Source organism: Nonomuraea sp. NPDC050153 (genome assembly GCF_044460125.1).
Classification (GTDB): Bacteria; Actinomycetota; Actinomycetes; order Streptosporangiales; family Streptosporangiaceae; genus Nonomuraea.
Map to the genome: position 1 here is coordinate 1 of NZ_JBITJQ010000016.1, position 56,277 is coordinate 56,277.

52 protein-coding genes and 1 pseudogene (1 of these 53 only partly in view) are annotated in these 56,277 nt (G+C 72.5%); 29 read left to right on the forward strand and 24 right to left on the reverse strand.

The window, feature by feature from the left end; genetic code table 11:
- A partial coding sequence (locus ACIBQ1_RS33190) for an SDR family NAD(P)-dependent oxidoreductase (RefSeq protein WP_397283241.1) occupies positions 1 to 468 on the forward strand: 468 nt, incomplete at its 5' end.
- A gap of 208 nt (positions 469 to 676) precedes the next feature.
- Positions 677 to 1,519, forward strand: a complete 843-nt coding sequence (locus ACIBQ1_RS33195) for an NAD(P)H-binding protein (RefSeq protein WP_397283242.1) — start codon at positions 677 to 679, stop codon at positions 1,517 to 1,519.
- A gap of 290 nt (positions 1,520 to 1,809) precedes the next feature.
- Here ACIBQ1_RS33195 and ACIBQ1_RS33200 read toward each other — a convergent pair whose 3' ends face one another.
- From ACIBQ1_RS33200 to ACIBQ1_RS33215, 4 genes are all read right to left on the reverse strand, one after another.
- Positions 1,810 to 2,286: an OsmC family protein gene (locus ACIBQ1_RS33200; RefSeq protein WP_397283243.1), complete on the reverse strand. Its 477-nt coding sequence runs from the start codon at positions 2,284 to 2,286 to the stop codon at positions 1,810 to 1,812.
- The gene (locus ACIBQ1_RS33205; RefSeq protein WP_397283244.1) at positions 2,283 to 2,927 is read right to left on the reverse strand and encodes a GntR family transcriptional regulator; all 645 of its coding nucleotides are present in this window, start codon (positions 2,925 to 2,927) and stop codon (positions 2,283 to 2,285) included. Before ACIBQ1_RS33205 ends, ACIBQ1_RS33200 begins: the two co-directional genes overlap by 4 nt.
- Positions 2,928 to 3,446: 519 nt before the next feature.
- Positions 3,447 to 5,705, reverse strand: a complete 2,259-nt coding sequence (locus ACIBQ1_RS33210) for an alpha/beta fold hydrolase (RefSeq protein WP_397283245.1) — start codon at positions 5,703 to 5,705, stop codon at positions 3,447 to 3,449.
- The gene (locus tag ACIBQ1_RS33215) at positions 5,702 to 6,676 is read right to left on the reverse strand and encodes an ABC transporter ATP-binding protein (RefSeq protein WP_397283246.1); all 975 of its coding nucleotides are present in this window, start codon (positions 6,674 to 6,676) and stop codon (positions 5,702 to 5,704) included. Before ACIBQ1_RS33215 ends, ACIBQ1_RS33210 begins: the two co-directional genes overlap by 4 nt.
- A 183-nt stretch (positions 6,677 to 6,859) precedes the next feature.
- On the opposite strand from ACIBQ1_RS33215, the gene ACIBQ1_RS33220 reads away from it, so the two are divergent.
- Positions 6,860 to 8,083: a sensor histidine kinase gene (locus tag ACIBQ1_RS33220; protein WP_397283467.1), complete on the forward strand. Its 1,224-nt coding sequence runs from the start codon at positions 6,860 to 6,862 to the stop codon at positions 8,081 to 8,083.
- The gene (locus ACIBQ1_RS33225) at positions 8,068 to 8,739 is read left to right on the forward strand and encodes a response regulator (protein ID WP_397283247.1); all 672 of its coding nucleotides are present in this window, start codon (positions 8,068 to 8,070) and stop codon (positions 8,737 to 8,739) included. Before ACIBQ1_RS33220 ends, ACIBQ1_RS33225 begins: the two co-directional genes overlap by 16 nt.
- Before the next feature lie 244 nt (positions 8,740 to 8,983).
- Here ACIBQ1_RS33225 and ACIBQ1_RS33230 read toward each other — a convergent pair whose 3' ends face one another.
- A complete protein-coding gene (locus ACIBQ1_RS33230) occupies positions 8,984 to 9,571 on the reverse strand; it encodes a TetR/AcrR family transcriptional regulator (RefSeq protein WP_397283248.1) in 588 nt (195 codons plus the stop codon).
- An 85-nt stretch (positions 9,572 to 9,656) separates the two neighbouring features.
- On the opposite strand from ACIBQ1_RS33230, the gene ACIBQ1_RS33235 reads away from it, so the two are divergent.
- A complete protein-coding gene (locus tag ACIBQ1_RS33235; protein ID WP_397283249.1) occupies positions 9,657 to 10,877 on the forward strand; it encodes a glycosyltransferase in 1,221 nt (406 codons plus the stop codon).
- A 296-nt stretch (positions 10,878 to 11,173) separates the two neighbouring features.
- On the opposite strand, the gene ACIBQ1_RS33240 is transcribed toward ACIBQ1_RS33235, so the two are convergent.
- The 5 genes from ACIBQ1_RS33240 to ACIBQ1_RS33260 all read right to left on the reverse strand — a co-directional run bounded on the left by ACIBQ1_RS33240 (position 11,174) and on the right by ACIBQ1_RS33260 (position 15,807).
- Positions 11,174 to 11,419 (reverse strand): hypothetical protein, encoded by a 246-nt coding sequence (locus ACIBQ1_RS33240; protein ID WP_397283250.1) that lies wholly within the window; start codon positions 11,417 to 11,419, stop codon positions 11,174 to 11,176.
- Positions 11,416 to 12,612, reverse strand: coding sequence for a M24 family metallopeptidase (locus ACIBQ1_RS33245; RefSeq protein WP_397283251.1), 1,197 nt, complete (start codon positions 12,610 to 12,612; stop codon positions 11,416 to 11,418). The genes ACIBQ1_RS33240 and ACIBQ1_RS33245 overlap by 4 nt, the downstream gene beginning before the upstream one ends.
- Positions 12,613 to 12,663: 51 nt before the next feature.
- Complete coding sequence (locus ACIBQ1_RS33250) at positions 12,664 to 14,238, reverse strand: penicillin-binding transpeptidase domain-containing protein (protein WP_397283252.1); 1,575 nt, start codon at positions 14,236 to 14,238, stop codon at positions 12,664 to 12,666.
- Positions 14,239 to 14,295: 57 nt separating this feature from the next.
- A complete protein-coding gene (locus ACIBQ1_RS33255) occupies positions 14,296 to 14,955 on the reverse strand; it encodes a lysophospholipid acyltransferase family protein (RefSeq protein ID WP_397283253.1) in 660 nt (219 codons plus the stop codon).
- Between the two features lie 300 nt (positions 14,956 to 15,255).
- A complete protein-coding gene (locus ACIBQ1_RS33260) occupies positions 15,256 to 15,807 on the reverse strand; it encodes an NUDIX hydrolase (protein ID WP_397283254.1) in 552 nt (183 codons plus the stop codon).
- 99 nt (positions 15,808 to 15,906) lie between these two features.
- On the opposite strand from ACIBQ1_RS33260, the gene ACIBQ1_RS33265 reads away from it, so the two are divergent.
- Positions 15,907 to 16,149 (forward strand): hypothetical protein, encoded by a 243-nt coding sequence (locus tag ACIBQ1_RS33265; RefSeq protein ID WP_397283255.1) that lies wholly within the window; start codon positions 15,907 to 15,909, stop codon positions 16,147 to 16,149.
- A 99-nt stretch (positions 16,150 to 16,248) separates the two neighbouring features.
- Here ACIBQ1_RS33265 and ACIBQ1_RS33270 read toward each other — a convergent pair whose 3' ends face one another.
- Positions 16,249 to 16,554 carry a hypothetical protein gene (locus ACIBQ1_RS33270; RefSeq protein WP_397283256.1) on the reverse strand — a complete coding sequence of 102 codons (306 nt, stop codon included), beginning with the start codon at positions 16,552 to 16,554 and terminating at the stop codon, positions 16,249 to 16,251.
- Positions 16,555 to 16,641: 87 nt separating this feature from the next.
- Entirely contained in the window at positions 16,642 to 18,636 is a 1,995-nt protein-coding gene (locus ACIBQ1_RS33275) for a HelD family protein (protein ID WP_397283257.1), read from the reverse strand.
- Positions 18,637 to 18,705: 69 nt separating this feature from the next.
- On the opposite strand from ACIBQ1_RS33275, the gene ACIBQ1_RS33280 reads away from it, so the two are divergent.
- The 3 genes from ACIBQ1_RS33280 to ACIBQ1_RS33290 all read left to right on the forward strand — a co-directional run bounded on the left by ACIBQ1_RS33280 (position 18,706) and on the right by ACIBQ1_RS33290 (position 21,887).
- Positions 18,706 to 19,329 carry a TetR family transcriptional regulator gene (locus ACIBQ1_RS33280; protein WP_397283258.1) on the forward strand — a complete coding sequence of 208 codons (624 nt, stop codon included), beginning with the start codon at positions 18,706 to 18,708 and terminating at the stop codon, positions 19,327 to 19,329.
- A 235-nt stretch (positions 19,330 to 19,564) separates the two neighbouring features.
- Positions 19,565 to 21,187: a SulP family inorganic anion transporter gene (locus tag ACIBQ1_RS33285; RefSeq protein ID WP_397283468.1), complete on the forward strand. Its 1,623-nt coding sequence runs from the start codon at positions 19,565 to 19,567 to the stop codon at positions 21,185 to 21,187.
- A gap of 154 nt (positions 21,188 to 21,341) precedes the next feature.
- The gene (locus ACIBQ1_RS33290; RefSeq protein WP_397283259.1) at positions 21,342 to 21,887 is read left to right on the forward strand and encodes a hypothetical protein; all 546 of its coding nucleotides are present in this window, start codon (positions 21,342 to 21,344) and stop codon (positions 21,885 to 21,887) included.
- A 6-nt stretch (positions 21,888 to 21,893) separates the two neighbouring features.
- Here the strand turns inward: ACIBQ1_RS33290 and ACIBQ1_RS33295 are convergent, their stop codons facing one another.
- Positions 21,894 to 23,549: an acetolactate synthase large subunit gene (locus tag ACIBQ1_RS33295; RefSeq protein WP_397283260.1), complete on the reverse strand. Its 1,656-nt coding sequence runs from the start codon at positions 23,547 to 23,549 to the stop codon at positions 21,894 to 21,896.
- A gap of 138 nt (positions 23,550 to 23,687) precedes the next feature.
- Here ACIBQ1_RS33295 and ACIBQ1_RS33300 point away from each other — a divergent pair, with 138 nt between their 5' ends.
- Positions 23,688 to 24,404, forward strand: coding sequence for a BTAD domain-containing putative transcriptional regulator (locus ACIBQ1_RS33300; RefSeq protein WP_397283261.1), 717 nt, complete (start codon positions 23,688 to 23,690; stop codon positions 24,402 to 24,404).
- Positions 24,405 to 24,493: 89 nt separating this feature from the next.
- Complete coding sequence (locus ACIBQ1_RS33305) at positions 24,494 to 24,814, forward strand: hypothetical protein (protein WP_397283262.1); 321 nt, start codon at positions 24,494 to 24,496, stop codon at positions 24,812 to 24,814.
- 58 nt (positions 24,815 to 24,872) lie between these two features.
- On the opposite strand, the gene ACIBQ1_RS33310 is transcribed toward ACIBQ1_RS33305, so the two are convergent.
- On the reverse strand, positions 24,873 to 26,051 hold the full coding sequence (locus tag ACIBQ1_RS33310; protein ID WP_397283263.1) for a cysteine desulfurase-like protein: 1,179 nt from the start codon (positions 26,049 to 26,051) through the stop codon (positions 24,873 to 24,875).
- Between the two features lie 9 nt (positions 26,052 to 26,060).
- Here ACIBQ1_RS33310 and ACIBQ1_RS33315 point away from each other — a divergent pair, with 9 nt between their 5' ends.
- The 8 genes and pseudogenes from ACIBQ1_RS33315 (at position 26,061) to ACIBQ1_RS33350 (ending at position 33,465) form a co-directional block, all read left to right on the forward strand.
- On the forward strand, positions 26,061 to 27,104 hold the full coding sequence (locus ACIBQ1_RS33315; protein WP_397283264.1) for a winged helix DNA-binding domain-containing protein: 1,044 nt from the start codon (positions 26,061 to 26,063) through the stop codon (positions 27,102 to 27,104).
- A 44-nt stretch (positions 27,105 to 27,148) separates the two neighbouring features.
- Positions 27,149 to 28,579 (forward strand): wax ester/triacylglycerol synthase family O-acyltransferase, encoded by a 1,431-nt coding sequence (locus tag ACIBQ1_RS33320; protein ID WP_397283265.1) that lies wholly within the window; start codon positions 27,149 to 27,151, stop codon positions 28,577 to 28,579.
- Between the two features lie 165 nt (positions 28,580 to 28,744).
- A complete protein-coding gene (locus ACIBQ1_RS33325; protein WP_397283266.1) occupies positions 28,745 to 29,065 on the forward strand; it encodes a hypothetical protein in 321 nt (106 codons plus the stop codon).
- Positions 29,066 to 29,240: 175 nt separating this feature from the next.
- Positions 29,241 to 30,221 (forward strand): annotated as a pseudogene (locus ACIBQ1_RS33330) (RNA polymerase sigma factor); the annotation flags it as partial.
- Positions 30,222 to 30,309: 88 nt separating this feature from the next.
- Positions 30,310 to 31,068 (forward strand): class I SAM-dependent methyltransferase, encoded by a 759-nt coding sequence (locus ACIBQ1_RS33335; RefSeq protein ID WP_397283267.1) that lies wholly within the window; start codon positions 30,310 to 30,312, stop codon positions 31,066 to 31,068.
- Positions 31,069 to 31,124: 56 nt separating this feature from the next.
- Entirely contained in the window at positions 31,125 to 32,072 is a 948-nt protein-coding gene (gene add / locus ACIBQ1_RS33340; protein ID WP_397283268.1) for an adenosine deaminase, read from the forward strand.
- Positions 32,069 to 32,983 (forward strand): phosphotransferase, encoded by a 915-nt coding sequence (locus ACIBQ1_RS33345; protein WP_397283269.1) that lies wholly within the window; start codon positions 32,069 to 32,071, stop codon positions 32,981 to 32,983. The genes add and ACIBQ1_RS33345 overlap by 4 nt, the downstream gene beginning before the upstream one ends.
- A gap of 17 nt (positions 32,984 to 33,000) precedes the next feature.
- Positions 33,001 to 33,465: a hypothetical protein gene (locus ACIBQ1_RS33350; RefSeq protein WP_397283270.1), complete on the forward strand. Its 465-nt coding sequence runs from the start codon at positions 33,001 to 33,003 to the stop codon at positions 33,463 to 33,465.
- Here ACIBQ1_RS33350 and ACIBQ1_RS33355 read toward each other — a convergent pair.
- Together ACIBQ1_RS33355 and ACIBQ1_RS33360 are read right to left on the reverse strand one after the other, a co-directional pair.
- Entirely contained in the window at positions 33,462 to 33,596 is a 135-nt protein-coding gene (locus ACIBQ1_RS33355) for a hypothetical protein (protein ID WP_397283271.1), read from the reverse strand. The two genes, ACIBQ1_RS33350 and ACIBQ1_RS33355, sit on opposite strands and share 4 nt — an antisense overlap.
- Positions 33,593 to 34,603: a LacI family DNA-binding transcriptional regulator gene (locus tag ACIBQ1_RS33360; protein ID WP_397283272.1), complete on the reverse strand. Its 1,011-nt coding sequence runs from the start codon at positions 34,601 to 34,603 to the stop codon at positions 33,593 to 33,595. The genes ACIBQ1_RS33355 and ACIBQ1_RS33360 overlap by 4 nt, the downstream gene beginning before the upstream one ends.
- A gap of 231 nt (positions 34,604 to 34,834) precedes the next feature.
- Here ACIBQ1_RS33360 and ACIBQ1_RS33365 point away from each other — a divergent pair, with 231 nt between their 5' ends.
- The 5 genes from ACIBQ1_RS33365 (at position 34,835) to ACIBQ1_RS33385 (ending at position 40,027) form a co-directional block, all read left to right on the forward strand.
- Positions 34,835 to 35,188: a fibronectin type III-like domain-contianing protein gene (locus ACIBQ1_RS33365; protein WP_397283273.1), complete on the forward strand. Its 354-nt coding sequence runs from the start codon at positions 34,835 to 34,837 to the stop codon at positions 35,186 to 35,188.
- Positions 35,185 to 36,123, forward strand: coding sequence for a PmoA family protein (locus ACIBQ1_RS33370; protein ID WP_397283274.1), 939 nt, complete (start codon positions 35,185 to 35,187; stop codon positions 36,121 to 36,123). Before ACIBQ1_RS33365 ends, ACIBQ1_RS33370 begins: the two co-directional genes overlap by 4 nt.
- A 1-nt stretch (position 36,124) precedes the next feature.
- Positions 36,125 to 38,140 carry a beta-galactosidase gene (locus tag ACIBQ1_RS33375; RefSeq protein WP_397283275.1) on the forward strand — a complete coding sequence of 672 codons (2,016 nt, stop codon included), beginning with the start codon at positions 36,125 to 36,127 and terminating at the stop codon, positions 38,138 to 38,140.
- A 332-nt stretch (positions 38,141 to 38,472) separates the two neighbouring features.
- The gene (locus tag ACIBQ1_RS33380; protein ID WP_397283276.1) at positions 38,473 to 39,024 is read left to right on the forward strand and encodes a hypothetical protein; all 552 of its coding nucleotides are present in this window, start codon (positions 38,473 to 38,475) and stop codon (positions 39,022 to 39,024) included.
- A 97-nt stretch (positions 39,025 to 39,121) separates the two neighbouring features.
- A complete protein-coding gene (locus ACIBQ1_RS33385) occupies positions 39,122 to 40,027 on the forward strand; it encodes a hypothetical protein (RefSeq protein ID WP_397283277.1) in 906 nt (301 codons plus the stop codon).
- An 8-nt stretch (positions 40,028 to 40,035) separates the two neighbouring features.
- Here ACIBQ1_RS33385 and ACIBQ1_RS33390 read toward each other — a convergent pair whose 3' ends face one another.
- The 5 genes from ACIBQ1_RS33390 to ACIBQ1_RS33410 all read right to left on the reverse strand — a co-directional run bounded on the left by ACIBQ1_RS33390 (position 40,036) and on the right by ACIBQ1_RS33410 (position 43,634).
- Positions 40,036 to 40,329: a hypothetical protein gene (locus ACIBQ1_RS33390; RefSeq protein WP_397283278.1), complete on the reverse strand. Its 294-nt coding sequence runs from the start codon at positions 40,327 to 40,329 to the stop codon at positions 40,036 to 40,038.
- Between the two features lie 167 nt (positions 40,330 to 40,496).
- On the reverse strand, positions 40,497 to 40,967 hold the full coding sequence (gene rraA / locus ACIBQ1_RS33395) for a ribonuclease E activity regulator RraA (protein ID WP_397283279.1): 471 nt from the start codon (positions 40,965 to 40,967) through the stop codon (positions 40,497 to 40,499).
- 12 nt (positions 40,968 to 40,979) lie between these two features.
- Positions 40,980 to 42,137: an MFS transporter gene (locus ACIBQ1_RS33400; protein WP_397283280.1), complete on the reverse strand. Its 1,158-nt coding sequence runs from the start codon at positions 42,135 to 42,137 to the stop codon at positions 40,980 to 40,982.
- Positions 42,130 to 42,834: a GntR family transcriptional regulator gene (locus ACIBQ1_RS33405; protein ID WP_397283281.1), complete on the reverse strand. Its 705-nt coding sequence runs from the start codon at positions 42,832 to 42,834 to the stop codon at positions 42,130 to 42,132. The genes ACIBQ1_RS33400 and ACIBQ1_RS33405 overlap by 8 nt, the downstream gene beginning before the upstream one ends.
- A gap of 419 nt (positions 42,835 to 43,253) precedes the next feature.
- Positions 43,254 to 43,634, reverse strand: a complete 381-nt coding sequence (locus ACIBQ1_RS33410; protein WP_397283282.1) for a peptidase inhibitor family I36 protein — start codon at positions 43,632 to 43,634, stop codon at positions 43,254 to 43,256.
- A 399-nt stretch (positions 43,635 to 44,033) separates the two neighbouring features.
- Between ACIBQ1_RS33410 and ACIBQ1_RS33415 the strand changes: the two genes are divergently transcribed.
- Entirely contained in the window at positions 44,034 to 45,503 is a 1,470-nt protein-coding gene (locus ACIBQ1_RS33415; RefSeq protein ID WP_397283283.1) for a hypothetical protein, read from the forward strand.
- A gap of 22 nt (positions 45,504 to 45,525) precedes the next feature.
- Positions 45,526 to 45,810, forward strand: coding sequence for a protealysin inhibitor emfourin (locus ACIBQ1_RS33420; RefSeq protein ID WP_397283284.1), 285 nt, complete (start codon positions 45,526 to 45,528; stop codon positions 45,808 to 45,810).
- Here the strand turns inward: ACIBQ1_RS33420 and ACIBQ1_RS33425 are convergent.
- Entirely contained in the window at positions 45,738 to 48,101 is a 2,364-nt protein-coding gene (locus ACIBQ1_RS33425) for a LuxR C-terminal-related transcriptional regulator (protein ID WP_397283285.1), read from the reverse strand. The genes ACIBQ1_RS33420 and ACIBQ1_RS33425 overlap by 73 nt on opposite strands.
- Positions 48,102 to 48,235: 134 nt before the next feature.
- Between ACIBQ1_RS33425 and ACIBQ1_RS33430 the strand changes: the two genes are divergently transcribed.
- Genes ACIBQ1_RS33430 through ACIBQ1_RS33440 form a run of 3 tightly spaced genes read left to right on the forward strand, consistent with a single transcriptional unit; the run spans position 48,236 to position 51,650 of the window.
- Positions 48,236 to 49,225, forward strand: a complete 990-nt coding sequence (locus ACIBQ1_RS33430; protein WP_397283286.1) for an NAD(P)-dependent alcohol dehydrogenase — start codon at positions 48,236 to 48,238, stop codon at positions 49,223 to 49,225.
- A 35-nt stretch (positions 49,226 to 49,260) separates the two neighbouring features.
- Positions 49,261 to 49,848 carry a TetR/AcrR family transcriptional regulator gene (locus ACIBQ1_RS33435; protein ID WP_397283287.1) on the forward strand — a complete coding sequence of 196 codons (588 nt, stop codon included), beginning with the start codon at positions 49,261 to 49,263 and terminating at the stop codon, positions 49,846 to 49,848.
- A complete protein-coding gene (locus tag ACIBQ1_RS33440) occupies positions 49,845 to 51,650 on the forward strand; it encodes an alpha/beta fold hydrolase (RefSeq protein ID WP_397283288.1) in 1,806 nt (601 codons plus the stop codon). Before ACIBQ1_RS33435 ends, ACIBQ1_RS33440 begins: the two co-directional genes overlap by 4 nt.
- Positions 51,651 to 51,738: 88 nt before the next feature.
- On the opposite strand, the gene ACIBQ1_RS33445 is transcribed toward ACIBQ1_RS33440, so the two are convergent.
- Entirely contained in the window at positions 51,739 to 53,760 is a 2,022-nt protein-coding gene (locus tag ACIBQ1_RS33445; protein WP_397283289.1) for a hypothetical protein, read from the reverse strand.
- Positions 53,757 to 56,277: the 3' portion of a DUF5682 family protein gene (locus ACIBQ1_RS33450; RefSeq protein ID WP_397283290.1), read on the reverse strand. 1,196 nt of this gene lie beyond the right edge of the window; 2,521 of the gene's 3,717 nt are visible here — the last part of the coding sequence; its start codon lies off the right edge, out of view; the stop codon is at positions 53,757 to 53,759. The genes ACIBQ1_RS33445 and ACIBQ1_RS33450 overlap by 4 nt, the downstream gene beginning before the upstream one ends.

The window sequence follows — 56,277 nt, forward strand, 5'->3', positions numbered from 1 at the left end:
CACATCATCCAGCTGTCCTCGGCGGCCGGGGTCATCGCCATGCCGCTCGGCGGCGCCTACCACGCCTCCAAGTGGGCCCTGGAGGGCCTGAACGAGGCGCTCGCCGGCGAGGTCGCCGACTTCGGCGTCAAGGTGACCATCATCGAGCCCGGCGGCTTCGCCACCCGGAACGGCAACAACCCCGACCCGCTCGCCAACGGCCACATGGCCCAGGCCGACCCGGCCTACGACGGTCTTCGCCGGCGCCTCGGCGCGATGGCGGGGAAGATGCCCGCAGGAGACCCGTCCGCCGCGGCGCAGGCACTTCTCAAGCTCGTCGACTCCGCCAACCCGCCGGTGCGGGTGCTGTTCGGCAAGGGCTTCTACCCGCTGATCCAGCAGGCCTACGCCGACCGGCTCAAGACCTGGGCCGACTGGCAGGACCTTTCGGCACAGGCCCACGGCAACCGCGACCAGGAAGATCGGTGACCCCCGGTCCGAGCTTTTCGAGACCGGAGCGGCGTTGTGCTTCCAGGCCGGACGCACGCCCCTGACCGGAGTCCGGCGCTCGACAAGGATGCCGAACGGGTGCCCTGGGTTCGGGGTCATGGGTGCGCCGGCCGAACGCCTGGCGTACCCATCGCATCCGCTTCGTCCACTTATTCACCAGATCCGAACATCAAGCAAAGGAACCATCGTGATCCTGATCACCGGAGCCAGCGGTGTTGTCGGACGCCACGTGATGAACCTGCTGCTGGAGGAGGACACGGCCGTCACCGCGGTCACTCGCGGCCTTGGCCAGGCCCGGCTACCCGACGGCGTGAGAGTCGTCAGTGGCGACCTGTTCAGTCCCCAGTGGCTTGAGGAGGCGCTGGAAGGCGTCGAAGCCATACAGATCAGCCCGCGTGCCACCGGCCCCGGCCTTGGTGAGCTGCTGAAGCTGGCCGTCAAGCAAGGCGTACGGCGCGCGGTGCTGCTGTCGGCCACCACCGTGGAGCATCCAGCGGGGGAAGCCCGCTTCGCCGCCCAGTTCAGGTCCGCCGAGGACCTCGTCGCCGGCTCCGGCCTGGAGTGGACGGTCCTGCGCCTGGCCGATTTCGCCGCCAACGCGCTGGCCTGGGCGCCGCAGATCAAGGCCGGTGATGTGGTGCGCGGCGCGCACGGCCGGGCCGCCACCTCTCCGATCCACGAAACCGACATCGCGGCGGTCGCCGTACAAGCCCTCCGCGGCAGCGTTCATGCCGGGCCGGTCTTGACGCTGACCGGGCCTCAGTCGCTGGACCAGTTCGAGAAGGTGCGGCTCATCGGCGCCGCCATCGGCCGGGCGCTGTCCTTCCAGGAGCTCCCGCCCGAGCAGGTACGGCAGGGCATGCTCGCGCAAGGGTTGCCCGAGGAGGTTCCCGCCCGTCTGCTCGGCTCCCTGTCCGACTACGCCAACCGCCCAGGACCCACCACCAGCACCGTGGAAGAGCTGCTGGGCCGGCCCGCGCTCACCTTCGCCGACTGGGCACGCGACAACGCCTCCGCTTTCGGCGGCTGATCACCACCGGGGTCAGGCGCTCTGATCGCCTTGACGCGCGAACACCTCCCGATCCTCCGGCAGGCATCGGCGGCGTTGGATCCACCACGCCGCCGATGCCGCAGAAGTGGTTGTGCGGCCTCAGGGCATCGGTGATGGATGAACAATCGTCCGGCCATTACGGCCGCGCGTACAGTTCTTTAGTCTGCGTGCACTGCCGGCGGAACCGGCGTGCTGAAAGGCCATACGCGCTGCGGAACGCCTGGCTGAAGTGCGCGGGGCTGGTGAAGCCCCACCGGGCCGTGATCGGGCTATGGCGCGGTGGCGACGCGGATGGTCGGCTCGTGGCGTACCGGGAAATTCACGGAACTGGCGATGAAGCACGCCTTGTGGGCGTCTTCGTGCAGCTCGGCGGCAGCATCGACCATCTCGGGTGACGTCACGGTGACAGTGGGGCGCAGCACCGCCTCGGTGAAGTGGCCGCCGTCCGCGGTCTCGGCCATGGTCCCGACCGCGTTGTCGACGTACTCGGTGACGATGACGCCCGCCACGGCGCACTTGTGCAGGTACGATAGCATGTGGCACTGCGACAGCGCGCCGACCAGGAGCTGCTCCGGGTTCCAGCGGGACGGGTCGCCGCGGAAGGCCGGGTCGGAGCTGCCCGCGATGGCCGGCGGGCCCTCCGCGGCCAGCTCGTGCTCGCGGCCGTAGGCGCGGTAGCCGCTGGTGCCGGTGCCCTTGTCGCCGGTCCAGGTCACCACGACCGGGTACGTGTGCTCGCGGGTCATATCTCGTTCTCCTCGTTGTGGGTGATGGCACGGGTGTCGAGTACGTGTGCGCGGGCGACCCTGGCGGCCTCCTCCGCGCGGCCGAGGACGATCGCGGCGACGAGCTCTTCGTGCTGGCCCGACACGTGCGCGGGCCGCGACGCCGGCGCCAGCGAGCGCAACGTGGACACCTGGATCTGGTCCCAGATGCGCTCCAGCGCGTTCAGAGCCATCGAGTTGCCCGCCAGCTCCGCGATCAGCCGGTGGAAGCGGCGGTTGAGCCGTACGGCCTCCGCCAACCGGCCTTCGGCGGTGGCTGTGGCGGTTTCGGCCGTGATGTGACGGAGTGCGGCGAGGTCGGCCGGGGCGATGCGGCCCTCGCGCTGGCGCGTGGCGGCCAGCTCGGCGGTGAGCGCCTCCAGCGCCGCCCGCACCTGGTAGGCCTCGTCCAGGTCGCCCTGCTCCAACGCCACGACCACCACGCCGCGCCCTGAGGGACGCACGAGCCCGTCGGCGGCCAGCGCGCGGAGCGCCTCGCGTACGGGAGTGCGGCTCATGTCGAGGGCGGCCGCGACCTCGGTCTCGGTCAGCCGCGCGCCGGGCGGGTAAGCACCGTCGAGGATCAACTCCCTCAGCCGCTTCCGCGCCACATCGGTCTGCATGCGGCCCAGGCTAACAGTCTGCATGCATTGCATACAATGGATGCAATGCATGCAAACAATGACTGGTTGTCGGCCCGTGAGAGGGATGAGGGGGCAAGGTTTGCAGAGCACGGCTCGGGTTGGAGTCGTTCAGGTCTTGCGGTCGGGGAACCGGCGATCATCGCCCGGAACAGCGCTTCCACCTGCAGCAAGGCGGTTGCCTGACCCATGGGACAAGCCCCGGCGTCCCGCGACGGCCGGGCTCTGTCTCTCGTTCGGGGGTGGCCGTTCGCGTCGGGCCGACATGGCGGGTCACGGTGACTTCTGCCGAGGCAAGTCGGGCCGCACGTCGTTGTGGGGGTGGTGACGGCCGGGATGCGGGGAGGCGGGGAGGGCGGGCAGTTCGGGCGGCCGCACCCCCCGAGGTGCGGCAGTGGCGAAACCAGGCCGCGCGGGTGGCACGGGAAACCAGGCCGCGCGGGTGGCACGGGAAACCAGGCCGCGCGGGTGGCACGGGAAACCAGGCCGCGCGGGCGGTCGTCATCCGGTGGCCTGGCAGGTGGTGCCCGGGGGCGGGAGCCTCAAGCTGGTGAAGTAGCGGTTGACGTAAGCGGTGACGCACCCGCCCTTGCCATAGACGTACAGCGCGTGGCCGTGTCCGTCGTAGCGGACGCTCGAGGAGCCCGGCACGTGGCGGATGATGCCGGCGACCTCGTCGTGGTCGGTCCAGCTGCCGACTCCGAGGAAGGGCACCAGGCCGCTGGTGGGCAGCGGCGCCGGCGGGTTGGTGACGGAAGCGGGCCAGCCGGCGCAGCCCAGCGGCCACCACGCCCGCTGCCCCGCGAAGTTCGGCGACAGCTCTTGCGCCCTGCGCAGCGCCCTGCGGTAGGCCGCGTAGCTCTCGTACCCTTGGCCGTCCAGGCAGGTGGTCATGTTCTGCCCGGCCAGCGAGGGTACCTTGGGGCCGCCCGTGGCTCGCCGGACGTACTCGGCGAACCCGGAGGCGTCGCCCTCGGCGGCCTTCTTGATCGCCTCGGCCAGCTCGACCCAGCGCGGGACGTCCGGTTCCGGGCCGGGCGAGGTGAAGCTGGGGGCAGCGGCCACCTTCAGGTCGAACCCCGTGTAGGCGACCCCGGTCGGGTCGTTGTGCACCGGCACGGGTGAGCGGTCGGCGGCGACCACCAGCCGGCGCCACACCTCGCCGGCGTCCTGGCCGTGCAGGGCGCAGGCCGTGGCCGAACGGCACCAGGCGGCGAACCGCTCCAGTTGCTTCTCCGCCTTCTGATACATGAAGGGCTCCCTGGCCGCCACCGCCTCGACATGGTTGACGGTGCCGTCCATGACCATGGCGCGGATGCGGGAGGGGAACAGACGGGCGTAGGCCAGCGCGGGATGCCCGCCGTAGGAGGTGGCGAGGAAGCTCAGCCGCTGCTCGCCCATCGCGGTGCGGACGGCCTCGATGTCGCGGGCGACGGAGGCCGAGTCCATGTGGTCGAAGAACTCCGGGTCTGCCGACCGGCACCGCTGCACGTGTTCGCGGTTGGTCCGGGCGAGTGCGGCGTACTCGGCACGGGTGTCCGCCAGGGTGATGTAAGGGCCGGTGGCCAGGCACTCGTACGGCAGCACGCCGCCGGGCTTGACAGTGTTGCGCGGGTCGAAGCTGACCACGTCGAAGCGGTCACGCAGCTTGGCGAACCTCCCGTGAAACTGCTTCAGCTCATCGATGCCCGACGCGCCGGGGCCGCCGGGGATGGAGAACACCGTGCCGATCCGGCGTGCCACGCCGGAGGCGGGAAGCATCGCGGCGGGCACGGTGATCTTCCGTCCCGCGGGCTCCGTCCAGACGAGGGGCACCTGGACGGAGGCGCAGCGCATGTCCTTGGGGGCGTCCTGGTCGGCACACGGCCCCCAGACCGGCGAGGACGGGCCGGAGCCGACCGAGTCCGAGGCGGCGGGCACCGCCACCAGAGCGGTCAGGAGCGTGGCGACCGCTCCAACGGCCGCCACCTTGAGGCGTCCCTTCAGCGCGGTCACCGTCGCGCCCGCCGTCAGCGCGGCGGCGACGTGGACGACGAGCAGCACGGCCGCCGCCCCCCGAGGCAACAGGCCGCCGCCCACCCCGGCGATCTGCGACGGCAGATTCTCCATCACGTACGAGCCCACCTGCGAACGCAGCGGCGACGGCAGCGCCTGGGCGACGATCGGGATCACCAGGAAGAACATGACGAGCGCGACCAGGCTGCCGGGGGTGGACCGGATCGCCGCGCCCACTCCGAGCCCGATCAGCGCCGCGGCCGTCATGGACAGCCCGGCGACGACCACCGTGGCGAGCACGCCCGGCTCCGAAAGCGGGGTGCCAAGGGTGTCCCCGTCGAGCAGCATCTGACCGGCGCGGTCGCCGAGGACGGCCTGGGCGGCCAGATGCATGGCGAACGCCAGCACCTGGCCGGCGACCAGGGTGACCGCTGCCAGCCCGGGGACCTTGGCGAACAGGAACACCTGCCGCCGCGGCACCGCCGCCAGGCTCGTACGGATCATCCCTGTGGCGTGCTCGGAGGTGATCGAGAGCGCGCCCAGCGTGCCCAGCACGAAGTAGGCGACCGGCAGCCCGGTGCCCAGCCCGGCGCCGTTGCCGGCGAAGCTCAGCCGCTCCTCGAACGTCTGGCGGTCGAACCCCCGGCCCACCAGGTACGCCACCCCGGCGCAGACCAGCACGGCGAGGGCGGAGACGGCCAGCAGGTAGACGTTGGAGCGGAGCGAGCGAAGCTTGTACCACTCTGAGGCGATCACGTCCCTCATCGGGTGACCTCCGGGACGGTTGCGGTGGTGGCAGGGCGGGCGCCGTACTGGACACTGTCCTCGGTCAGCTCCATGAACGCCTCCTCCAGCGAGGCGCCGCGCGGGGTCAGCTCCCGCAGCGCGATGCCCGCCCGCAGCGCCAGCTCGCCGATCTCTGTCGCGTCCATACCCCGCACCATCAGGTCGCCGGACGCCAGGGCGTCGGCGGTCATGCTCGTGCCGCCGGTCATGCTCGTGCCGATCACGCTCGCGCCGTGCGCGCGTAGGGTCTGCGCCAGCCGGTCCGGGCGCGCCGTGCGGACCAGCACGTCGCGCTGGAACCGGGCGGCGAGCGCGTCCGTCGTCGTATCGGCGATCAGCCGGCCGCGCCCGATGACGATGACGTGGTCGGCGGTGAGGGCCAGCTCGTTCATCAGATGGCTGGACAGCAGGACGGCGCGGCCCTCGACCGCCAGCGAGCGCAGCAGGTCGCGGATCCAGCGGATGCCCTCCGGGTCCAGGCCGTTGAGCGGCTCGTCGAACATGAGCGCCGCCGGGTCGCCGAGCAGCGCACCCGCGATGCCGAGGCGCTGCTTCATGCCCAGGGAGAACCCGCCGATCCGCCGGTCCGCCACGTCGGTCAAGCCGACCTGATCGAGTACGACGGCCACCCGCTTCAAGCCGATGCGGTTGCTACGTGCCAGGCAGCCAAGATGGTCGCGGGCCGTACGCCCACCGTGCACCGCTCCGGCGTCCAGCAGCGCCCCCATCGTGCGCATGGGCCGGCGCAGCGACGCGTACGGGTGCCCGTCCACCAGCGCCTCACCCGCGGTAGGGATCTCCAGTCCGAGTACGACTCGCATGGTCGTGGACTTGCCGGCTCCGTTCGGCCCCAGGAATCCGGTCACCAGGCCCGGTTCGACGGTGAAGGTCAGGTCGTCCACGGCGAGCGTGCGGCCGTATCGCATGCTCAGCCCTCTCACTTCGATCACGTCTCACCCTTGTCCGCCAGGTCAGGCCGATCAGCTCGATCCGATCGGTGGGACCAGCCTCGCGGTCCGGGACTCCGGCCTCCATGGGCGTCGGCCCACCGGCCAGGGTGGGAGATCGCCACTTCATGGGGTGGGGCCGGCCCTACCGCCTTCTCCCCACCGGCAGGGCAGACTGCACCTGTGATGGGGATACGATCCGCGTTCGGCGGGCCGGCGCGGCAGGCCGTCGATGCTCTGGCGGGGTACGCGCGGAACGAAGCGAGCAGCCTGGCGCTGAACGCGGTCACCGGCCTTGCGGCGCTGGTGGTGCTCGCTCTGGTGCTGGTGAGCGGCGCCCTCGTGCCGGTGGCCGGTCTCGGGCGGGCGCCGCTCGGCCTCGGGCTCGTTCTCGTCCACCGCCTGGCCGCCTACCAGCGCCGCTGGGCGGGCCGGGTACTCGACAGGGACGGCGCCGCAGGGAGTCGCCGGCGCGAAACCGACCGGCCATGGCGGGCCGCTCCGAAGCCGCGCCGGCGCGGCACGCGGCGTGAACTGGGCTGGCTGGTCGTACACGTCGTCACGGGCCCCGCCCCGGTGGTGGCGACGGGGGCGATGCTGGCCGCCCTGGACCACGTCTGGTTCCGGCTGCGGCCGGTGGAGACGAGCACGCTGAACACGTTCGCCCTCAGTTTGGCCATCGTGGCCATCGCGGCGGTCGCCCTCATGGCCATCCCCCTGTTCCGCATCGGGCAGGCACGACTGGCGCGACGGCTGCTGGATGGCGGCGCCGCGACGGACGCGCGGATCCGGGCGCTGACCGCGTCGCGGGCCGCGGTGGTCGACGCGCGCGCCGCCGAGCTGCGGCGCATCGAACGCGACCTGCACGACGGCGCGCAGGCCAAGCTGATCGCCGTCCGCATGCACCTGGGACTGGCCCGCGGCTCCCGTGACCCGGGCGAGATGGTACGCCTGATCGACGAGGCGCGGGAGGTCGCCGGCCAGGCGCTGACGGACCTGCGTGACCTGGTCCGCGGCATTCATCCCCCGGTGCTGTCCGACCGCGGTCTGGCCGGAGCCATCGAGGCGTCCGCGCTGCTCTGCCCGATGCCGGTCGAGGTCGACATCGACCTGCCCGGCCGCCCGCAACCGCCCGTGGAGTCCGCTGTCTACTTCGCCGCCGCCGAGGCGCTGGTCAACGTGGCCAAACACAGCGGTGCCTCACGCGCATGGGTGCGGCTGCGGCACACCGCCGGCGTGCTTCGCATGACCGTGGGCGACGACGGGTGCGGCATGGTGCGCCGTGACGTGGGCACCGGAGTACGCGGCATCGAGGACCGCCTGTCCGCCTTCGACGGCTCGCTCACGGTGACCAGCCCTCAAGGCGGCCCGACCGTACTGACCATGGAGGTCCCGTGCGCGTTGTCATAGCCGAAGACCTGACACTCCTGAGGGACGGGCTGGTCCGTCTGCTGTCGGCGAACGGCTTCACCGTTGTGGAGGCCGTGGACAACGGTCCCATGTTGCTGGAGGCGCTGGTCCGACACCGCCCGGACGTGTCCGTGATCGATGTGCGGCTGCCGCCCGGCTTCACCGACGAGGGGCTGCGCGCCGCGCTGGAGGCGCGCGGCCGGGTTCCGGGGCTGCCGGTGCTGATCCTTTCGCAGTACGTGGAGCAGCTCTACGCCAGGGAGCTGTTGTCCGACCGCTCCGGAGGGGTGGGCTACCTGCTGAAGGACCGGGTGGGCGATGTCGACAGATTCGTCGACGCGGTGCGCCAGGTCGCCGGAGGCGGCACCGCGATGGACCCGGAGGTGGTCTCCCAACTGCTGACCCGCCGCAGCCGCGACGAGCCGCTGGCCGCACTGACCCCCCGGGAGCGTGAGGTGCTCGCGCTCATGGCGGAGGGAATGTCCAACCTGGCCATCGCCACCCGCTTCCAGGTCACCGACAAGGCGATCGGCAAGCACACGAACAACATCTTCGCCAAGCTCGGCCTTCCTCCGTCCGAGGACCACAACCGGCGCGTCATGGCGGTCCTGGCCTACCTGCAGGCCACACCCGCACCATCACGACCACCGGCGTAGCGCTCACTCGAATTGCTTGGAACAGTGGCGAGCGGACGGCCGCCCATCCTGAGGACGACGACTCCGACAGTGGGGTGCCGCTCTCCGGCGGGCGGCGGCAGCGGCCGGCCTTGGCGCGGGCGTTCCGGGCGGTAGGAGCGCGACCTGATGATCCTCGCCGAGCCGAGCCGAGCCGAGCCGAGCCGAGCCGAGCCGAGCCGAGCCGAGTGCCGGGCTGGACGCGGAGGCGGAGACGGTGCCGGAGCTATGGATGAGCCCGCAGCCGGTCAAGGTGATAGTCGACCGCCGCCACGACGGCCTCCGGCGAGTAATGGCCGATCAGGGCAGGTTGCACCAGACCCTGGGCGAAGGCGAACAGGACGCTCGCCTCCTTCTCCGCGTCCAGATGGGCGGCCACCTGCCCGACGGCCTGCGCCGCCCTGATCTGGTCGACGTAGAACGCCATCACGTACGGCAGCCCCGTACGGAACAGCTCCGCCAGATCGTCGGCCACCACCGACCTGGCCAGGAAGGCCAGCCCGATCCGGGACTCGAAGCGGCGGTTCTCGTCCAGCGGCAGCAACTCCAGGATCGCCACCCGCAGCAGCGCCAGGGGATCGCTCTGGTCCGCGGTGGCCACCCGGAGCCGGATCCGCGTGTTCAGATGCTCCAAGGCGAGCCGGAGCATCTCGTCCTTGGTGCTGAAGTAGTACTGCACCGCCCCCATGGAGATCCCGGCCTCCGCCGCGACCTCCCGCAGGCTGACGCTGTCCAGGCCGTTGGCGTCGATGAGGCGGTGCACGGCCTCGGCGATGTGCCGCCGCCGGGCTTCGTGGTCCACGATCTTGGGCATCGCACCTTTTCCATGCAGGTGTATTGAAAACGCCGGGACCCCCGTTTACCATGCGACTGCATTGTAAACGAGGTTGGGGGTGGTCATGCGGGTTCTGATCGTCGGAGTGGGCACGCGCGGGGACGTGGCGCCCTATACCGGGCTGGGCGTGCGATTGCGCGAAGCAGGTCACCGTGTCGCGGTCGCCGCGCACGAGCCCCACGCGGAGCTCGTGACCGGCGCCGGGCTGGAGCACCGGCCCATCCCCGGCGACCCGCTCCCGCTGCTGCTCCCGGGTGCGCGCGTCTCCCTCGCCGCCAGAGCCCGGATGTTCGCCCGTTACGCCGCGCAGGTGACCGGCGGCATCGTCGCGGCGGCCGAGCAGGGCGCCGACATCCTCCTCCTCGGCGTGGCCGCCTCGGCCGGCTACCACGTCGCCGAGGCGATGGGGGTGCCGAGCATGGGGGTGCACCTGCAGCCGGTCGAGCCGACCGGCGACTTCCCGCTGGTCGCGAGCGCCCTCGGCCGCTCGTTCGGCCGGTGGGGCAACCGAGCCGCGGCCCGGCTGGCGTTCGCCGTGCCGTCGCCCGTGCACGCCGGGTCGGCCAGAGCGCTGCGGGCACGGCTGGGGCTGCCGCCGATGAGCTCGCGCGCCGTCTACCGGCGCCGCGAGTCCACCCGGTGGCGGGTCTTCCACGGCTACAGCCCGCTCGTGCTGCCGCGCCCGGCGGACTGGCGGGATCGCCTGGAGGTGCGGGGCTACTGGTGGCCGGAGCGCCCGCCGGGTTGGGCGCCGGACGACGTGCTGGCGGACTTCGTCGGGTCGGGGCCGCCGCCTGTCTTCATCGGGTTCGGCAGCCAGGCGGCGGCGCGCGCAGAGGAGTACACCGACCTCGCCGTACGCGCCCTGCGGCGGGCGGGCTTGCGCGGCGTGCTGCAGACCGGCGTACCCGGGCTCCTGGGCGACGACGTGCTCGGGGTGGGCGACGTGCCGCACGACTGGCTGTTCCCGCGGATGGCTGCCGTGGCGCACCACTGCGGCAGCGGCACCACGGGGGCGGGGCTGCGGGCAGGTGTCCCGGCGGTGGGCCTGCCGGCGGTGAACGACCAGCCGCTGTGGGCCGCCCGGTTGGCCGCGCTCGGCGTGGCGCCTGACACCGTCCCGTTCCGCCGCCTGACTGCCGAACGGCTGGCCGCCGCGCTCCACGCCGCCGTGACGGAGGTCGCCTACCGGTGCAGGGCCGCGGCGCTCGCGACCCGGATCCGGGCGGAGGACGGCGCGGCGGCCGTGATCTCGGCCGTACGGGACGACATCGCGCGGACATAGGGGAGAAAGGGGCCTTTGGGATAGTCCGACTGTTCCCACCGAGTGCGAAGGAGTCGCGATGCGAAACCACATCAGGATCACCCGCCTGCGGGCAGTCGCGGACCGCATGCTCGGCCTCCTCGTCCCACGTGCCGAGGCCCGCGCGAGCGACTGCGACACCGAGCGATGGTGATACGGCGACCGGCGCCCTCTACGTCAGGACCTGCTGCCAGACGACCTCGGGCTACGTGTGCACGGACTGGACCTTCCAGTGCATCAGGTGCTGCTGAGGCCGGTCCCCACGGCCGGTCCCCTGGTCAGGCGCGGGTCGCGCGGTCGAAGAGCTCGACCAGCTCGTCCGCGCACCGGTCCGGGTCGAGGCCCTTGACGAGGCGGTCGGCCACCCCGTCGATGGACGCGCGCAGCGCCGTGCCCATCAGCACGCCGTCGAACTTCCGGAACGCCCCCGTACGCTGCCCGTCCGCGAACAGCGCCGCCAGCCTGCCGACGGCGGCGTCGAGCGCCGGGCGCATGAATTTATACAGCCGGATAATGAGCTTCAAGAGGTGATGAGCTCCGGGCCGGAGTCGGTGACGATGACGTCCTCCTCGTGGCTGGCGCCTCCCACGGAGTGCATCGCGATCCTGCGTTCCAGCGCCACGCACATCCCGGCCTCGACCAGGCCGTCCGCGTCCGGCCCGCCCTCCGTGATCCACGGCGGCTCCAGCGACAGGCCCAGGCCGTGGCCCCAGAGACCGTCCGTCCGCGCCCCGGGCAGCCCGTGATGGACGGCGAACGCCGACCGCTCGAACACCTCCTGGCAGCGCCGCGCCACCTCGCCGAACCGCCGCCCGGGCCGCAGCAGCTCGATCCCGGCCAGCACGCTCTCGCGGACCGCGTCCAGCAGCCGCCGCTGCTCGGTGGTCGGCTCGCCGCCCACGACCCAGGTACGGGCCAGGTCGAACAGGTAGCCGCGCACGGAGCCGTACAGGTCGATCCTGATCAGGTCGCCCTCGGCCAGCCGCCGGTCGGCGGAGTAGGGCGTCGGGCCCGAGGCCGCGAACGTGTAGGACTCGGTGCCGGACGAGATGCCCATGCCGGAGTAGGCGCCGCCCGCCCGGACGATCTCGGAGATCGCGGCCGCCGCCACGTCGGCCTCGGTGGCGCCCGGCACGGCGGCGTCCCGGGCGGCGGAGACCGCGCGCACGCCGAGCGCCCCCGAGGCGCGCAGCAGGTCCAGCTCGGCGGGGCTCTTGATCCGGCGCGCCGCCCAGGCCAGGTCGTCGGCGCACACCAGCTCGTGCCCCGGCAGCACCGAACGCAACCGGCACCACCACGGCGCGGCCATCGCCTCGTAGCCGATGAGCGCGACCCTGCCCGGCGGGACCGACGTCCTGATCTGCTCGGCCAGCGCGTCCACGAGGTCGGGTGTGACACAGACCTGCGCCGCGGGCCGGGGCTCCTGGAGGTCCCTGGAGTCGGTCAGCAGGACGGCGCGGACCCCGTGCCCGCCCGGAGCCGGGTCGTCCACGGGCAGGACCACGGCCGCGTGGCCCCGCGCCCGCCAGTGGCCGGGAAAGTCAGGGACGAACGGCTGGTGCTGGTAGAAGCCCGTCAGGTAGTAGACGTCGGCGTAGTGGTCCTGCGCGGAACCGCCGCGCGACCAGGCCACCACCCCGCGGAACCCCGCCTGGCCGGCCAGCCGCCTCATGGCCGCCTGCCGCGCCGTGTACTCCTCGACACCTATCCCCAGCACAACGGAGTTCTGCCCAGGTCGGCGGCCGGTTCACCTGGATGGGGCCGTGGTTCACAGCCCCTTGAGGAACGCCGCCGCCACCGGGGCCGCGATCTTGCCGCCCGCGCCGCCGCCCTCCACGACCACCGCGAACGCCACGTCGTCCTTGAAGCCCATGAACCAGGCGTGGGTGTTGAGGTCGTCGCCGGTGCCGAACTCGGCCGTGCCGGTCTTGCCGTGCGTCCCCGCGGGCAGCCCGGCCGCCTTGGCCGTGCCCTTGGACACCACGGCCGCCATCATCGAGTGCAGCTGGTCCTTGACCCCGTCGGGCAGCGCGCGCTCGGTGGCCTTCTGCTTCAACGAGGGCACCAGCGTCGGCGGACGCCACGTGCCGTCCGCGATGGCGGCGGCCACCGAGGCCATCGTCAGCGGGCTGGCCGTGATCCTGGCCTGGCCGAACGCCTCCGCGGCCAGCTCCGCGTCGGACTGCGCCCGGGGGAAGCTGGCCTTGGCGGCCGGGACCCCGATGTTCAGGGGCTGGTTGAAGCCCACGTCCTCGGCGGTCTTCAGCAGCTTGTCGGCGCCCAGCTTCTGCTCGGCCAGCGGTGCGAACGTCGTGTTGCACGAGTGGGCGAACGAGTCGAGGAACGACAGCGACCCGAACGCCTCCTTGTCGGAGTTGCGGACCTTCAGCCCGCCGATCGTCGCGTACATCGGGCACGTCACCGTGTCCTGCGGCGACATCCCGGCCGCCAGCAGGCCGATCGCCGTGACCGCCTTGAACGTCGAGCCGGGCGGGTAGCGGCCGTCCAGCGCCCGGTTGAAGCCGCCCTGGTTGTTGACCACGGACAGGATCTCGCCCGTGGACGGCTTGATCGCCACCATCGACGTGGGCTTCTTCATGTCCTTGACCGCGCCCACCGCCGCGGCCTGCGCGCGCGGGTCGAGCGTGGTCTGGACGGGCTCGCCGTCGGTGCCCTTGATGGTCTCCAGCGTCTTGTCGCCGAGCTGGATCTCGGTGGCGGGCGTGCCAGCCAGCCGCTTCTGGAACGTCTCCTGCAGCCCGCCGCGCCCGATCGCCTGGCCGACCTTGTAGGAGGAGCCCAGCTTGGCCACGTCCTTCTTGCCGGCCTTGTCCAGGTAGCCGACGAGCTGCTGCACCGACCCGCCGACCGTGCCCGTGTCGATCCGGTCTCCCTGGGCGTCGGTGATCTCGGCGCGGCCGGGCCAGCGCGTCTTGAGCTTGAACTCGGCCCCGGCGCTCATCGCCGGGTAGAGCGCGGCGGGCTTCCAGTCGACCTTCCAGGTGCGGTCGGCCACCATGAGGTCGATCTGGCCCTGGTAGGACCACTTGCCGATGTTCTTGAGGGTCAGGGTGGCGGTGTAAGGGGCGCGGGCCCGGTCGCCGGTTTCGGTGATCTTGCCGAGCTCGATGTCCGTCGACTCGACCGCGAGTGCGCTGCGTTGCTGGTCGTACGCGTTGAGCTGCTGTGGTTTGGCGAGCTCCGCCCCCATGGCGGCCCAGTTGCCGGACTGCCAGGCGGTGGTGAAGCGCTGCGCCGTCTCGGCGGGCGTCCCCCTGGTGTGCAGCAGGTAGTACGCGCCACCGGCCGCGGCCCCCACCGCGAGCACGGTGGCGCCGGACACGATCGCGATGGTACGACCTCGCGCCACGCTAGCTCCCCCTGATCCTCGACGACATTGCTATGACACGCCGTTGGCCGCCTTGAAGCTGGCGGCGTAGGTCGGCACGTATTCCTGGCCGGACAGCTTCTGGACGGCCGCCATGATCTCGTCGGTCACCCGCCGCCGGTCGCGTGCTTTGGTGTGGTCGCCCTCGAACCGCATGGGCTCGCCGATGGCGATGCCGATCCGCGCGGGCCTGGGCACCTTCGAGCCGACCGGCAGCACCCTCTCGGTGCCGCTGAGCGCCACGGGCAGCACCGGGGCGCCCGTCTTGAGCGTCAGCCAGGCCACGCCGACCTTGCCGCGGTAGAGGCGGCCGTCGGGGGAGCGGGTGCCCTCCGGGTGGATGCCGAACAGCTCGCCGCTCTCCAGCAGGTCGGCGGCGGCGTCGAGCATGGCCTGGGCGGCGTGCGCGCTCTCCCGGTCGATCGGCAGGCTGCCGCCGAGCCGCATGAAGAACCCGGAGACGGGGTTGCCCTCGAAGTACTCGTTCTTGGCGGTGAAGGTCACGTGCCGCGGCAGCAGCGCGGGCAGCAGGAACGAGTCGAGCACAGAGAGGTGGTTGGCGGCCAGGATCGCGGGCCCGCTCCGGGGCACGTTTGCCGCGCCCGAGATGTGCGGCCGGCACATCGCGTGCGCGAGCGGCGCGGCGGCGAACTTGACCACTTCGTACAGCAACGAGCTCTCCTGATCATCGGGCCGGTCGGCCACCCCACCATAAAGCAGGCGCCCCGCCGTTGGGCGGGACGCCTGGAAAAGTCGTTAAGGCCGATGTGGCGGTCGCCTCCTCGGCGAGGTGCACAACACGGCTCCAGCCGAACGGTATTCCGTGAAGGCGGTAATTTGCGGCCCGGGGGACACAGACCACATCGGCAACTTGAGTTAAGCACACGGTCCGGGCATGGGGGTAATCGTGCCCCCCTCATGGGCGACACGTGACCTGCGGTTCACGATCTTCGATCGCGGGGAGGCGCGCGGTCAGGTCCTCGTCCAGCGCGGCTGTTCGACATCGAAGACCCGCTGCTCGCGGCCGCGCAGCGCCACCTCGGCGAACTGCCACAGGATCGCCCCCGTCGGCGCGTGGACCACGATGGACGGCCCCAGCGGCATCTGCAGCAGCTTTCCGCGCCACCGCGGCACCCCCGGCGCGAGGAACCACTCCAGCGGCACGTCGTGCACCGAGGCCACCTCGCGCTGGTCGGCCACCGGCTCCTGGACGCCGCCGAACGCCACCACCGGCGTGATCACGAAGCCGGAGTCGGTGACGAAGTCGTCGAGCATCCCGGCCACCTCCACCCCGGTGACCCCCGTCTCCTCGGCCAGCTCGCGCAGCGCCGCGTCCACCGCGCGCTCCCCGTCGTCCAGGCGCCCGCCGGGCAGCGCCCACTGGCCCGGGTTGCGCCCGCGGGCGGCCCGCTTGATCAGGATCGTGTACGGAACCCGCTCGGCGTCCTCCAGGACGCACACGGTGACGGCGGCCCGGCGAACCCCACCGGTGGGCGGGACCTGCCGGCGGTCGAAGGCGGACAAATGGGATCTAATCTGCTCCTGCAACACGTCGATTGGCGACAGCACACTTCAAGGATGTCACGAGGGCCCTGACGGGGCCGCCCGGCCTCACGACAGGCCGTGCGGCAGCCGTACCTCTTCGGCGCGATGGCCAACCCCTGCGTCATCGACCACGTCAGCGAATACGTCACCGAGCGCGGGCTGCCCGCCAAGGCCGCCTGCCGGGTGAGCCGGTGGGCGGCGAGGAACGGGGAGAAGGAGGCCGTACGGGCCCTCGTCGAACGGCTGTCGGCGGGGCAGCCCTTCCCCGGCGTCCAGGCCGCGGCCGCGGGGGTTCAGCACCTCGCCGGTGCGGCGCGTTGAGCGGGCGGCTTACCGGTGGACGGCGAGCGGGCGGCGGAGAGGCGGGGCGGCGCCGCCCCGGGAGGGGGTCACGGCCGGTGACGCCCGGGGCGGCTCGGGTCAGGACATGTTGCTCACGAGGATCACGCCGAGAGCGATCCCGACGATCATCCCGACGCCCCCCGCCACGGCGGCCCACTTGCCCAGCGGCTCGCCCCGGGTGTGGCCGACGATGCCCAGCACGATGCCGGCCAGGCCGAACAGGATCGGGATGAACAGCACGGCCACCACCGCGCAGACGAACCCGATGATCGACAGGACCTGGTTGCTCGGCGGCTGCTTGTACGGAGGCGGAGGATACGGCGGCGGCTGCGACCACTGGGTGTTGGGATCGTCGCCCTGGGGCGGGTCCTGCGAAGAGGTCACTTGCGGGCTCCTCTCGAGACGTGAACAACATCACACACCGAAGGGGCCAGTCCTGTCGAGCCGAATGAACCAGGACATATATCGATTTCAGGCCGCTTCGCCGGGATGAGAAAGCTGGGGCGGCAGGGGCCTGGCGTGCACGACGTCCAGCCGGGACACGGCCCGGGTGAGGGCGACGTACAGGCGGTTCAGGCCGCGTCGCTCGGCTTCGGCGACGGCGGCGGGCTCGGCCAGGATCACGTGGTCGTACTCCAGCCCCTTGGCCAGCGAGGCGGGCAGCACGGTGAGGCGCCCGTTCACGTCCAGGCCCTCGTCCCACAGCGCGGACGTCAGCGCCTCGACGTCGGCGTCCGCCGCGATCACCCCGATCGACCCCTCGAACCCCATGGCCTCGCGCACCGCCGCCACCACCCCCTTCTCCAGCCCGGTCACGCGGGTGACGCGCAGGCGGCCGTCGGAGCGGTACGAGCGGGTCGCGGGCACCTGCGTGCCGAGCGCCGCCAGCAGCGTGTTGGCCAGCTCCACCACGGCCGCCGGGACCCTGAAGCCGGTGGTCAGGGTGATGACCTGGCCCTCCGGCTTGCCCAGGAGAGCCATGCGCTCGGGCCAGGAGGCCGCCGCCCACGGGGTGGTGCCCTGGGCCAGGTCGCCGAGCACGGTGAGCGAGCCGTGCTCGCTGCGCCTGGCCACGGCCCTGCACTCCATGGGCGACAGGTCCTGGGCCTCGTCCACGATGACGTGGCCGTAGCCGCGCGGGCGCTCGATGAGGGCGGCGATCTCGTCGAGCAGCACGAGGTCGGCCGCCGTCCATTTGGCGCTCTTGACGCTGCGGGGCGGCTTGGCCCAGGTGATCGCGGCCCGCTCGGCCTCCGTCAGCGAGCCCTGACCTGTGCCCTGCCCCATGCTCCGCGCAGGGTCGCGCAGGAGCTCGTAGAGGACCTCCTCGGGTTTGACGGCGGGCCAGACGGCGTCCAGGGACGGGGTGACGGCGCGGGCGACCTTGCGGGTCCACGCCGCGCCGGCCGTCTGCCCGCGCGCCTCGGCCCGGCGCTGGATCGCGGCGACGATCCTGGCCCGCACCCGTTCGCGGCCCACCCCGTACGGCAGGGACTCGCGGCGCGTGTCGTCCACGATGCGGCGCAGCTCGTCCTCGGGCACCCGCCACCGGTACGAGTCGTCCGCCACCGTCACCGGCTCGACCGGTTTCGCGATCCGCCCGTACAGCGCCGCGCGCAGCACCTCTGCCATCCGGACGTCGTGCTTGACCATCGCGGCGGCCTCGCTGTCGGCGGCGGTGACGGGGACGCGGGCCAGCAGGCGTTCCAGGGTGGTCTGCTCGACGTCCACCTCGCCGAGCGCGGGCAGCACGGCCGAGATGTAGCCGAGGAAGGCCCGGTTCGGGCCGAGGACGAGCACGCCGGAGCGTTCGAGCCGCTGCCGGTGCGCGTACAGCAGGTACGCGGCCCGGTGCAGGCCGACCGCCGTCTTGCCGGTGCCCGGCGCGCCCTGGACGCAGATCGAGGTGTCCAGCTCGGCCCGTACGAGGTCGTCCTGCTCGGGCTGGATGGTGGCGACGATGTCGCGCATCGGGCCGACGCGGGGGCGCTCGATCTCGGCGGCCAGGATGCGCGACTCGCCTTCCTCGCCCAGTTCGAGGCGTTCGTCCTCGAAGCCCGTCAGCGTCATGCCCGACCACCCGAAGCGGCGGCGTACCGCGACGCCCTGGGGGTCGCGGGCGCTGGCCCGGTAGAAGGCCCGCGAGACCGGCGCGCGCCAGTCGATCACCACGGGCGGGCCGCCGTGCTCGCCGGTGATGTGCCGCCGGCCGATGTGGTACGCGCGCCCGGGATGCTCGGCCGAGCCCTGCCCGAAGTCCAGCCGGCCGAAGAACGGCGGGCCTTCGGGCTCCTCGCTCAGCTCCTTGGCCAGGCTCTTGAGATAGCGCCCCAGCCGCTCGGCGCTGTAGCGGTCGCCGGCCACGGTCTCTCCGACGATCACGTTGTGGCGCGCGCCGTCGAGCATCCTGCGCAGCCCGGCCTTGCAGCGTTCGACGTACTGCCTCTCGTCCTCGAGCGTGCCCATTCGCGCCTCCCTAGAAGTCTTAACTCGGTTAAGAGATTAACCAGGTTAACACTTTGATAGGGTGCGGTCATGACGGGACTTCGAGAGCTCCAGCGCCGGCGGGTCCACGACGCCATCTCGACGGCGGCCATCTCGCTCTTCCTGGAGCGCGGCTTCGACGAGGTGCCCGTGACGGAGGTCGCGGCGGCGGCGGGGGTGTCGAAGCCGACGCTGTTCAAGTACTTCCCGACCAAGGAAGACCTCGTGCTGCACCGGATCGCCGACCATCAGGGCGAGGCCGCCCGCGTCGTGCGGGGGCGGGAGCCGGGGGAGCGGCCGCTGGACGCGCTGCGCCGCCACTTCCTCGACGGGCTCGCCCGGCGCGACCCGGTCACCGGGCTCAACGACCATCCGGGAGTGGTGGCGTACCACCGGATGGTGTTCTCCACGCCGAGCCTGGCGGCGCGGGTGCTCCAGTACATGTCGCAGGACGAGCGGGCCCTGGCCGAGGCGCTCGCCGAGCTCGCCGACGACCTGACCGCGGAGCTGGTCGCGGGGCAGGTGCTGGCCGTGCAGCGGGTGCTCGCCCGGCGCAACTGGGAGCTGCTCGCCGAAGGCCGGCCGATGGCGGAGGTCGAGCGGGAGGCGATCCGGGCGGCCGGGCACGCGTTCTCGCTGCTGCCGGTGTTCACGCCTCGCGAACAGCCCGTTTAGGCAGGTGGCAAGCGGTGTACTTGATACCGTGACAGCCTCTTGACCAATTGCAAAAGTATGCAATTGGTACATCGCGGGGCGCTCTTTACTCGTTGGGAGTGATGGTGAGAGGACCTTTCACGCACCAAGACGGTTACATTTCCGGACCGACAGGTAACAGCTCGTGACCGGCGGGCTGACCCTGGCCTGGGGGCGGCTGCGCGCCGTGCTGCCGGAACGCGAGTCGCTGGCCGCCATGTGCCGCCGCCCCCGCCAGGACCTGCTCGCCGGTCTCACGGTGGCGGTCGTCGCGCTGCCGCTGGCGCTCGGGTTCGGCGTCTCCTCGGGGCTCGGCGCCGCGTCCGGGCTGGCCACGGCCATCGTCGCGGGGGCGCTGGCGGCCCTGCTCGGCGGCTCCGACCTGCAGGTCTCGGGCACGAGCGGCGCCATGACGGTGATGCTCATGCCGATCGTCGACGCCCACGGCGCCGCCGGCGTGCTCACCGTCGGCGTGCTGGCCGGGCTGCTGCTGGTCGCGCTGGGGCTGACCGGCTTCGGGCGCTACATGGCCGTGGTCCCCGCTCCGGTCGTGGCGGGGTTCACCGTCGGCATCGCCTGCGTGATCGGCCTGCAACAGGTGCCCCAGGCGCTCGGCGTCCCGCCCGAAAACAGCCACAAGGTCATGATCGTCGCCTGGCACGCCGTCCTCGACTTCCTCGCCCACCCGCACTGGTGGGCCACGTTCGTCGCCATCGCCGTGGCCGCGGTGGTGCTGGTGGCCGCACGCGTGCGGCCGAGCCTGCCGTTCGCGCTGCCCGCCGTGGCCATCGCCACCCTCGCCGCCGAGCAGGCCCAGCTGCCGCTGGCCAGGATCGGCGACCTGCCCGCCGGGCTGCCCGCGCCGTCGCTGGGGTTCCTGGACCTGGGCGCGCTGCCGTCCCTGATCGCCCCGGCCGTCGCGGTGGCCGCCCTGGCCGCGCTGGAGTCGCTGCTGTCGGCCAACGTCGCCGACGGCATGGCCGCCGGACGCCGCCACGACCCCGACAGGGAGCTGTTCGGGCAGGGCGTGGCCAACCTCGTCACCCCGCTGTTCGGCGGCATGCCCGGCACGGGCGCCATCGTCCGCACCGCGGTCAACGTGCGCTCCGGTGCCCAGTCCCGGCTGGCGGCGCTGGCCCACGCGGGCATCCTGGCCGCGATCGTCTACTCCGCGGCCGGGCTCGTCGCCCGGATCCCGCTGGCCGCGCTGGCCGGGGTCCTGCTGGCCACGTCGGTGCGCATGGTCGACACCGACGCCGTCAAGGCCATGTTCAGATCCACCCGGGCCGACGCCGTGGTCCTGGTGCTGACGGCCGTCGCCACCCTGACGCTCAACACGGTGGTGGCCGTCATCCTGGGCCTGGTGGTGGCGGGCGCGCTGGCCCTGCGCGCCATGGCGCGCAACGCCAGCCTCGACGCCGAGCCGCTCCGCCACGACCTGCAGCCCCATCACACGGAGGACGAGCACGCGCTGCTCGCCGAGCACATCGTCACCTACCGCCTGGCCGGGCCGCTGTTCTTCGCCGCGGCCCACCACTTCCTGACGGAGCTGTCGGAGGTGACGGACGTGTCCGTGGTGGTGCTGCGCATGTCCCGCGTCACCACCATCGACGCCAGCGGCGCGCTGGTCCTGGGCGACGCGATCGAGCGGCTGGAGGGGCGGGGCATCATGGTGTACGTCTCGGGCATCCCGGACGGCCACCACCAGCCGCTGGAGGCGCTGGGGGTGCTCGCGCGGCTGGACGAGGCGGGGCAGGTGTTCGCCACCACCGACGAGGCCATCGCCGCCGCCCGCGAGCGCCTCCACCACACGGGCGTCGTCCCTCCCCTGGCGGGCTGACACCCTTCCGGCCCGTTCCGGGCACCGCGCCCCCGGCCGCACACCCGCCGCCGGGGGAGCGGACCTCCATGGATGGGGACCAGATCACCAAGATTCCGGACGTCGAGCGCGCGAACCCTGTGCCGCCGGCCGGCCCACCGGCGACACTCGGCCCATGAAACAAGCCGCTCAACTGCCGGCCGTCGCCCAGCGCTGGCCCACCCTGCTGGGGCTGGGCTTCGCCGCCCTCAACCTCTTCGACTCCGAGGGCGGCCGCAGCCTGGCGTTCGTCGTCTTCCTGGCAGCGCTCATCTACCTGGGTACGGCGGTGCTCCGCAGGCCGGGCACGGTCTGGGCCCTGTTCATCGTCAGCACCGGGGCGTGGGTGGTGCTGGACAAGCTCGAGATCGATCCCTGGCCCGGCCTGATCGGCGGCGCGCTGTCCCTCGTCGTCCTCGGGCTGGCGGGCGGTCTGTTACGCGAGCCGTTGCTGATGGCGGCGCAGGTCCCGGCCATGCTGGTCTTCGGCGGGGCGGCGCTGCTGGCGCTGACCCTGTCGCCCCAGGCCGGCGCCTTCCTGGTCGCGGGGGCGCTGATCTGCCACGCCGTGCAGGACGTGCTCGTCTGGCGGGCCGAGCAGGTGGTGGCGCGGTCGATGGCGGAGTTCTGCATGGTCCTCGACTTCGCGCTCGGCGGCGGCATCATCCTGCTGAGCCTGTGAACCCGTTCAGAAGGGGCCGGTGAGCTCGCCGAGCTTGTCGGTCAGTCCCAGGTTCGCCGAATAGTCGACCGGCACCGCGATCACCGACACCACGTCGTCGGCCAGCGCCTTGCGCAGCGTCGGCAGCAGCTCGTCCGCGGCGTTGATCCGGTAGCCGCGCGCCCCGAAGCTCTCCGCGTACTTCACGAAGTCGGGGTTGCCGAACGCGACGTTGGAGTCGCGCCCCAGCTCCAGGTCCATCTTCCACTCGATCAGCCCGTACGCGCCGTCCTCCCACACCAGCACCACGAACGGGATCCGCTCCCGGACGGCGGTCTCCAGCTCCTGCGAGTTCATCAGGAACGCCCCGTCACCCGTCGCCGCCAGCACCCGGCGATGGGGGAAGGCCAGCTTGGCCGCCAGCGCCCCCGGCACCGAGAACCCCATGGACGACAGCCCGTTGGAGACCAGCATCGTGTTCGGCTCGTACGTCGGATACATGCGGGCCATCCACATCTTCACCGCCCCTGTGTCGGCCAGCACGATGTCGTCGCGCCCCATCGCCGCCCGGACGTCGGCCACGATCCGGCGCGGGGACAGCGGGAACCCGTCCTCCGAACGCCCCTGCTCCAGCTCCTCCCGCACCAGGCGGCGGATCTTCTCGCCGGTGCCGTTGATCTCGAAGCGCCGGTGCACGGCGTCCGCGAGCGCGTGCAGCGACCGCGAGATGTCCCCTTGGACGCCGACCGCCACCGGGTAGTGGTCGTCCACCTCGGCGGGGAACCGATGAATGTGAATGATCTTCTTGTCTCGCTGCGGGTTGATCTTGACCGGGTCGAACTCCTGGAGCTCGTACCCCACGCTGATCAGCACGTCCGCCTCGTCGAACCCGAAGTTCACGTAGTCGTGCCGCATGAACCCCACGGCCCCCAGCGCGTGCCGGTGGTCGTCGGGGAAGACGCCCTTGCCGTTGAACGTGGTCGCCACCGGCAGCCCGAGCCGCTCCGAGAAGCGGATCAGCGCCTGGGAGGCCCCGGCGCGCGTGGCCCCGTGCCCGGCCAGCACGATCGGCCGGCGCGCGGTGGCCAGCACGTCGGCCGCGCGGGCGATCTGCGCGGCGGAGGGGTCCTGGGGCCGCACCACGTTCACGGGGAGCGGCCGCAGGTCGGCGGGCACCGGCGCCGACTCGACGTCCTCGGGGATGGCCAGGTAGACGGCCCCGGGACGCTCGGTCTGGGCGGTCTTGAACGCCTTGCGGATCATCTCGGGCAGCGCCTGCGGCGACGGCGCGAGCTCCGACCACTTGGTTATCGGCCTGAACAGCGACACCAGGTCCACCACCTGGTGCGACTCCTTGTAGATGCGGTCGAGCCCGACCTGCGCGGTGATCGCCACCACGGGGGTGCTGTTGGTGGTGGCGTCGGCCACGCCGAGCTGCAGGTTGATCGCGCCGGGGCCGAGCGTGGCCGAGGCCACCCCCGCCCGGCCGGTCAGCCGGCCGTAGATCTCGGCCATGAACGCCGCGCCCTGCTCGTGCCGTACGAGGACGTAGCGGATGGAGGAGTCCTGGAGCGCGTCGACGAAGTGGATGTTCTCCTCGCCGGGGATGCCGAAGACGTACTCGACGCCTTCCGCCTCCAGGGCCTGCACGATGAGCCGGGCCGCGTCTGCCTGCGGGGACATGGACACGCCTTCTTTCCTGAGCGACTTCGTCCGTGAAAGCGCAGGAAGCTCCCAGTTCATTCCGGTGTTCCGGACCCGCCAGCGGGTATCTAAGCAGCGGCTCCCCGGACTGATCTCGCACCAGGAGAGGACCGGGGCATGGTGGAGCGACCTTTCCGTCTCGCGCTTCTGGGGGGCTTCCGGCTGCTGGCCGGGGACGAGCAGCTGGCCGTCTCCAACGGCTCCGAGCGGCTGCTCGCGTACATCGCCATCAGCCGCAGGACGGTGCACAGGAACGTGATGGCGACGACGCTCTGGCCCGACGCGCCGGAGCGGCGCGCGCAGGCCAACCTGCGTTCCGCGCTGAAACGCCTCGACGAGGTCGGACGGGCGCTGCTGCACGTCGGGGCGACCGAGATCGGGCTGGCCCCGGATGCGGGGGTGGACTTCGACGAGGCCCGGGCGCTGGCGCAGCGCCTCATCGACCCCACCGCTCGGGCCGAGGAGGCCGAGGTCGGCGCGCGGTCCGTCGAGGTGCTGGCCAACGGCCTGCTGCCCGGCTGGTACGAGGAATGGGTGCTGGCCGCCGCGGACGAATGGCACCAGCTGCGGCTGCACGCCCTGGAGGCCCTGTCGGCGATCTTCGTCGGGCAGCGGCGGTTCGCCGAGGCCGTGGCCGCCGCGAGCGTGGCCGCGCACGCGGACCCGCTGCGGGAGAGCGCGTGCGCCGCGCTCATCGAGGCGCACCTCGCGGAGGGCAACCAGGCCGAGGCGATCCGTCATTTCCGGATCCACGAGGAGAGCCTCCGGGCCGAGCTCGGCATCGAGCCGACCGCCAGACTGCACGAGCTGGTCGCCGGGCTGCGGGGCCGCTGAGCGTTTCAGGTCACGCTCTCGTCACGCTGACATCACGGCGCGGTGACACATCTCCCTCCACGCTGGGTGGTGACAGGAGGGAGACCGGAATGCGCATCAAGAAAAGCCTGATTCTGGCTGGTCCAGCGCTTCTCACCGCTGTCACACTCGGGCCCCTGACGACCCCATCGGCTCAGGCTCTCGCGGAGACCTCCGCGACGATCGCGCAGACGAGCACCCACGTCGCGAGCAAGCCACCCGAGAAGAGGAAGGCCAAGAAGCAGCAGTACAACAACGGCCGCTCGGCCGGCTACGCCGACGGCCGGGACGACTGCAGGAAGAAGCAGCCCTACAGCATGAAGTACTCCGGCGGCGGCGCCTACCAGAGGGGATTCGCCGACGGTTACAACTCGGGCTACCACAGCTGCTAGCGACCTTGGCCACCGAGCTGGACCCCACCCGCGCCCGCGGGGTGGGGTCCACCCCTGTTCAGCCCAGGCGGGCCACCCCGTCGAGCAGCCGGTCCACGTCGGAGCGGTCGTTGTAGTGGACCAGGCCCGCGCGTACGGCCCCGCCCGAGTCGCGGATGCCGAGCGCGCCGGTCAGCTCCCAGGCGTAGCTGTGACCGTTCCAGACGTTCACGTGAAGCCCGGCCAGGTGCTCGGCCACCTGGCGCGGGGCGCGGCCGGCCACGTTGAAGTAGGCGGTGGCGGTGCGCCTGACCGGTTTGCCGTACACCGTGACGTGCGGCATCGTCTCCAGCCCTTCGATCAGCACCGCGAACAGCGCCAGCTCGTGCTCCTCCGCCGCGGTCATCGAGGCCAGCAGCCGCTCGCGGCGGGTGCCCGTGCCCGGGACCATCGCGGCCAGGTGGTCCACGGCAGCCGTCACCCCGGCCAGGTCGGCGAAGGCCGCCGTCCCCGTCTCGAACCGCTGCGGCACCGTGTCGGGGGAGGGGGCCAGCTTGTCGGGCCGCAGCGTCTCCAGCAGCGCCGGGTCGGCCACGACCGCCCCGATGTGCGGGCCCGACCACTTGTACGCGCTCGTGGCGTAGAAGTCGGCGCCCAGGGCGCGCATGTCCACCGGGCCGTGCGGGGTGGCGTGCACGCCGTCCACATACATGAGCGCGCCCGCCCGGTGCGCCAGCCCGGCGATGGCGGCCACGTCGGGGCGGGTGCCGAGGATGTTGCTGGCCGCCGTCACCGCGACCAGCCGGGTGCGCGGGCCGATCAGGTCCGCGTACTGCTCCACCGGCAGTTCCCCGGTGACCGGGTCCACCTCGGCCCAGCGTACGGTGGCGCCGGTCTGGGTCCAGGGCCGGACGTTCGCGTCGTGGTCCAGCCTGGAGACCACGACCTCGTCGCCCGGCCCCGCGATGGCCCTGGCCAGCCGGTAGGTCATCGTGGTCATGTTCGGGCCGAGCAGCACGCCGTCGGGGTGGCCGCCGACCAGGTCGGCCACGGCCGCGCGGCAGGCCGCCACGATGGCGCCGGAGCGGTCGCTGGCGGGGAAGGCGCCGCCGATGTTGCCGATCCCGGCCCGGTAGGCGGCGGAGATGGCGTCGATCACCGGCTGCGGGGTCTGGGTGCCGGCCGCGCCGTCGAGGTAGGCGTAGCCGTCGTCCAGCGCGGGATAGGAGGAACGTACCAATTCAATAGGAAAAGGCATGATATGTAGATGCTCACCCTCAGAGACCTCAACCGGGCCACCCTGGCCCGCCAGCACCTTCTCGACCGGCACCGGGGTGACGTGGCCGGCGTGGTGCACCGGCTGGCCGGGCTGCAGGCGCAGGAGCCGCGGCCGCCGTACCTGGGGGTGTGGTCCCGGCTGGAGGGGTTCGCGCGGGACGACCTGCACGCGGCGCTGCACGCTCGCACGCTGGTGCGGGCCACCATGTGGCGAGCCACGCTGCACCTGGTGACCGCCGCGGACTTCGCCGCGTTCCGTCCGGTGGTGCGGCCCGTGCTGGCCGCCGCCGCGCGCCGCTTCGACGGTATCGACGTCGACGCGGTCGTGGCCGCCGCCGACCGGCTGCTGGCCGAGGGGCCAATGACCTTCAACGAGCTGCGGCCCAGGCTGCAGGAGGAGTTCCCCGGCGCGTACGACCGGGCGCTCGGATACGCCGTGCGCATGCTCACCCCGCTGATCATGGTGCCGACCGAGGACCGGTGGAGCTTCCCGCGCGAGTCCGCGTTCGCGCTGCCCGGCATCGCGCCGGAGCCCGCCGGCGTGGAGAGGCTGATCGAGCGCTACCTCGCCGCGTTCGGCCCGGCGACCCCCGCCGACGTGCAGACCTGGTCCGGGCTGGGCGGCCTCAAACGCGTCATGTCCGGCATGGAGCTGGAAAGGCTCACGGACTTCACGGGCAGGGAGCTGTACGACCTGCCCGGCGCGCCCAGGCCCGGCGGCGACGTGCCCGCCCCCGTGCGGTTCCTGCCCGACTTCGACACGCTGGTCCTGGGCCACGCCGACCGCGCCCGCGTGCTGGCCGACGAGTTCAAAGGCCAGGTCACCACCAGGAACCTGCGGGTCAAGGCGGTCTACCTGGTGGACGGCTTCGCCGCCGGGACGTGGCAGATCAAGCGCACCGCGAAGAAGGCCACGCTGCTCATCAGCCCGTTCACCTCGACCTCGCTCGACGTGCTGGAGGAGGAGGGGCTGCGGCTGCTGGCCTTCGCCGAGCCCGACGCCGCCCCCTCCCTTGAAGTGACCGAGCCTTGAAGTGACCGGCGGAGTCTGATTGGTTCGGGGCGGAGGTGTCACTCATGGCCCAGTTGACCGCCCTGGACGCGCAGTTCCTCCATTTCGAGACCGCGACCAACATCGCCAACATCGCCGGACTGGCCATCCTCGACGGCGACCTCAACCGCGCCGACCTCCAGGCCCTGCTGGAACGGCGGTTCCCGTACGTGCCCGCGCTGCGGCGCAAGCTGGCCCCCGTGCCGTTCGGGCTGGACCACCCGTACTGGGTGCAGGAGGACGATCTCGACCTCGACTACCACGTACGCGAGATCGGCCTGCCGCCGCCGGGCGACGACCGGCAGCTCGCCGACCAGGTCTCGCGGCTGCACGCCCGGCGGCTGGACCGGAGCCGGCCGCTGTGGGAGATCTACCTGATCCACGGGTTGTCCGGCGGGCGCATGGGCCTCTACACCAAGATCCATCACGCGGCCGTGGACGGGATCGGGGGCGCCGACGTCCTGGCGGCTCTCCTGGACGTCAGCCCGGCGCCGGCGCCGCCGCCCGCCGAGGAGCCCACGCGGGACGCCCCGGCTCCCGGGTCCGCGGAGATGGTGGCCCGCGGCCTGGCCCGGCTGGCCGGCAACCCCGCGCTCGCCCTGCGGTTCGCCGCCAAGGCCATCCCGCACCTGGACGAGATCCCCGTCGTGTCCTGGATCCCGGGCAGCCAGACCGTCTCCTCGCTCGCCCGGCGGCTGGCCGGGACCGGGCAGGCCCCCGAGCTGCCGGCGCTGCCCGCGCCGAGGACGCCGTTCAGCGGCCCCGTGTCGGGGCACCGGCGCTTCGCGTTCGTGTCGCTGCCGCTGGAGGAGATCAAGCGGGTGCGCAAGGCGTTCGGGGTCACCGTCAACGACGTCGTCATGGCGGTGTGCGCGGGCGCGCTGCGCACGTGGCTGGCCGCGCACGGCGGCGTCCCGCACCAGCCGCTGGTGGCCGGGGTGCCGTTCTCGCTGCGCGCCGCCGGGGTCGAGGGCCCCGGCAACCAGGTGGCGATCATGACGGCCCCGCTGGCCGTGCACGTCGAGGATCCCGTCGCCCGGCTGCACCACGTGCGGCACGCGATGCAGCGGATCAAGGACCGGTTCTCGCTGGCGCCCGCCCGCTGGCTGCGCGAGTTCAGCGAGTCGATGCCGGCCGCGCTCATGGGGCTGGCCTCGCGCTCGGCGTTCGGTCTCGTCGGGCAGACCGCGCCGCCGATCAACGTGGCCGTCTCGAACGTGCCGGGGCCGCAGTTCCCCCTGTACGTGTGCGGAGCGCGGCTGCTGACCCACTACCCGGTCTCGGTGATCACGGACGTGAGCGGCGGCGTGAACATCACCGCCTTCTCCTACGACGGCTCCCTCGACATCGGGGTCGTCACCGACCGGGAGATGGTGCCGGACGCCTGGGAACTGGCCGCAGACCTGCGCGCCGCCCTCGACGAGCTGCTGAACGCGGAAGCAACCTTGCCGCATTAGCGGCTCCTGAACCTCCGGGTGCTCACCCGCCCGCGGCTGCGGGACCTTCCTCGTCGGCGGAACTGTCGGTGGCATGTGGGACCTTGAGAACGGCGTGCCGGCGGAGCCGGCCGCCGAGGGGGCGCGCCTCATGGCCCTCGCCGGCGTCGAGGAAGGGAGCATCGCATGTCAACCGCCCGGGAGCTCTACGACGATCTGGTCTCCGAGCAGCTCGTCCGCCCGGAGGTGAGCCTGGGGCGCATGTTCCATTCCGAGGGCCTCAAGGTCAACGGCAAGGTGTTCGCCTTCTTCTCCAAGGAGCAGCGGGTCGTGGTCAAGCTCCCGGCCGCGCGGGCGGCCGAGCTGGTGGGCGAGGGCGCGGCCGACGAGATGGTCATGGCCGCCCGGCGGATGCGGGAGTGGGTGGCGCTGCGGACGCCCGACGAGGAGGCCTGGCGCGGCCTGCTGACGGAGGCCGCCGCCTACGTGGAGTCCCTGACCCGCTGACACGCTCGCCGAATGCCGGTCGGCTGGGGCCACTTACCGGGCCCCGTTGGGTAGTTTGGATAGAGGCGACCTGCCGGTCTCCCGCTTTCGCCGTTCCCTCAGAGCCGAGGTGCCGATGGTTCCAGCCCCCACGTCGTAGGTCCCCACGCTAAAGCGTCGTGCGTCCAAAGCGAGCGAGGAGTGTGTTTTGTCCGAAGCAGCAGAGGTTCTCGAACTCGACGACAACGTCGCCGGCGGTGGCGCGGCCGTCGGCGCCGACTCGGTCAAGGCTTATCTGAAGGAGATCGGCCGCGTGCCGCTGCTCACCGCGGAGCAGGAGATCGACCTGGCCAAGCGGATCGAGGCCGGGCTGTTCGCCCAGGAGCGGCTCGACACCGAGCCGTGCATGCCCGCCGATCTACGCGCCGACCTGGAGTGGATCGTCGAGGACGGTGAGCGCGCCAGGCGCCGCATGCTGGAGGCCAACCTGCGACTGGTCGTCTCCATCGCCAAGCGCTACACCGGCCGCGGCATGCTCTTCCTCGACCTGATCCAGGAGGGCAACCTGGGCCTGATCCGGACGATCGAGAAGTTCGACTACCGGCTGGGCTACAAGTTCTCCACGTACGCGACGTGGTGGATCAAGCAGGCCATCACCCGGGCCATGGCCGACCAGGCCCGGACGATCCGCATCCCCGTGCACATGGTCGAGCTGATCAACAAGGTCGCGCGGATGGAGCGCCGCCTGCAGACCGACCTCGGCCGCGAGCCCACGCCCGAGGAGCTGGCCAAGGAGTGCGAGCTCGAGGTCGACCGCGTCATCGAGGTCCAGGGCTACGGCCGCGAGCCGATCTCCCTGAGCACCCCGCTGGGCGAGGAGGGCGACAGCGAGTTCGGCGACCTCATCGAGGACACCGAGGCCGTCTCCCCGGCCGACGCCGTCTCGTTCACCCTGCTCCAGCAGCAGTTGCACGCCCTGCTCGACCAGCTCTCCGAGCGCGAGGCGGGCGTGATCAGCATGCGTTACGGCCTCAACGACGGCAAGCCGATGACCCTCGACGAGATCGGCCGCGTCTACGGCGTCACCCGCGAGCGCATCCGGCAGATCGAGGCCAAGACGATGTCCAAGCTCCGCCACCCGTCCCGGTCCCTGGCGCTGCGCGACTACCTGAGCTGACCCGTGACTGAAAGGCTGCGCAAACGGATACCCAAGACTGTCGCCACGGGCCTGTGGGGGCGGGGAGGGGTGTCCTAGATTCCCAGGGGTGAAACGCTCCCGATCGAGCCTGGTCCACCAACTCACGTACGCGGTCAAGAACCCGGACCGGATCGCGCCCCACCTGCGGCGGCTGGCCCGCGACACCTGGCTGCGGCTGCGTACGCGTGACCACGTCGCCTACTACCGGGCCGTCATGAAGTCCGACACCGCGCGGGATCCCGAGGGCGCGGTCGGCTCGCACACGCACAGACGGTGGCTGGCGCTGGGGCGCATGCAGTTCGACTACCTGGTGGAGCACGGGCTCAAGCCGGAATGCCGGATGCTGGAGATCGGGTGCGGCAACCTGCGCGCCGGTCGGCTGTTCATCGACTACCTGCACACCGGAAACTACTACGGCATCGACATCTCGCCCGACATCCTCATGGCGGCCCAGGACACGCTCGTCGAACACGGGCTCAACCACAAGCTGCCCCACCTGACGCCCGTCCGCGACCTGCGCTTCGCCTTCCTGCCCGGCGAGCACTTCGACGTCGTCCACGCGCACAGCGTCTTCTCGCACTCGCCGCTGCACGTCATCGAGGAGTGCTTCGCCCACGTGGGGCGGGTCATGAAGCCGGCCGCCTGGTTCGACTTCACCTTCGACCGGACCGAGGGCAAGGAGCACCAGGTGCTGCGGGAGGACTTCTACTACCGCACCGAGACGCTCGTGGCGCTGGCCGCCAGGTACGGGCTGCGGGCGACGTTCATGGACGACTGGGAGCGCGGGCCGCACAAGCAGTCGAAGATCCGCATCACCAAGGGCTGATCGCCCGGGGAATATCCGGCTGCATATGCCCCGGGCCCTCCCATAATGTGTGGGACGTGAGAGACGTACGGGCTCTGCCCAAGGCCCACCTGCATGTTCACCTGGAAAGCACCGTTCGGCCGGGGACCGTGCGCGAGCTGGGCGGGAGGCCCGAGCGCAGCGAGCTGTTCACGAGCTTCAGGGAGTTCGGCGACGAGCGGGCGCGGGTGCGGGAGCTGCTGCGCACCCCCGAGCACTTCCGGCGGATCGCGGTGGAGTTCTGCGAGGACGAGGCCGCCCAGGGCACCCGCTACGTCGAGGTGACCTTCACCGCCGCCTCCCACGGGGAGCGGGTGGGGGAGCCGGAGATGCCGCTGGAGGCGGTGCTCGAAGGGATGGCCGAGGGCTCCGCCCGCTACGGGATCGAGTACAACGTGCTGCTCGACCACTCCAGGCGGCGGCCGGTGGAGCGGCTGTGGCGCACGTTCAAGCTGGCCGGCAGCTACGACCGGGTGATCGGCCTGGGGCTGGCCGGCGACGAGAGCCACCCGCTGGCGCCGTTCGCGGAGGTGTTCGACGCGGCCAGGGACGCGGGGCTGCACCTGGTGCACCACGCGGGCGAGGCCGCCGGGGCCGCCAGCATCCGCGAGGCGCTCCACCTGGGGCACGCCGAGCGTCTCGGGCACGGCATCCGGGTGCTGGACGACGCCGAGCTGGTGGCCGAGGTACGCGAGCGCGGGACCCCGCTGGAGGTCTGCCCCACCTCCAACGTCCTGCTCGGCCTGGTCCCCTCCCTGCCCGAGCACCCGCTGCCCCGCCTTCGGGAGGCGGGGCTGGTGGTCACGATCAACACCGACGGGGAGACGGCCCTGGCCGACGAGTACGCCCGGCTGCGGGAGGTGTTCGGGTACGGGGACGAGGACCTGGCGGATCTGGCCCGGGCCTCGATCAACGCGTCCTTCGCCCCGGATCCCGTCAAGACGCGGCTCCGCGCGGAGGTGGACGCCTGGCTCGCCGCCGGGTGACCGACGTGCTGCCCGAGCCCGTGCCGGCCGAACCTGTGCTGTCCGAGCCTGTGCTGGCCGACGTTCTCGGGCGGCCGGGCGGGGCGGTGGTGACGTGCCGCGCCGAGCCGATCGGGGCAGGCACCGGGGCGGCGACCGGCGCCGTGACCCGGCTGTCGGGCGTGGCCCGGTGCGACGGCGAGGAGGTGGCGTTCCGCGTCGTGCGCAAGGAGGTCCGGCCCCTGCGCGGCGGGCGGCACGCCCCGTACGCCGGTGATCCCCGTCACTGGGCGTACTGGCGGCGTGAGCCCCTGGCCTACCGGAGCGGCCTGCTCCCCGCCGGGCCCGGGCTGGCCGCGCCCCGCTGCCATGGTGTCGTGGGCGACGTGGTCTACCTGGCTGAGGTCGAGGGCGGGCCCGAGTCGCCCCGGACGGCGGCGCGCAGGCTGGGAGCCTGGCAGGCGGCCGCGGCGGTGCCCGACGTGCCGTGGCTGGCCGGCCACCAGCTCGCGCAGCGGCTCGCGGCCGGCGAGTGGACCCCCGTGGACGCCGACCCGCGGGTGGCCCGGCTGTGGCGGCGGCAGGACGAACTGCTCGGAGCCCTGGCCCGGCTGCCGGTCGTCCTGACGCACGGCGACTTCTCCGACGGGAACCTGATCGCCGCACGCGACACGACCGTGGCGCTCGACTGGGCCACGCTCGGCGCGGCGCCCGTCGGGGCGGACCTGGCGGCGCTGGCGCTGAGCACGTTCGCGGATCCGGTGGACGACTACCTGGCCGGGGCGGCGGGGCGGTTCGGGCGGGCGGACGTCGAGCTGGGCTACCGGGCGACGCTCGCGCTGACGGGGGCCGGGCGGGTGCACTGGATGTTGTCGCGCGGCCTGCGGCTGCCCGACGGGTACGAGGAGTTCATCTTGTCCCGGGCGCCGTGAATGAGAAGCTGGCGAGCATGGACTTAGCGAATGCCGGCCCGCCGAACGCGGCTCAGCGGCTGCCCGAACGGGTGGTCGTCGCGGGGGTGGCCGGGGCGATCCTGCCGTTCCTGCACTTGGGGTGGGCGCTGCTCGCGTCCGCCCTGGCGGACGAGTCCCAGTGCGGGCACTACTTCGGGTGCGTCGGGCAGTTCGTGGCGGCCTGGGAGATGGGGCGCTGGCTCGTGCCGGTGCTGGCCTGGCCGCTGCTCCATCTCCTGCGCGTCCGGCCCGCGTGGCACGTCGCGCTCGCGGCCCCGCTGTTCCTGGTGCCGTTCTGGGAGCTCACCGCCGGCTCGGTTGGCCTGTTGGTCGTGCTGAGCAGCGTGCTCGCGTACCCGTTCGCCGCCCTGGTGACCGCGCCGGGCTCCTCCTGGCGGCAGCGCGGCCTGGGCGTGGCGCTGTTCCTCCTGGTCTGCGGCGCCCTCGTCCTGACCGGTTAGGCCACCCGGCCGTTGCCGGGCCGTACGCGGTGGAGCTCCAGGCCGACGTCCACCACCTCGGGCCGCTCCAGGCCGGCCACCTCGTCGAGGGGCACCCACGCGGACACGCGCAGCTCTTCGGTGACGATCACGATGCGGGACGCGTGGTGCTGCTGCGGACGATGAGGCTGGTGGCGAGCTCTATGCGCGTCCCGACCGGGCCCCGCGGATGGGTCAGCTCCTCCGAGATGAGGCGGACCGCCTCGTTGGCCATGTCGTCGAGGGGCTGGCGGACCGTGGTGAGCGGCGGCGACATCATCTCGCACCACGTGGAGTCGTCGAAGCCCACCACGGACAGCTCGTCCGGCACCCGGATCCCGCGCTCGGTGGCCGCCTGGTAGACGCCGGCCGCCTGCATGTCGGAGCCGGCGAAGATGGCCGTGGGCCGGTCGGGGCGGTCGAGGAGCTCGGCCCCGAACTCCTTGCCGCCGGAGATCAGGAAGTCGCCGTAACGGGTCAGCCCGGGGTCGGGGTCGATCCCGAACGTGCGGTGCGCCGCCAGGTAGCCCTCGTACCGGTCGAGCGTGCACTGCGTGTCGAGCGGCCCGCCGATGAAGCCGATCCTGGTGTGCCCCAGCTCCAGCAGGTGGGTCGTGGCCATGACGCCGCCCGACCAGTTCGTGGCGCCGACGGTGGAGATGCGCGGATCGCGCTTGCCCACCGGGTCGAGCAGCACCAGGGGCACGTGCAGGAGCTCCTCAATGGCCGCGATCTCCTCCTGGTTGGCCCGCGACAGCACCAGCACGATGCCGTCGGTGCTGCGCTTGCGCACGATCCCGATCCAGCGCCGCAGGTCGAAGTCGGCCCGCGCGGACGAGGTCACCACGAGCGAGAACCCCCACCGCGCGGCCGCCTGCTCCGCCCCCCTGATGAGGACCTGGGCCCACGGGGAGCCGAGCCCGTCTATGAGCAGGTCGACGAGGCCGGCCCGGGGCGTGCTCGGCGGGCGCGGGGCCTCGTATCCGAAGGCCCTGACCGCTTCCAGCACCTTGTCCCTGGTGGCGGTGGAGACGTGCTTCTTCCCGCTCAGGACCTTGGAGACCGTCGGCACGGACACTCCGGCGGCGGCGGCGACGTCCGCCAGCGTTGCTCGAGCCACAGGACCTCCGAGTTGCAACTTTCGGAAACACCTCAAAGCGGCAGGTTGCCCGCTGACCTGGTGCAGACCGCTACCCGATCAGCGCTGTTGACATCGCCGCAGGCCCGAGCCTACCGTAACCCTTCGGCAATGTCACGGTAATCTTTCGGAAAGTATGCCAGAAACTTTCCGACGGCGAGGGGTGTATGAACCGGGTCGAGGAGCTGCTCGCGGACATGTCGCTCGGCCGTCGTGCGCGACGCCGGGGAGCGCGCCGGGGCGGAGGTGGTCCAGCTGTACGCCTCCGATAAGGTCGCCTCGGTGACCCGGCCCGTCGTCCGGCTCGTCGGGTTCGCCCGGGTCGAGCCGGCCCCCGGCGAGAGCGCGAAGGCCGGCTTCGACGTGCCGGCCAGGTTGCCGGCGTTCACCGGACGGGACGGGAGGCGCGTGGTCGAGCCCGGCGAGATCGGCCTGTCCGTACGCGGCTCCGTCGCCGAGCCGATCGCCGGGCGGCCCGTCGACCTGACCGGCCCCGTGTACGAGATCACCGGCTCCGAGAGGCGGCTGACCGCCGTGTCCGCCGAGCCCGGAAAGGACGACCGATGACCGAGCCGACCGGGGGCCTGCGCCTCACCGACGAGCGCGGGCGCGGCCTGACGCTCACCCACGACGGCGTGGACCTCTTCCGGTACGTCTACGGTCCGTGGGACCGGCAGCTGGAGTCCCCGCGCCCGTACTTCCACCCGCTGCGCACCCTCTCGGGGCGCCTCGTGTCGCTCTACCGCCCCTGGGACCACGTCTGGCACAAGGGCATCGCCTGGTCCCTGCCCAACGTGGGCGCCCAGAACTTCTGGGGCGGCGTCACGTACGTGCGCGGGCGCGGCTACGTGCAGGAGGACAACAACGGCGCCATCGTCCACACCGGTTTCGACACGATCGACGCCGGGGACGACCGCGTCACCGTGCGCGAGTCGCTGACGTGGGTGGCCAGCACCGGCGAGCCCTGGTTCACCGAGCGGCGGACCTTCGGCGCGCTCGTCGAGCGCGACTCCTGGACGCTGGCCTACGCCACCGAGTTCACCAACGTCTCCGGCGCCACCGTGCCGATCGGCAGCCCCACGACCGAGGGGCGGCCCAACGCCGGGTACGGCGGGCTGTTCTGGCGCGGGCCCCGGTCGTTCAGCGACGGGCGCGTCTACATGGAGGGGCGCCAGGGCGGTGACGAGCTGATGGGCGAGCGCGGCCGGTGGCTCGCCTACGCGGGCGACCACGACGAGGACGACGTGGCCTCCACGCTCGTGTTCGTGGACGACTCCGGCGCCGAGCAGGTCCAGTGGTTCGTGCGCAGCGGGATGTACGCCTGCGTCTGCCCCGCCCCGTTCTTCGACGTCGTACGCCCGGTGGAGCCGGGGGCGTCGCTGGCCTTCCGGTACGCGGTCACCTTCGCCGACGGCGACACCGGCCCCGACGGCGCGGCCCGCGTGGCCGCGGCGACCGCCGGGATCACGTCGAGGATCCTCCCCTCTCTACAGGAGCAGTGAAATGTCGCGCTTGGATGCTTTCAGGAACCGAATCGGGGGCTTCGCCTACGGCGGCGACTACAACCCGGAGCAGTGGGACCCCGCCGTGTGGCGGGAGGACGTCCGGCTCATGCGTGAGGCCGGCGTCAACATCGTCTCCCTCGGCGTCTTCGCGTGGGCGTCCCTGGAGCCGGAGCCGGGCAAGTACGAGTTCGGCTGGCTGGACGAGATCATGGACCTCCTCCACGAGAACGGCGTCAGCGTCAACCTGGCCACCCCGACGGCGGCCCCGCCCGTCTGGCTCACGCACCTGCACCCCGAGGTGTTCCCGGTCATGGCCGACGGGGAGCGGTTCGGGTTCGGCAACCGGCTGCACTACGATCCGTCGTCACCCATTTACCGCGAGTACGCGGCGAACATCACCACCAAGCTCGCCGAGCGCTACTCGTTCCATCCGGCGCTGGCGATGTGGCACATCTCCAACGAGTACGGGCCCACGGCCTACAACGAGGCCGCCTCGGTCAACTTCCGGCGCTGGCTGCAGCGCCGCTACGGCGACCTGGAGACCCTGAACGAGGCGTGGTACACCCGCTTCTGGAGCCAGAGCTACACCGACTGGGACCAGGTCGAGGTGCCGCACATCCCGCGCACCTGGATGAACCCCGCCCGCCGCCTCGACTTCAAGCGCTTCACCTCCGACGCGCTCCTCGAGTGCTACATCGCCGAGCGGGACATCGTCCGCTCCTTCCGCGACGACCTCCCGGTCCTGACGAACTTCATGCGCTTCTTCAAGCACGCCGACTACTGGAAGTGGGCGCCCGAGGAGGACGCGGTCGCGCTCGACATCTACCCCAACCCCGCCGACGCCGACTCGCACGTCTCGGCGGCCTTCCAGTACGACCTGTTCCGCTCGCTCAAGGGCGGCCGGCCGTGGCTGCTCATGGAGCAGGCGGCCAGCGCGGTCAGCCAGTGGCAGCTCAACGTCGTCAAGGAGCCCGGCCGGATGCGGCTCGGCTCGCTGCAGGCGGTGTCGCGGGCGGCGGACTCGGTGATGTTCTTCCAGTGGCGGGCCGGCCGCGGCGGGCAGGAGCGCTTCCACTCGGCGATGCTGCCGCACTCCGGGCCGGACTCGCGCACCTTCCGGGAGATCGTGGACCTGGGGCGGGAGATGAAGCTGCTCGCTCCCGTGGCCGGGACGACCTCGCGTGCCGAGATCGCCGCCCTGTTCGACTGGGACGGCTGGTGGGGGCTGGAGGAGACCGCGGGGCTGCCGCGCCAGGACTTCAGCTACCCGGACACGGTCATGCGGCACTACACGCCGCTGTGGTCGAACCACCTCCCGGTGGACGTCGTGTCCGCGTCGTCCTCGCTGGACGGGTACAAGGTGCTGGTGGTGCCGAACGCGTACCTGATCGACGACGAGGGAGTGCGGCGGATCACCGAGTTCGCCGAGAAGGGCGGGACGGTCGTCATGTCGTTCTTCTCCGGCGTGGTCGACGAGTGCAACCGGGTGCGGCCCGACGGCTATCCGGGCGCGTTCCGGCGGCTCATCGGGGCCAAGGTGGACGAGTACTGGCCCGCGCGGCCGGACGAGGTCTTCTCCGTGGAGTTCGCCGACGGGCGGCGGACGACCTCGACCTGGTGGCGCGACGACCTGCACCTGGAGACCGGCACGGCCCTGGCCACCTACGGCGACGGCCTGCTGGCCGGCCGGGCCGCCGTGGTGGAGAACCGCTTCGGCGCGGGGCGCGTCGTGTACTTCGCCACCCTCCTGGACCAGGAGGCCTTCGACGCCGAGCTGCTCGCGGCCGTGTCGGCGGCGGGAGTCCGGTCGCCGTTCCCGGACGCTCCCTCCCACGTGGAGTGCTCCGTGCGGGGGGACGACGAGCACGAGTACGTGTTCCTGCTCAACCACAGCGGCGAGCTGAGCGCGTCGGTCCCGTTCGAGGGGGAGGGGACGGACCTGCTCACCGGGCGGGCGGTGTCGGGTGCGGTGGAGCTGGCGCCGCTGGGCGCGGCGGTGATCCGGCGCGCCTGACGCTCTCTCGTACGTCCCGGCGGGCCTGGCCTGCCGGGACGTTCCTGACTGAAGGCTTTACCCCAAACGTAGATCTATGTCCGTTTCATGGGGTTTCGTTTGCCTTTGTCCGTTTCGATGGGTAGCTTGGTAGTCGTTACCGGCGAGTGACCTGGACCTTACCAACCCGGAAGGCGCCACTCGTCCGGACTCCGGATCCATCTCCCCGGATCCAACGCTCCACGCAGTGCTCATGAGGCGTCACCGCCCGGCTGCGTGAGTCAAGAGCGTATGCCCTGTCGTCTAACGAAGGACCCCGCCTGCTTATGTCTGCTCGCCTGCACTCTATCGCCATGCTCACCGCTACTGTGCTGACCGCCGTGGCCGTCGGCTCGCCCGCGGCGCACGCTGACGCCGAGGCCGGCAGCACGATCACCCAGACGGCCGTGCTCCAGGGCTCGACCACCGCGTCGTACTTCTGGGACGACTCCTCCGGCCGCGCCGGTGACACCGGACTGCCCGCCGCCGGAAAGCCCATGCAGAAGGGTCTGGCCGCCAGCCCGAGCTGGCCGCTCATGACCGAGGGCTACGTCGTCTACAAGGGCAAGAAGCTCCCGTTCTTCGTCGGAGACCGCGGTCCCGGCAACCCCTCCAACACCGGCGTGATGCTCGACCTGGACGCCAAGACGTTCGCCGAGCTGACCGGCGGCACGTTCAACCCGGACACCCTGGCCGTGGACGGCGTCGCCGGCGCGGGCCACATCAAGGTCGACTACATCGTGACCAAGTGGGGCGACGGCGTCGGCAAGAAGAACTACCCGGTCGCCTACTCCACCGGCGCCTGGGCCGAGCGCGACAGCCGCCCCGTCGTCCAGCAGGTGTCGGTCAAGCTCCCCGCGAACTGAGCTCGCCTTCCCCCGAAGGGCACCCCTGACCAGGGGTGCCCTTTTCGCGTGCCGGTATCGTGCTGCGGACGATCTACCCGCACGTGGAAGGGACCAGATGAGCTCCCGGCCGCTTTACCGCGACCCCATGCACGACGGCGCCACCGACCCTACCCTGATCTGGAACCGGGCCGAGCGCGCCTGGTGGCTCGTCTACACCAGCCGCCGCGCGAGCGCCCCGGACCTGGGGGACGTGAGCTGGGTGCATGGCACCGACCTCGGCGTCGCGTCGTCGGCGGACGGCGGCGCGACCTGGCTCCACCGGGGGACGATCGACGGGCTCGACACCGCATGGGGGCGGCACACGTACTGGGCGCCGGAGATCGTCGACGACGGCGAGACCTACCACATGTACGTCAGCGTCATCCGCGGCGTCCCCGGCGCGTGGCCGGGGCACGAGCGCCACATCCGCCACTACACCAGCCCCGACCTCGTACGCTGGACGTTCCGGTCCACCCTCGGCCTGTCCTCCCCGTACGTGATCGACGCCTGCGTGGCCCCGCTGCCCGGCGGCGGCCACCGGCTCTGGTACAAGGACGAGGCCGACGGCTCGCACACCTGGGCCGCCGACAGCCCCGACCTTTACCACTGGCAGGTCCGCGGGCCCGCCGTGACGACCACCGCGCACGAGGGCCCCAACGTGTTCACGCTCGGCGGGCGGCACTGGATGATCGTCGACGAGTGGCACGGCCAGCGGGTGCTGACCTCGGAAGACCTCGACGTCTGGGAGCCGCGGGGGCTCATCCTCGACGAGCCGGGCACGCGCCCCGACGACGACGGGTTCGGCCACCACGCGGACGTCGTGGTGACGGGGGAGGAGGCGGTGATCTTCTACTTCACCCACCCCGGCGGTGGCCGCCGCTCGTCGGTCCAGGCCGCCCGGCTGCGGGTGCGGGACGGCGAGCTGACCTGCGACCGGAACGAGCCCCTCACCGGCCCCCTCCTGCCCGTCGAGGGCCCCTGACCCGGGCCTCAGCCGCTTCGCTCCCACCGGTACGACCAGACGAGCCCCAGCACGGCGGCCGCGCACAGCGCGACGGCGAGGAGCTTCGAGGCCGCTATGGACGCCAGGCACAGCGCTCCCATCGAGGCGCCGGCGGCTATGCCGGATCTGCGGTTGGGGGTGTCGGCGTCGCGCTCGGGCCGCCGCACCGGCGGCGGGGGCAGCGGCTCCCACAACTGGCCGCAACCGCTGCACCGCCACGGCCGGGCGCCCCCGCCGTCGACGGTAGGAGCGAGGCAACGGTGCGCGACCACCCCGCTCACGGACGCCTCCGGCGGCGGCGCCTTCCGTAACGGGCGAAGTACCGATCGATGGCGGCCGCCGTCTGCGCGTCCAAGGTCATGAGGGAAAGGCTCGACCATGGCGGCCGGTCGGCGCAAGATCTCCCGACCGCGTCTCCCCACCGCCGGAAGGCGCCGACGCCGGTCGGCTATCCGCGCGTGACCAGGATCCCGTCGTCGTCGCTGAACAGCTCGGCGCCGGGGAGGAAGGTGGCGCCGCCGAAGGTGACGGGGACGTCGCGCTCGCCCCCGCCGTTCTTGGCGCTCTTGCGGGGGTTGGAGCCGATGGCCTTGACGCCCAGGTCGAGCTCGCGCAGGGCGGCGACGTCGCGTACGGCGCCGTTGATCACTACGCCCGCCCAGCCGTTGGCGACCGCCATGCCGGCGATGACGTCACCCATGACGGCGGTGTGCAGGGAGCCCCCGCCGTCCACCACCAGGACCCGGCCCTCGCCCGGTTCGGACAGGACGGACTTGAGCAGGACGTTGTCCTCGTGGCACCGGACGGTGACGACGGTGCCGCTGAAGGCGCGGCGCCCGCCGTACTGGCGCAGCTGCAGGTCGCAGGAGTCGAGCTCGTCGCCGCGCTCGTCGTACAGGTCTGCGGTGACAACGGTCATGATGCAACCTTCCTAGGGATCGACGGGAAGCCGCCGGGCGGCCACGCCGGCCCAGCCGAGGCTGAGCGCGGTGACGAGGAGCACGCCGCCGGCGCCGAGGCCGGCGGCGACGAGACCGGCCGCGCCGGGGATGACCAGCTGGCCGGTACGGTTGCCGACCAGGCGCAGGGACATGGCCCGGCCGCGCATCCCGGCGGGGGCGGACTCGGCCAGCCACGACATGGTCAGCGGCTGCCCCACCCCCAGCCCGAACCCCGCCACCAGCAGCAGGCCGGCCAGCGCCCACAGCGGCATGGGCACGGGCGTCAGCACCATGGCGACGGCCGCGGCGAGGGTGCTGGCGACCAGCAGCCTGCGCCGGCCGACGAGGCGGGCGAGGTGGCCGAGGAAGAAACGCGAGGCCATGGAGGCCGCGCCGCGAACGGTCAGCAGCAGGCCCACGGCGCCCGCGGTCAGGCCCTGCTCGGTGCCGAGCGCGGGCAGGTACGCCAGCGTGATGTCCACCGCGGCCAGCACTACGCAGCTGGTCAGCAGGGCGTGCGCGAGGCCGGGCAGGCGCAGCAGCGACCGCAGGTCCCCGCCCTCGGCCCGGCTCCGGCCGGCCTGGCCGCTCGGCGGGAGCAGCACGGACAGCGCGAGGACGAGCACGCCCAGGCCGCAGGACCAGGCGAAGATGCGGCCGGTGGCGGGGATGGAGCCGTCGCCGCCGAACACGGCGATCAGGAGCGGGCCGGCGGCCTGGCCGAGGGACGCGGCGAAGGTGTAGTGGCCGAAGGCGGTGTCGTGGCGGCCGTGCTCGGTGGTGTTGGCGACCAGTGCCTGCTGGGCGATGACGCTGCCCAGATGGCCGGTGCCGAGCAGGACCCCGGCCGCGACCAGGCCGGCGACGGTGTGGCCGAACACGGTGAACGCGACGGCGGAGGCGATGAGCAGGAGCGCGCCCGCCACGGCCATGCGGCGCTCGCCGAACCGGTCGGCGGCGTGGCCGGCGGGCAGGGCCAGCAGCAGCGGCGCGATGGCGAAGCTGGCGCCGAGCACGCCGAGCCAGGCCGTGGGCACGTCGAGCTCGATCGCGCGGTACGACATGGTGGGCCGCAGCACGAAGGTGATCACCTGGGTGCCGGTGGAGTGGGCGAGCAGGACCGCGTGCCGATGCCAGGCTTCAGGCATCTACCCCGTCCTGGTCCGCCGGGTTCGGGTGTTTGCGCAGGCGCCAGGCGGCCTGGGCGCCGAGACTGGTGTCGATGTGCTCGCGCATGACGGCGGCGGCGGAGTCGGCGTCGCCGGCGATCACGTACTCCAGCAGGGCCTCGTGCTCGGCGGCCTTGCGGTCGCGGGCCGCCTGGCCGCGCTCGACCTCCAGGGCGAGGCGGCGGTAGCGGTCGGACTTGTCCCACAGCCCGTCGAGCGTCTGGATGAGCAGGTCGTTGTGCGAGGCGGTGTAGAGGGCGGCGTGGAACCTGCGGTGGGCGACCAGCTGCTCGTAGGCGGGGTTGCCGGGCAGGGGTTCGAGGCCCTCGTGGGCGGCGCGCATGGCGGCGATGTCGGCCTTGGTGCGGCGTTCGGCCGCCAGCGCGATCGCCAGGGGATCGAGGGAGCGGCGGAGTTCGAGCAGGTCGCGGGCCTCCTCGGCGGCCAGGGCCGCGACTCGGGCGTCGCGGTGGGCGTCGAGCTCGACCAGCCCCTCGCTCTTGAGCCGGCGCAGCGCCTCGCGCAGAGGCGTGGTGCTGATGCCGATGTCGCGGGCCAGCTGCGCCTGCGCGATGACGGAGCCGGGGGCCAGCTTCCCGGACAGGATCAGCTCCTTGACGCGCAGGTAGGCGTAGTCCGCCTTCGTCGTGTAGAGCTCGGCCGCTGATTCGCCCATCGCCATCCCGTCTTGTCGCTGACGGTTATAACCTACACCGTTGGCAAATGTCGGCCTTTGGCGCCCCGGTGTTGTCCCCGGATCAACGACGTTATAGGCGACGCGCCGCCGGTCGGGCGGGCGGTGCCGAGGCGGCGCGGTGTGCCCCTGCTGGAAGTACGGCGACAGCGGCGTGAAGGGCTCGTCTCGTCGATCCACTCGGGGGCGGGGTGAGGAAGGACCCAGGGGGAGGCGAACGGCTGGGGGCAGAGGCGTCCCGCCCACGCGGCGCCGCCTGAAAGGGGGCAGGGTGGCCAGGGAGGGCGAGTGCCCGCGGGGCCAGGCCGCCGGTCGGATGACCGTTGTTCCGGCCTGGCCCCAGGTGAGTCGCGGCCCCGTCGCGCCGCGTGCGTCCGGGGCTCGTGACCCGGCTCAGGGTCTCAGCAGCGGGGCGCCACAGCGTCGATCTTGCCGCCGAAGTCGTTCTTGTACACCCGGCGGTAGTCGCCGTCCCGGACGACGCGGGTCTCCTTGCGGTCGGGGACGCTGATCCAGTTGATGAAGCATCCGTCGGCGTGCGCCATGAACGAGCCCACGTTGTCGTGCAGGGCCGGTGGGACGTCCACGTAGCCGTTGCCCGGGTTCCAGCACCACGACGAGCCGGAGTAGTCCCGCCCGGTGTAGAGGCAGATGTCGCCGGCCCTGGCCGATCCGGCGGCGGCCGCAGCCGCCGCCGTGGCCGGGGCGGCGCAAGCCAGGATGGCGAGGGCGACGCTGCCGGTGACCGATGCGATGCGCATGCCGCGTGTCGTCGACTTCATTACGGTTCTCCTCGTGTCGGTGCGGCCTGGAGAGCTTCCAGGACAGCTCCGTCACAGCGTGTAACAGATTGGATACGTAGCGCTCCCGCCTGGTGGATACAAGATCCGGGCCCGTGGTCGGCAAGGTGTGGCGCTCATGTCATAGCGAGACGGCGGGTCCAAGGTGTCGATCGTGCCTTCCACCGTGCGACCGGGCTGGTCGAACACCTTCCCGCGTACGAGAAGATCGTGCCGCCCACGCTGCGGGCGCCATGGCCGGGCGGCGGCGGGCGCAGCCGCGGAATGTCCGATCGAACCTTTGATGTCCCATGTGCACGTGATTATCCGACTCCGGGCAGGACTCGAAAGGCGCGTCCAAATTGTCGCCGCGCCCGAGAGCACGGGGGAGTGAACAGTCAGATGATCATTCAGGAAGTCAGGGAGAAGAGCGTCCCCGAGTACCGCGAGGTCACGGGAACGGCCGTAACGGAGACGACGAAAGAACTGCTCCAGCCGCCGTTCACGGTGGAACCGGCGCCCACGCAGCGCGCGGCCCCGGCGCCGGTCCCCATTCCGATCCCGCCGATCGTCGGGCCCCGGATCCTCATCTACAAGCAGGACCCCACCGTCGCCGAGCTGGGCGTCCGGCCGATCTTCATCCCCAGCCCGGTGCTCAACGGGCCCACCGACGCCCGGCTCACCACCGAGCTGTCGGGCACCACGCCGGTGGCGCGCAGCGTCAACGGCGACTTCATCTTCGTCCCCAACTCGCCGGAGTTCGACTGCGCGCACGCGTACGCGGTCGTCCGGGAGACACTGACGATGTACGAGCGCCACAACGGCGGCACGCCCATCCCGTTCGCGTGGAACACCGGCGGCAACCTCGACCGGCTCACCGTCTTCCCGCGCGCCGCGGTCGGGGCCAACGCCTTCTACAGCAGGTCGGCCAAGGCGCTGAAGTTCCTCTTCTTCACCCCGACCGGCACCACGCAGCAGGTCTTCACCTGCCGCTCGCTGGACATCGTCGCGCACGAGGCCGGTCACGCGATCCTCGACGGGCTCAAGCCCGGCTGGCTCGCCGCGGACAACCCGCCGCAGACGGGCGGCCTGCACGAGTCGTTCGGCGACCTGACCGCCGTCTTCCTGACGCTGGCGCAGCCGGACCAGGCCGAGGCGCTCGTCGCGCTCACCAAGGCCAACCTGCATGCCAAGTCGTTCCTGTCGGCCATGGCCGAGCAGTTCGGGCAGGCGCTCGGCCGGCCGTTCGGCCTGCGCAACGCCGACAACGACCTCAAGCTGAGCGAGGTCAGCAACGAGGTGCACGCGATCTCGCAGGTGTTCACCGGGGGCGTCTACGACGTGCTCGCCGACATCTACGCATTCGAGCGCACCAGGCAGGACGCGACCAAGAGCCCCACCGTGATCCTCATGGAGGTCGCGCACAACCTGTGCCACCTGCTGTTCAAGGCGATCGTGAAGGCGCCCGCGACCAAGGCCACCTACACCGACGTCGTCAACCAGATGCTGCAGATCTCGGCCGCCCAGGGCGACCCCAACATCTACCGGACCTTCATCCGCAACCGCTTCGCCTTCCGCGAGGTGGTGACGTCGCCGACGCCGTTCTCCGAGATGCTCTCCGGCGAGATGGACCTCATGAACGCCGACTACACCGGCGACGGCAAGACCGCGAAGGACATCACCAACGTCAAGCCCGCCGACACCTCGTCGGCCAGCCTGCGCGCCGTGCAGGACCGCTCGACCTGCTGCGGCACGATGCAGATGCCGGAGTTCCAGGTGATCGCCACCGACAAGCTGACGACCAAGGGCGAGCTGACCGACGACGACATCCTCGCCTCGCAACTGAGCGTCCTCAAGAAGGCGTTCAAGTAACTACGAGCCCGGCGAGTCAGACATGCGTGTGAAGATCGAGAGAACCGGCGGCTTCGCCGGCATCGAGGAGACCGTCACCGAGTACGACACCGACGACCTCCCCGAGCAGGAGGCCGCCAAGGTGTACGAGGCGCTGTCGGCGATCGACGCCGCCACGGCCGAGGGCGGGTCCGGGGAGATCGGCGCCGACCTGATGATCTACCGGATCACCGTCGGCGACGGCCCAGGACGGGTCTACACGGTGTCCGACGACCCGGAGTCGAAGACGGTGGACCCGCTGGCCGTGCTGCTGCGCGGGTCCGCCTGACCGGACGACGCCATCCAGACCGCGATCTGCGTCCGCGAGTCGAAGCCGAGCTTGTTCAGGATGTTGCGGACGTGGCTGTCGACGGTGTGCTCGGAGATGAACAGCCGGGCCGCGATCCGCTTGTTGCTCAGCCCGTCGGCGACCAGCCTGGCGACCTCCGCCTCCCGCTTCCCGAGCGGCCCCGCGTCGGCGGGGGAGGGGGCGGGGGGAGCCGGCTCGCCGAGCGCCAGCCTGATCGCGGCGTCCCGGCTCAGGCGCCGGCCGGCCTCGTACTCGGCCGCGAACCCGGTCGCGCCGAGCGCCGCCGTCACCGACTCCTCGGCCCGGGCGACCAGCCGGGTCAGGTACGGCTGCAGGCTCGCGCCGGCGCCCGTGCGCACCGTCTCCGCCGCTCCGAGCAGCCGCGCCGCGACCCGCGCCTGTCCGGAGGCCGCGGCGTGGCAGCCCAGGGCGTCGAGCAGGCAGTACTGCGCCACCCGGTCGTCGATCCGGTGGGCGATCGGCAGCGCCTCCGCGAGCAGCGGCTTCGACTCGTCGAGCGCTCCGGCCATCAGCATGGCCGAGCCGAGGTTCAGCAGCATCATGCCGAGGCTGTAGAGGTCGCCGATCTCCCGGCTGATCCGCACGCCCTGCGAGGCCGCGGCTCTGACGTCGTCCAGGTCGCCGTCGGCCAGGCCGTTCAGCGCTCGCGACTGCAGCGCCATGAGCGTGGCCGGGAGGTCGTCGAGAGCCGCCGCGACGGCGTGGGCCTCCTCGGACAGGCGCCTGGTGGACGGGTGATCGCCGGCCATGTTCGCGGCGATCGCGGCGAGGGAGAGCGACTGCGACAGCAGGCTGGGAAGGTCCGCCTCCCGGGCGGCCGTCACCGCCCGTTCGAGGGCCGGGCGGGCGGCGGCCGGATCGGACTGCAGCACGGCCAGGAACCCGCGCATGTAGTACGCCCGCGCCAGGGTCCGCGGGTCGCCGACGCCGGGCGCGAGCAGCTCGTCGAGCCATCGGGCGCCCTCGCTCGTGGCACGCGTCATCCAGTACCAGCCGAGGAAGTAGGCGAGGGCGAGCCCTCCTGACCGGTCCTCCTGGGCCAGGCAGCGCCTGAGGACCGACCGGATGTTGTCGATCTCCAGGTCCATCCACGCCAGCCACTCGACCAGCCGGAACCGGGACTCGGCCGCGAACCGGCGGCAGCGCGACCAGAAGTAGCCGGAGCAGCGCCGCTCGACGGCCTCCTCCTCACCGGCCGCGCGCAGCTTGAGCCCGGCGTACTCGCGCATCGTCTCGTGCAGCCGGTAGCAGGCCAGGGTGTCGGCGTCCTCCTTCGTCACCAAGGACTTGTCGACGAGCGACGACAGCAGGTCCAGCGCCCGCTCGGGCGGCACGTCGTCCCACGCGCAGACCGACTCGACGTCCTCGAGGGTGAACCTGCCGGAGAACACGGACAGCCGCCTCAGCAGCGCCTGCTCGCCCGCCGCCAGCAGGTCGTGGCTCCAGTCGATGGTGGTGCGCAGCGTCTGATGGCGGGGCAGCGCGGCCCGTACCCCGCCGGTGAGCAGGCCGAACCGGTCGGACAGCCGGTCGAGGATCTGCTCGGCGGTGAGGACCCGCGTCCTGACGGCCGCCAGCTCGATCGCCAGCGGCAGGCCGTCGAGCCGGTGGCACAGATCGGCCACGGCCGCCTGGTTCGCGGCGGTCAGCTCGAAGGCGCCCGATCCGGCCGCGGCCCGTTCCACGAAGAGCGTGACCGCCTCGTTCTGCCGGACCAGCGCGAGGGGCCCGGCCACGGGCAACTGGAGCGGCGGCACCGGCACCACGTGCTCACCCGGCGCCGACAGCGGCTCCCGGCTGGTGGCCAGCACGCTCACGCCCGGCGCGGCTTTCATGATCTCCGTCACGAGCCGGGAGGCCGCTTCGAGCAGGTGCTCGCAGTTGTCCAGCACGATCAGCAGCCGCTTGTCGCGCAGGTGGGCCTGCAGCCGGGCCAGGGGATCGGCCGCCGCCTGGTCCCGCAGGTCCAGGGTCGCCAGCACGGTGTCGCCGACCCGCGCCGGATCCCGGACCTCGGCCAGCTCGACCAGCCACGCTCCGCCGGGGAACCCTCGTCCGAGGTCGGACGCCATCCGCACCGCGAGGCGGGTCTTGCCCACGCCGCCCGGCCCGACGAGGCTGACCAGCCGGGCCCCGGTGAGCTTCTTCCTGACTTCTGCCAGCTCGTGGCGGCGGCCGATGAAGCTGGTCGCTTCGGCCGGCAGATTGCCCGAGCGGCGCGGCGGTCTGGCCATCGTTGATCTGGACACTACTCCCGGCGGCGGATCGATTGGCCCCCCAATCACGAATTTCCGTGATATCGGCGCTCGGCGGCGGCTGCCTACGCTGACCAGCGACGCGGCCGCGCGGCGCGTCCTGCCGGCAACTCGTCCAAGGGGGCACCATGAAGGCAATCCGCTATGACCGGTACGGCTCGCCCGACGTCCTCGAACTCCACGACGTCGACCCGCCCGCCATGGGCGACGACGACGTCCTGATCAGCGTGAAGGCGGCCGCCGTCAACCCGCTCGACTACCACTTCATGAGGGGCACGCCGTACGTGGTCCGCTTGATGAGCGGCCTGCCACGGCCCAAGCCCGTCGGCATGGGAGCCGACCTGGCGGGGTGCGTCGAAGCGGTGGGCAGGAACGTCACCAGGTTCCGGCCGGGGGACGAGGTGTTCGGCGGCCGGGCGAGGCCGGGGGCGCGCAGCGCGGCGTTCGCCGAGTACGCCTGCTTCCACCAGGACGCGATGCTCAGGAAGAAGCCGGCCAACCTGACCTTCGAGGAGGCCGCCGCCATACCGGTGGCCGCGCTCAGCGCCCTGCAGGCGCTGCGGGACAAGGCGCGCGTCCGGGCCGGGCAGCGGGTCCTCGTCAACGGCGCCGGGGGAGGCGTGGGCACGTTCGCGGTCCAGCTCGCCAAGGCGTACGGGGCCGAGGTCACCGGCGTGTGCAGCACCGGGAAGGTGGAGACGGTCCGCTCGATCGGCGCCGACCACGTCGTGGACTACACCCGGGACGACGTCACCCGGGCGGGGCGGCGCTACGACGCGATGATCGACACGGCCGGCAACCACTCGCTGTCCGCGATCAGGCGCGTGCTGGCCCCGAAGGGGGTCCTGGTGGCCGTCGGGGGGCCGGTCAAGGGGCTGTGGCTGGGGCCCTTCACCGGTCCGCTCAAGTTGATGGCGCTCTCCGCGGTCGTGAGCCAGCGGCTGGCGCCCATCCTGGCGCGGACGAGCAGCGAGGACCTCGAGCTCCTGCGGGACTTCGCCGAAGCCGGGAAGATCACCCCGGTCATCGACCGGACGTATCCGCTCAAGGAGCTGCCCGAAGCCGTCCGCTACCTCGAGAAGGGCCACGCCCGAGGGAAGGTCGTCATCACCATATAGTTGGAAAAATAGGTAGACCGGTCTATATTTTCCGCATGACCGGAACCAAAGGCGCGCAAACCAGCGCACGGCTGGTGGAATCGATGCTCGAACTGATCCAGGCCCGCGGCTACAGCGGCACGGGCCTCAACACCGTGGTCGAGCACGCCCGCGCCCCCAAAGGATCGCTGTACTTCCACTTCCCCGAGGGGAAGGAGGCGCTCGGCGAGAAGGCCGTCGCGCTCGCGGCCGAGCGCTTCCGCGCCCTCGTGGCCGACTCGGCGAGGGAGCCGGGGAGCCCGGGCGACGTGGTCCGCCGCGTGATCGACGTGCTGGGCGGCATGCTCACCGACAGCGACTTCCAGCTCGGCTGCCCGGTCTCGGTGGTCACGCTGGAGATGGGCGCGCAGAGCGAGCGGCTGCGGGAGGCCTGCGCGGACGCGTTCGGCTCCTGGATCGACCCCATGGCCGAATACCTCGTCGCCCAGGGCCGTCCGGCCGCCGCCGCCCGCACGCTGGCGACGGCCGTGGTCAGCACGGTGGAGGGGGCGATGATCATGTCTCGCGCCCGGCGGTCGGTGGAGCCGCTGCGCTGCGCCGCCGACGTCATCGCTGTGCTCCTGGCCGGGGAGACGCTGTCATGAGCCGGCACGCCCTGGTGTTCGGGGCGACGGGGCTCATCGGCCGGCACCTGATCCTCGCGCTCGGCCAGGCCGGCGTACGGGTGAGCACGGCCAACCGGAGCCCCGAGTCGTACCGGCGGCTCGTCCTGTGGCTGGAGCGGCACGGGCACGGCCAGGCTCCGGCCGACCTCCGCGTCGACTTCGAGACGCCGTCGCTGATCCACGCCGACGCGACGGACGTCACCGAGATCTACAACTGCGCCGGCGCCTACCGGTTCGGGATGCCGGCGGACGAGGCCCGCCACGCCAACGTCGACAGCGTGCGCGCGATCGTCGCCTTCGCGGCGCGGCTGCCGAGCCTGCGCCGCCTCGTGCACGTCTCCGGGTACCGGGTGGGCGGGCAGGACCCGCAGCCCTGGAGCGAGGCGCGGCGGCGGGAGACGTACGAGGCTTTGGGCGCGTACGAGGCGTCCAAGGTCGAGGCGGACGCCGTTCTCCAGGCCACCGCCGACCGGCTGGGCGTCCCCTGGTCCATCGTCAACCCGTCCAGCGTGATCGGTGACAGCGTCACCGGCGAGTCGGACCAGCAACTGGGCCTCGCGGCGAACGTGAAGGAGATCTGGCAGGGCACCATGCCGGCGCTGCCGGGGAACGCCGCGACCTTCGTCCCCGTGGTCACGGTCGACCACCTCGCCCGGTTCATGGCCCTGCTCCCGCTGGACGAGGCCGCCGAGCGGGCCGCGTACTGGGTCCTCGACGACGCCACGCCCGCGCTGCCCGACCTGCTCGCCCGCGTCGCGGAGCACTATCGGGTCAGGGCGCCGGGCGCGCGGATCCCCGTGCCCGTCCTGAGGGTCCTGCCCCGATGGCTCACCAAGGCCGATCCGGAGACCCTGACGTTCCTGTCCGCCGACCGCTACCCCACGGGCCCGGCGGACGCCTTCGCCGCCCGGCACGGCCTCGCCCTGCCGGACGTCACCACGTCCGTCCTCCGCTGGGCCGACCACCTGGCGGCCCACCGGTTCGGGGACGCCCCCGCCGGGCGGCGGCGGTTCACCGCGCCCGGCGGCGTGCGCACCTTCGAACTCGGCGACCCGGACGCGCCCACCGTGGTGCTGCCCGGCCTGCCGGTGAACGCCGACACCTGGGCGCCGGTCGCCGCGGCGCTGGGCCGGGCCCGCGTGGTGGACCTGCCCGGGCTGGGGATGAGCGCCGGACGGCGCGACGACTGGTCCCGCTGGCTGTCCGCGCTCGTGGCCGAGACCGGCGCCCGGCACCTGGTGGGCCACTCCGTGGGCGCGGCGGCGGCCCTGGAGGCCGCGCTCGCCCACCCCGGCCTGGTGGACCGGCTCACGCTGGTGTCGCCGTTCTTCCTCCAGCCGCCCGCCGGTCCCGCCGCTCGGTGGGCCGCGCTCGGCCGGTGGTATCTGCGCAGGGTCTCCCCTGAGGCGCTGGCGGAGCGGCTCACCGGGGACGTGACGTACGCGAAGGCGCTCGGGTCCAGCGTCGCGGACCTGCGCCGCGGCCCCGTCGCCGCCAACGTCGCCCGGCTCCTGGCCGAGGTCGGGCGGGAGTCGTGGCGCGAGGACCTGCGGGCCAGGTTGCGGCGGTACGCGGGGAGCGTGCACGTCGTCGTGGGAGCCGACGACCCGCTCACGGCCGAGGGGCGCATGCTGCTGGACGCGCTCCCACGGGCCACGGTGACGGTCGTCGCCGACGCGCGCCACCACCCCCAGCTGACCCACACGGACGAGGTCGCCGGGGCCATCCGCGAGTGGACCGCCCCTTCCCCTGTTCCCCCGGCCGAGGTCATGCCGTCGTAGGGGCGTGGGGGGCGGTCCCGTCCGTGAGAGCGGCGCCCTGGTGAAGGCCGGTCCCCCGCGAGGCGCGCCTCGCGGGGGAAGCCGGGTGTCAGAGGGCGTCGTCGAGCTGCCAGGAGGCCTGGATCATGGCCCGTTCCGTGGCGGCGAGGTGGGTGGCGGCGGCGACCCACGCCCACGCGTACCGATCCGGCCCCGTGTCCGCCAACCGCCCGAAGACGTCGCGGCTGCGGCGGTCGGCCTCGGCGGTGAGCTCGGCGACCAGGTCGGCGGCGGCCTGGAACCCGACGCTGCGCAGCCGGGCGTGCGACTCGCCGTTGCGCGCCGACTCGGCCACCGCCCGCCTTCCGCCGGACACGGCCAGCTCCACCAGCCTGCGCACCCGCCAGAGCGGCGCGCCGGCCACCGGGTCCACCCCGTCGCCGTCCGGAGGCGGCAGGCAGGCGTCCTGGGGCGGCAGGTGGGCTCCCTGGAGGCGGTCGTATCCGAGGTCGGCGTGCCCCTGCCATTCGGGGGGCAGGCGCAGCGTCGCCTCGGTGCCCGGGACCGGACCGACCGCCAGCGGCAGCAGCGTCGCCACCCGGTCGGGCTCCACCCGGCCGACCACCCGTACGGCCAGTCCCGGCCGGGAGGCGAGGCGTCGCAGGTTCTCGACGTGGGCCAGCTCCGGATGGTGGCTCGCCGGGACGAGCCGGATCAGCGGGCCGTAACCGGGGCTGTCAGGAAGAGCCTCGCCGGAGCGGGGGAGCAGCTCCCTGGCCAGTACGTGGTCGCCGGCCGCGCCGACGACGACCAGGTCGCAGCCGACCGGTTCGCGGGCTCGTTCCTCCGTGTCCGACTCGCTCCAGGCGTGACCGGAGAGCCGGGCGCCCGCCGCCTCCGCCAGCGGCTCGGCGAACAGCGCCGCCATCGGGCCCTCCGTCCACGGCATGCCGGAGACGGGCGTGGCCCGCACGTTCTTGCCCGCCCCGAGGCGACCGTCCGGGGAGACGGTGGCGCCGACGATCAGCAGCCCGGCGCGGGACAGCTGGGAGTGGTTGAGCATGGCGGGGCCGATGGAGACGGGCGCGGTCGCGGCCCCACGGGCACGGGCCGATCCGCCCGGTTTGACGTCGGCCACCGAATACCAGCGGCCGTCGTCCGCCACCACGTGCGTCACCACGCCGCCGTACCCGGTGGCGCTGATCACCGGCTCCCTGAACACCCCGTACACCTTCAGGCTCCCGCCCGGCTCGTAGTTGCGCCGTACGGTGCCGGCCAGCGCCGGGTCGGGGTCCGCCCCGGCCAGCCGGCCCGCGGTGAGCAGCAGCTCGCGCAGGGCGGAGACCAGGTCGGCGAGCCGGTGGCCGTCGTGGCGGGCGCGGGCGGCCCGCAACCCCCGCACCACCCGCAGCGCGGCGGCCTCCGCGCCCGGCAGCCCCGCCAGGCGGGCGGTGTGCGCGGCCCGCAGCAGCTCGGCCTGGGGTACGGCGCCGGCGGCGGGCACTCCGGCGGACAGCACGGCCGCGGCGGCGGCCCACAGCCCGGTCGCGGCGGCCACCTGCGCCGCCGTGGGGCCCGCCGCTTCGTGCGCTCCACCGGAACCGGCCCCGTTGCTGCCGGCTTCATCGCCCGGGGCCGCCACGGTGCCGTCGCGCCCGGCCTCGGCCGCCGCCGTCCGCGCGTCACCGGACCCGGCCTGACCGGGCGCCGCCCCGTCGGACGCGGGCTCGCCCGGCCCGGTTCCGTCAGGGGGGTCGGCGGCGGGCGGATGGGGCAGCGCGTCCGCGATCGGGCAGGCGCCCAGCACGGCCGCGCGATGCAGGCAACGCGGCGCCAGCAGGCAACTGCACCGCACCTGGTCACCGTCGTCGATCACACCGGAGGGCCCCGGCGAGAGCGTGACGACCGCGTCCTCGCCGCAGGCGACCTGGACGCCCTCGCCGCCGGCGGTGACGGGCAGGGCGGCGTACTGCTCGATCGCGGCGTCCAGCTTCTTGCGCAGCCGCGAGGTCAGGCTCTCGACGGCGGCGGCGACCACGTCCGGCGTCACCGACGGCAGCGGTCCGCCGGGGGAGCCGGACGGGGCCGGCTCCGGAGCGGTTTCGGGAGTGGTTGGCGTTGAGGGGTTCACCGGTGTTCTCCGCGGAGGCGGTCGCCCACCCATCGGGCGAGGGCGAGCGGGCTGAGCGCGGCGACGGGCATCCCGGCCGCGACGAGTTGCTGGGCGATGGGGATCGAGTAGCGGGGCACGCCCTGGTCGTCCAGTGCGGCGCAGCCCAGCAGGTGCACGCCGGAACCGGCCAGCGCGCGCACCTCCCCGAGCAGGCCGCCGATCGGGTAGCCCTCCTCGAAGTCGCTGACCACCACGACGAGGGTGCGGCTCGGGACCGTGACCAGCGTGCGGGCCTGGGCGAGCCCGGCGGCGATGTGCGTGCCGCCGCCGACCCGTACCTCCAGCAGGAGGGACAGCGGGTCGGCGACCCGGTCGGTCAGGTCGATCACCTGCGTGGAGAACGACAGGAAGTGCGTGGACAGCGTCGGCACCCCCGCCAGCACGGCGGCCGTCAGCGCCGACCAGACCACCGACGCCTCCATGGACCCGGACACGTCGACCACGAGGATCAGCCGCCAGTCGGCCTCCCGGCGGGACCGGGTGCTGAACACCGGCCGTTCGGGCACCACCACGAGCCTCCCGTCGTCCAGGCGGCGCGTGTACGGCAGGTTGGCGCGCAGGGTGCGCGGAAGATCCAGCCTGCCGCCGGGGCGGCGGGTCGGGCGCGGCGTGGCGACCCCGGTCATGGCGGGCCGCAGGCGGGTGGCGAGCTCGCGGGTCAGCTCGTCCACCAGGCGGCGTACGAGCGGGCGCAGCTTGGCCACCTGCTGCTCCGGCAGGCCGCCCGCCAGGGACAGCACCGAGGTCAGCAGTTCCACCGACGGGCGGACGGAGGCGGGGTCGAGTTCGGTCAGCACGTCGGGGCGTCCGGCGTCGGCGGCGCGGGCCAGGACCTCCTCGCGCACCTCGGCGCCGAACAGCGCCTCCAGCTCCTCCGACCACTCACGTGCCGTGGGGAACGGCGCCTCCCGGCCGCCCCCGTCCCCTGGAGCGGGCTGGAAGTCGTTGGCGCCTTCGCCGCGGCCCGCCCCGTACAGTTCGTCCAGGGCTCGGGCGTACGAGCGGGCGTCCGCCGACAGCCGTTCGGACTCCCGGCCGAGCAGGAGCCGCCACCGGTCCGCCGGCCGCAGCCTCCGCCTGATGTCGGCGACCTCGGCCTGAGCGGGGATCCGCGGGCCGTCCGCCGGTGCGACGTCCGCGGACGCCTCTGCCGGGGCGGACGCCTCGGTCGTCAGGGCCGGGATGGGCAGCCGGAGCGCGCGCAGGGCCTCCAGACCGGCCGCGTCGGCGGCGGTCCAGAGGGCGAGCAGCGACGGCGGAGCTTCCAGAGCCACGTCGAGCCGGTCGCCGAGCCGTTCTGACACGACCGCCAGCAGCCGGCTACGCCCGGCCGGGCTGAGCGTGTCGAACCCGCCGCGGAGCGCCGGCAGCCGGTCGAGGAACTCCTTGTCCGTGAGCCCGTCCACCCGGTTCATGAGCGGGTCGAGCGCCGCGGGGGCCGACTGGAGCAGCGGCCCGGCGGCCGTGAGCACGCCGGTCAGCAGCCGGCTCAGCCGGAGGCGGCCGTCGGGGCCGGTCGCGGTGTCGACCCAGCCGGCCGCCCGGTCGCCGAGCGAGGCCGGGCCGTCCAGGTCCAGCAGCACCCGGGCCGCCAGGGCAGCGCCCTGCATGAGGGGCGAGGCCGTACGCGCGAGCACCGCCAGGGCGTCGTCCATCCGCAGACCCAGGCGCTCCTCTCCGGCCCGGGAGGCGAGGGCGACCAGGGCGACCGCGTCCTCCGGCTGATCGCTGCCCGCCAGTCCGGGCAGGGCGCGTACCGCGGCCTCCAGGAGGGTGCCGGACAGCTCGGCGGCCTGCTCGCGGCCCTCCGGCGTGGTGCCGGGCAGGTGCCGGCGGCGCAGGGCCTCCAGCAGGTCGAGGGCTTGGAGCAGCTCGGCGAGGGTGGCGGTGGCCGGCAGCGCGACGGCGGCGTCGGCGAGGCGGTCGGCCACCAGGTCGGGCAGGTCGCAGTCGGCGGCGGCGCGCAGACCGTCGAGGATGAGCGCGCAGGTCGGACCGCCGTCCGCCGACTGGCGGCGGTACGTCTCGCGCAGCGTCCCGGCCGCGGCCTGGGCGAGGGTCACGCCGCGTACGCCCGCCAGGTCCAGCAGGGCCGGGACCGCGGGGGTCCAGGCCAGCCGCCACCTGGTGGTGAGCGCGGCGCCGTCGCCCGTCCCCATCACCTCGATCGGCTCGCCGTAGGTGACGCCGCAGACGAGCAGGCGCCTCAGGGCGACCTCGCGGCGGGCGTCGAGCTCGGAGCGGAGCGGATCGAGACGTACTTCCCGGGGCTCCGGGTTGTCGGGACACGGCAGGCGCAGGGCGGCGAGATCGGCCTCCACGGCGGGCCCGAGCCCGGAACGCGGCGTGCCGGGCGCGGTCCTGCCCCGCTCGGTGCCCACGAACACCGTGTCCAGCGCCCGCGCCAGGGCCCGTCCCCGGCCGAGCGGTTCGCCCTGGCCGAGCACGGTCGTCACCGCCTCCAGCAGCTCACCG

Coding starts and splice junctions, on each gene's coding strand:
- ACIBQ1_RS33210 (WP_397283245.1), bottom strand. CDS start 5,705: ATGAGGGACGTGATCGCCTCAGAGTGGTACAAGCTTCGCTCGCTCCGC.
- ACIBQ1_RS33350 (WP_397283270.1), top strand. CDS start 33,001: ATGGACTTAGCGAATGCCGGCCCGCCGAACGCGGCTCAGCGGCTGCCC.
- ACIBQ1_RS33385 (WP_397283277.1), top strand. CDS start 39,122: ATGAGCTCCCGGCCGCTTTACCGCGACCCCATGCACGACGGCGCCACC.
- ACIBQ1_RS33280 (WP_397283258.1), top strand. CDS start 18,706: ATGACGGGACTTCGAGAGCTCCAGCGCCGGCGGGTCCACGACGCCATC.
- ACIBQ1_RS33430 (WP_397283286.1), top strand. CDS start 48,236: ATGAAGGCAATCCGCTATGACCGGTACGGCTCGCCCGACGTCCTCGAA.
- ACIBQ1_RS33400 (WP_397283280.1), bottom strand. CDS start 42,137: ATGCCTGAAGCCTGGCATCGGCACGCGGTCCTGCTCGCCCACTCCACC.
- ACIBQ1_RS33295 (WP_397283260.1), bottom strand. CDS start 23,549: ATGTCCCCGCAGGCAGACGCGGCCCGGCTCATCGTGCAGGCCCTGGAG.
- ACIBQ1_RS33375 (WP_397283275.1), top strand. CDS start 36,125: ATGTCGCGCTTGGATGCTTTCAGGAACCGAATCGGGGGCTTCGCCTAC.
- ACIBQ1_RS33380 (WP_397283276.1), top strand. CDS start 38,473: ATGCTCACCGCTACTGTGCTGACCGCCGTGGCCGTCGGCTCGCCCGCG.
- ACIBQ1_RS33315 (WP_397283264.1), top strand. CDS start 26,061: ATGCTCACCCTCAGAGACCTCAACCGGGCCACCCTGGCCCGCCAGCAC.
- ACIBQ1_RS33310 (WP_397283263.1), bottom strand. CDS start 26,051: ATGCCTTTTCCTATTGAATTGGTACGTTCCTCCTATCCCGCGCTGGAC.
- ACIBQ1_RS33275 (WP_397283257.1), bottom strand. CDS start 18,636: ATGGGCACGCTCGAGGACGAGAGGCAGTACGTCGAACGCTGCAAGGCC.
- rraA (WP_397283279.1), bottom strand. CDS start 40,967: ATGACCGTTGTCACCGCAGACCTGTACGACGAGCGCGGCGACGAGCTC.
- ACIBQ1_RS33205 (WP_397283244.1), bottom strand. CDS start 2,927: ATGCAGACCGATGTGGCGCGGAAGCGGCTGAGGGAGTTGATCCTCGAC.
- ACIBQ1_RS33230 (WP_397283248.1), bottom strand. CDS start 9,571: ATGCCCAAGATCGTGGACCACGAAGCCCGGCGGCGGCACATCGCCGAG.
- ACIBQ1_RS33290 (WP_397283259.1), top strand. CDS start 21,342: ATGAAACAAGCCGCTCAACTGCCGGCCGTCGCCCAGCGCTGGCCCACC.
- ACIBQ1_RS33410 (WP_397283282.1), bottom strand. CDS start 43,634: ATGAAGTCGACGACACGCGGCATGCGCATCGCATCGGTCACCGGCAGC.
- ACIBQ1_RS33415 (WP_397283283.1), top strand. CDS start 44,034: ATGATCATTCAGGAAGTCAGGGAGAAGAGCGTCCCCGAGTACCGCGAG.
- ACIBQ1_RS33435 (WP_397283287.1), top strand. CDS start 49,261: ATGACCGGAACCAAAGGCGCGCAAACCAGCGCACGGCTGGTGGAATCG.
- ACIBQ1_RS33285 (WP_397283468.1), top strand. CDS start 19,565: ATGTGCCGCCGCCCCCGCCAGGACCTGCTCGCCGGTCTCACGGTGGCG.
- ACIBQ1_RS33300 (WP_397283261.1), top strand. CDS start 23,688: ATGGTGGAGCGACCTTTCCGTCTCGCGCTTCTGGGGGGCTTCCGGCTG.
- ACIBQ1_RS33235 (WP_397283249.1), top strand. CDS start 9,657: ATGCGGGTTCTGATCGTCGGAGTGGGCACGCGCGGGGACGTGGCGCCC.
- ACIBQ1_RS33420 (WP_397283284.1), top strand. CDS start 45,526: ATGCGTGTGAAGATCGAGAGAACCGGCGGCTTCGCCGGCATCGAGGAG.
- ACIBQ1_RS33405 (WP_397283281.1), bottom strand. CDS start 42,834: ATGGGCGAATCAGCGGCCGAGCTCTACACGACGAAGGCGGACTACGCC.
- ACIBQ1_RS33200 (WP_397283243.1), bottom strand. CDS start 2,286: ATGACCCGCGAGCACACGTACCCGGTCGTGGTGACCTGGACCGGCGAC.
- ACIBQ1_RS33325 (WP_397283266.1), top strand. CDS start 28,745: ATGTCAACCGCCCGGGAGCTCTACGACGATCTGGTCTCCGAGCAGCTC.
- ACIBQ1_RS33440 (WP_397283288.1), top strand. CDS start 49,845: ATGAGCCGGCACGCCCTGGTGTTCGGGGCGACGGGGCTCATCGGCCGG.
- ACIBQ1_RS33220 (WP_397283467.1), top strand. CDS start 6,860: ATGGGGATACGATCCGCGTTCGGCGGGCCGGCGCGGCAGGCCGTCGAT.
- ACIBQ1_RS33320 (WP_397283265.1), top strand. CDS start 27,149: ATGGCCCAGTTGACCGCCCTGGACGCGCAGTTCCTCCATTTCGAGACC.
- ACIBQ1_RS33305 (WP_397283262.1), top strand. CDS start 24,494: ATGCGCATCAAGAAAAGCCTGATTCTGGCTGGTCCAGCGCTTCTCACC.
- ACIBQ1_RS33370 (WP_397283274.1), top strand. CDS start 35,185: ATGACCGAGCCGACCGGGGGCCTGCGCCTCACCGACGAGCGCGGGCGC.